45 protein-coding genes (2 of these 45 cut by a window edge) are annotated in these 57,671 nt (G+C 64.8%); 20 read left to right on the plus strand and 25 right to left on the minus strand.

All coding sequences use genetic code 11. The features are described 5' to 3' along the window. A protein-coding gene (gene aptA, locus EA795_RS00500; protein ID WP_122074965.1) for an omega-aminotransferase AptA crosses the window boundary here: on the minus strand, positions 1-380 show its beginning. Its footprint begins 937 nt before the window's first position; only the first 380 of its 1,317 coding nucleotides appear in the window; it begins with the start codon at positions 378-380; the stop codon falls past the left edge of the window. A gap of 198 nt (positions 381-578) precedes the next feature. Between aptA and EA795_RS00505 the strand changes: the two genes are divergently transcribed. Then, a complete protein-coding gene (locus EA795_RS00505) occupies positions 579-2,072 on the plus strand; it encodes an aldehyde dehydrogenase (RefSeq protein ID WP_014854575.1) in 1,494 nt (497 codons plus the stop codon). Between the two features lie 88 nt (positions 2,073-2,160). Here EA795_RS00505 and EA795_RS00510 read toward each other — a convergent pair whose 3' ends face one another. The 5 genes from EA795_RS00510 to EA795_RS00535 form a co-directional block, all read right to left on the minus strand. Further along, entirely contained in the window at positions 2,161-3,792 is a 1,632-nt protein-coding gene (locus tag EA795_RS00510; protein ID WP_122074967.1) for a diguanylate cyclase, read from the minus strand. Continuing rightward, positions 3,785-4,171, minus strand: a complete 387-nt coding sequence (locus EA795_RS00515) for a response regulator (RefSeq protein ID WP_043942685.1) — start codon at positions 4,169-4,171, stop codon at positions 3,785-3,787. Before EA795_RS00515 ends, EA795_RS00510 begins: the two co-directional genes overlap by 8 nt. Beyond that, positions 4,168-6,582, minus strand: coding sequence for an ATP-binding protein (locus tag EA795_RS00520; RefSeq protein WP_122074969.1), 2,415 nt, complete (start codon positions 6,580-6,582; stop codon positions 4,168-4,170). The genes EA795_RS00515 and EA795_RS00520 overlap by 4 nt, the downstream gene beginning before the upstream one ends. A gap of 44 nt (positions 6,583-6,626) precedes the next feature. After that, a complete protein-coding gene (locus EA795_RS00525; protein WP_014854571.1) occupies positions 6,627-7,013 on the minus strand; it encodes a response regulator in 387 nt (128 codons plus the stop codon). 391 nt (positions 7,014-7,404) lie between these two features. Then, positions 7,405-10,359 carry a PAS domain S-box protein gene (locus EA795_RS00535; RefSeq protein WP_122074973.1) on the minus strand — a complete coding sequence of 985 codons (2,955 nt, stop codon included), beginning with the start codon at positions 10,357-10,359 and terminating at the stop codon, positions 7,405-7,407. Positions 10,360-10,654: 295 nt separating this feature from the next. Here EA795_RS00535 and desA point away from each other — a divergent pair, with 295 nt between their 5' ends. Together desA and EA795_RS00545 are read left to right on the plus strand one after the other, a co-directional pair. Next, positions 10,655-11,839, plus strand: coding sequence for a delta-9 fatty acid desaturase DesA (gene desA, locus EA795_RS00540; protein WP_122074975.1), 1,185 nt, complete (start codon positions 10,655-10,657; stop codon positions 11,837-11,839). A 152-nt stretch (positions 11,840-11,991) separates the two neighbouring features. Beyond that, entirely contained in the window at positions 11,992-12,996 is a 1,005-nt protein-coding gene (locus EA795_RS00545; RefSeq protein ID WP_014854568.1) for a sensor domain-containing diguanylate cyclase, read from the plus strand. A 39-nt stretch (positions 12,997-13,035) separates the two neighbouring features. Here EA795_RS00545 and EA795_RS00550 read toward each other — a convergent pair whose 3' ends face one another. From EA795_RS00550 to EA795_RS00565, 4 genes are all read right to left on the minus strand, one after another. Beyond that, entirely contained in the window at positions 13,036-13,389 is a 354-nt protein-coding gene (locus tag EA795_RS00550; RefSeq protein ID WP_014854567.1) for a hypothetical protein, read from the minus strand. Positions 13,390-13,561: 172 nt separating this feature from the next. Further along, positions 13,562-14,659 (minus strand): agmatine deiminase, encoded by a 1,098-nt coding sequence (gene aguA, locus EA795_RS00555; RefSeq protein WP_122074977.1) that lies wholly within the window; start codon positions 14,657-14,659, stop codon positions 13,562-13,564. A 107-nt stretch (positions 14,660-14,766) separates the two neighbouring features. After that, positions 14,767-15,648: an N-carbamoylputrescine amidase gene (gene aguB, locus EA795_RS00560; RefSeq protein ID WP_058078010.1), complete on the minus strand. Its 882-nt coding sequence runs from the start codon at positions 15,646-15,648 to the stop codon at positions 14,767-14,769. Positions 15,649-15,863: 215 nt separating this feature from the next. Next, positions 15,864-17,240: a glutamine synthetase family protein gene (locus tag EA795_RS00565; RefSeq protein WP_014854564.1), complete on the minus strand. Its 1,377-nt coding sequence runs from the start codon at positions 17,238-17,240 to the stop codon at positions 15,864-15,866. 251 nt (positions 17,241-17,491) lie between these two features. On the opposite strand from EA795_RS00565, the gene EA795_RS00570 reads away from it, so the two are divergent. From EA795_RS00570 to EA795_RS00605, 8 genes are all read left to right on the plus strand, one after another. Continuing rightward, positions 17,492-18,238, plus strand: a complete 747-nt coding sequence (locus EA795_RS00570) for a gamma-glutamyl-gamma-aminobutyrate hydrolase family protein (protein ID WP_058078009.1) — start codon at positions 17,492-17,494, stop codon at positions 18,236-18,238. A 37-nt stretch (positions 18,239-18,275) separates the two neighbouring features. After that, positions 18,276-19,634, plus strand: a complete 1,359-nt coding sequence (locus EA795_RS00575) for a glutamine synthetase family protein (protein ID WP_014854562.1) — start codon at positions 18,276-18,278, stop codon at positions 19,632-19,634. 167 nt (positions 19,635-19,801) lie between these two features. After that, positions 19,802-21,157 carry an aspartate aminotransferase family protein gene (locus EA795_RS00580; protein WP_058073957.1) on the plus strand — a complete coding sequence of 452 codons (1,356 nt, stop codon included), beginning with the start codon at positions 19,802-19,804 and terminating at the stop codon, positions 21,155-21,157. Positions 21,158-21,366: 209 nt separating this feature from the next. Beyond that, entirely contained in the window at positions 21,367-22,464 is a 1,098-nt protein-coding gene (locus EA795_RS00585; protein ID WP_014854560.1) for a polyamine ABC transporter substrate-binding protein, read from the plus strand. 268 nt (positions 22,465-22,732) lie between these two features. Then, the gene (locus EA795_RS00590; RefSeq protein ID WP_122074979.1) at positions 22,733-23,818 is read left to right on the plus strand and encodes a polyamine ABC transporter substrate-binding protein; all 1,086 of its coding nucleotides are present in this window, start codon (positions 22,733-22,735) and stop codon (positions 23,816-23,818) included. A gap of 103 nt (positions 23,819-23,921) precedes the next feature. After that, complete coding sequence (locus tag EA795_RS00595; RefSeq protein ID WP_115028464.1) at positions 23,922-25,073, plus strand: ABC transporter ATP-binding protein; 1,152 nt, start codon at positions 23,922-23,924, stop codon at positions 25,071-25,073. An 11-nt stretch (positions 25,074-25,084) separates the two neighbouring features. Then, a complete protein-coding gene (locus EA795_RS00600) occupies positions 25,085-25,966 on the plus strand; it encodes an ABC transporter permease subunit (protein WP_177330752.1) in 882 nt (293 codons plus the stop codon). After that, entirely contained in the window at positions 25,963-26,862 is a 900-nt protein-coding gene (locus EA795_RS00605) for an ABC transporter permease subunit (protein ID WP_122074981.1), read from the plus strand. Before EA795_RS00600 ends, EA795_RS00605 begins: the two co-directional genes overlap by 4 nt. Before the next feature lie 107 nt (positions 26,863-26,969). Here EA795_RS00605 and EA795_RS00610 read toward each other — a convergent pair whose 3' ends face one another. The 4 genes from EA795_RS00610 to EA795_RS00625 all read right to left on the minus strand — a co-directional run bounded on the left by EA795_RS00610 (position 26,970) and on the right by EA795_RS00625 (position 30,135). Next, positions 26,970-27,395 carry a VOC family protein gene (locus EA795_RS00610; RefSeq protein ID WP_122074983.1) on the minus strand — a complete coding sequence of 142 codons (426 nt, stop codon included), beginning with the start codon at positions 27,393-27,395 and terminating at the stop codon, positions 26,970-26,972. Positions 27,396-27,623: 228 nt separating this feature from the next. Further along, a complete protein-coding gene (locus EA795_RS00615) occupies positions 27,624-28,397 on the minus strand; it encodes a MetQ/NlpA family ABC transporter substrate-binding protein (protein WP_122074985.1) in 774 nt (257 codons plus the stop codon). Between the two features lie 56 nt (positions 28,398-28,453). After that, complete coding sequence (locus EA795_RS00620) at positions 28,454-29,128, minus strand: methionine ABC transporter permease (protein WP_014854553.1); 675 nt, start codon at positions 29,126-29,128, stop codon at positions 28,454-28,456. Next, the gene (locus EA795_RS00625) at positions 29,128-30,135 is read right to left on the minus strand and encodes a methionine ABC transporter ATP-binding protein (protein ID WP_122074987.1); all 1,008 of its coding nucleotides are present in this window, start codon (positions 30,133-30,135) and stop codon (positions 29,128-29,130) included. The genes EA795_RS00620 and EA795_RS00625 overlap by 1 nt, the downstream gene beginning before the upstream one ends. Before the next feature lie 259 nt (positions 30,136-30,394). Between EA795_RS00625 and katE the strand changes: the two genes are divergently transcribed. Then, positions 30,395-32,530, plus strand: coding sequence for a catalase HPII (gene katE / locus EA795_RS00630; protein WP_122074989.1), 2,136 nt, complete (start codon positions 30,395-30,397; stop codon positions 32,528-32,530). A 113-nt stretch (positions 32,531-32,643) separates the two neighbouring features. Here the strand turns inward: katE and EA795_RS00635 are convergent, their stop codons facing one another. From EA795_RS00635 to zur, 4 genes are read right to left on the minus strand one after another with little or no spacing between them, the layout of a single operon-like run. Then, complete coding sequence (locus tag EA795_RS00635) at positions 32,644-33,141, minus strand: YgjP-like metallopeptidase domain-containing protein (RefSeq protein WP_122074991.1); 498 nt, start codon at positions 33,139-33,141, stop codon at positions 32,644-32,646. Between the two features lie 6 nt (positions 33,142-33,147). Next, the gene (gene znuB, locus EA795_RS00640) at positions 33,148-33,933 is read right to left on the minus strand and encodes a zinc ABC transporter permease subunit ZnuB (protein ID WP_014854549.1); all 786 of its coding nucleotides are present in this window, start codon (positions 33,931-33,933) and stop codon (positions 33,148-33,150) included. Continuing rightward, on the minus strand, positions 33,926-34,693 hold the full coding sequence (gene znuC / locus EA795_RS00645) for a zinc ABC transporter ATP-binding protein ZnuC (protein WP_122074993.1): 768 nt from the start codon (positions 34,691-34,693) through the stop codon (positions 33,926-33,928). The genes znuB and znuC overlap by 8 nt, the downstream gene beginning before the upstream one ends. After that, entirely contained in the window at positions 34,690-35,175 is a 486-nt protein-coding gene (gene zur, locus EA795_RS00650; protein ID WP_014854547.1) for a zinc uptake transcriptional repressor Zur, read from the minus strand. The genes znuC and zur overlap by 4 nt, the downstream gene beginning before the upstream one ends. Before the next feature lie 65 nt (positions 35,176-35,240). On the opposite strand from zur, the gene EA795_RS00655 reads away from it, so the two are divergent. From EA795_RS00655 to EA795_RS00665, 3 genes are all read left to right on the plus strand, one after another. Continuing rightward, positions 35,241-36,179, plus strand: a complete 939-nt coding sequence (locus tag EA795_RS00655) for a zinc ABC transporter substrate-binding protein (protein WP_122074996.1) — start codon at positions 35,241-35,243, stop codon at positions 36,177-36,179. A 143-nt stretch (positions 36,180-36,322) separates the two neighbouring features. After that, positions 36,323-38,473, plus strand: coding sequence for an adenosylcobalamin-dependent ribonucleoside-diphosphate reductase (locus tag EA795_RS00660; protein ID WP_122074998.1), 2,151 nt, complete (start codon positions 36,323-36,325; stop codon positions 38,471-38,473). 51 nt (positions 38,474-38,524) lie between these two features. Then, on the plus strand, positions 38,525-39,220 hold the full coding sequence (locus EA795_RS00665; RefSeq protein ID WP_014854544.1) for a TSCPD domain-containing protein: 696 nt from the start codon (positions 38,525-38,527) through the stop codon (positions 39,218-39,220). 257 nt (positions 39,221-39,477) lie between these two features. On the opposite strand, the gene EA795_RS00670 is transcribed toward EA795_RS00665, so the two are convergent. The 4 genes from EA795_RS00670 to EA795_RS00685 all read right to left on the minus strand — a co-directional run bounded on the left by EA795_RS00670 (position 39,478) and on the right by EA795_RS00685 (position 46,919). Continuing rightward, positions 39,478-39,903, minus strand: coding sequence for an OsmC family protein (locus EA795_RS00670; RefSeq protein ID WP_014854543.1), 426 nt, complete (start codon positions 39,901-39,903; stop codon positions 39,478-39,480). A gap of 40 nt (positions 39,904-39,943) precedes the next feature. Beyond that, positions 39,944-40,249 (minus strand): DUF2388 domain-containing protein, encoded by a 306-nt coding sequence (locus EA795_RS00675; protein ID WP_043942871.1) that lies wholly within the window; start codon positions 40,247-40,249, stop codon positions 39,944-39,946. Positions 40,250-40,316: 67 nt separating this feature from the next. Then, a complete protein-coding gene (locus tag EA795_RS00680; protein WP_122075000.1) occupies positions 40,317-45,017 on the minus strand; it encodes a PAS domain S-box protein in 4,701 nt (1,566 codons plus the stop codon). A 294-nt stretch (positions 45,018-45,311) separates the two neighbouring features. Continuing rightward, positions 45,312-46,919 carry a L,D-transpeptidase family protein gene (locus EA795_RS00685; protein WP_122075002.1) on the minus strand — a complete coding sequence of 536 codons (1,608 nt, stop codon included), beginning with the start codon at positions 46,917-46,919 and terminating at the stop codon, positions 45,312-45,314. 199 nt (positions 46,920-47,118) lie between these two features. Here EA795_RS00685 and EA795_RS00690 point away from each other — a divergent pair, with 199 nt between their 5' ends. After that, positions 47,119-47,829 carry a murein L,D-transpeptidase catalytic domain family protein gene (locus EA795_RS00690; protein ID WP_014854539.1) on the plus strand — a complete coding sequence of 237 codons (711 nt, stop codon included), beginning with the start codon at positions 47,119-47,121 and terminating at the stop codon, positions 47,827-47,829. A 237-nt stretch (positions 47,830-48,066) separates the two neighbouring features. Here the strand turns inward: EA795_RS00690 and tfpB are convergent, their stop codons facing one another. After that, a complete protein-coding gene (tfpB, locus tag EA795_RS00695; RefSeq protein WP_122075004.1) occupies positions 48,067-49,851 on the minus strand; it encodes a type IV pilus assembly ATPase TfpB in 1,785 nt (594 codons plus the stop codon). A 117-nt stretch (positions 49,852-49,968) separates the two neighbouring features. Then, positions 49,969-51,333, minus strand: a complete 1,365-nt coding sequence (locus EA795_RS00700) for a CYTH domain-containing protein (RefSeq protein ID WP_122075006.1) — start codon at positions 51,331-51,333, stop codon at positions 49,969-49,971. Between the two features lie 110 nt (positions 51,334-51,443). Here EA795_RS00700 and EA795_RS00705 point away from each other — a divergent pair, with 110 nt between their 5' ends. The 4 genes from EA795_RS00705 to argA all read left to right on the plus strand — a co-directional run bounded on the left by EA795_RS00705 (position 51,444) and on the right by argA (position 56,094). Next, complete coding sequence (locus EA795_RS00705) at positions 51,444-52,121, plus strand: TIGR00153 family protein (protein WP_014854536.1); 678 nt, start codon at positions 51,444-51,446, stop codon at positions 52,119-52,121. A 37-nt stretch (positions 52,122-52,158) separates the two neighbouring features. Further along, complete coding sequence (locus EA795_RS00710) at positions 52,159-53,424, plus strand: inorganic phosphate transporter (RefSeq protein ID WP_014854535.1); 1,266 nt, start codon at positions 52,159-52,161, stop codon at positions 53,422-53,424. Between the two features lie 124 nt (positions 53,425-53,548). Beyond that, the gene (gene argE, locus EA795_RS00715; protein ID WP_122075008.1) at positions 53,549-54,706 is read left to right on the plus strand and encodes an acetylornithine deacetylase; all 1,158 of its coding nucleotides are present in this window, start codon (positions 53,549-53,551) and stop codon (positions 54,704-54,706) included. A gap of 89 nt (positions 54,707-54,795) precedes the next feature. Continuing rightward, on the plus strand, positions 54,796-56,094 hold the full coding sequence (gene argA / locus EA795_RS00720) for an amino-acid N-acetyltransferase (protein WP_014854533.1): 1,299 nt from the start codon (positions 54,796-54,798) through the stop codon (positions 56,092-56,094). Between the two features lie 102 nt (positions 56,095-56,196). Here argA and gshA read toward each other — a convergent pair whose 3' ends face one another. Beyond that, positions 56,197-57,671: the 3' portion of a glutamate--cysteine ligase gene (gshA, locus tag EA795_RS00725; protein WP_122075010.1), read on the minus strand. 103 nt of this gene lie beyond the right edge of the window; 1,475 of the gene's 1,578 nt are visible here — the last part of the coding sequence; the start codon falls outside the window, past its right edge; the stop codon is at positions 56,197-56,199.

Below are 57,671 nucleotides of genomic sequence, written 5' to 3' on the forward strand. Positions count from 1 at the left end.
GCGCGCTGGTAAGCCAGGGCGACTTTCAGTGCGGTGTCGGCCGATTCGGAGCCGGAGTTGGTGAAGAACACTCGATTCAGGCCTTCCGGGCTGATCCGCGCCAAACGTTCGGCCAGCTCGAAGGGAAGCGGGTGGCCCATCTGGAAGGTGGGTGCGAAATCCATCCGGGCGATCTGCCGGCTCACCGCCTCGGTGATTTCCCGGCGGCCATGGCCGGCGTTGCAGCACCAGAGCCCGGCGGTGCCGTCGAGGACCTGGCGTCCGGCGGTGTCGGTGTAGTACATCCCCTCGGCGCCTTCCAGCAGGCGCGGGCTTGCCTTGAACTGGCGGTTGGCGGTGAAGGGCATCCAGAAATGTTCAGCGCGCGGATCGTTGGCCATGGTAGCTCCGGTCATGCAGCGTTCGAGGGCTATGCTGATGCGTACAACTGCCGTCCGCCCAGCGGAAGGCCGAGTCTATGTTTAATAAAACGCACAAAACAAGGCTGAGCGCCTGGTTTCGTAAAATATATTGATAGGCCTGGCGCCGCTGGTTTAGGGTGCCTGTCTGATCCATGGACCATTGACCGAGGAAGCACCATGACCGCCCTGACTTTCGCCGACTGGCAACAGCGCGCCCGCGACCTGCACATCGAAGGCCGGGCCTTCATCCAGGGTGAATACAGCGCATCCGCCGCCGGTGCCGACTTCGATTGCATCAGCCCGGTCGACGGCCGGGTGCTGGCCCAGGTGGCCAGCTGCGACGAGGCCGATGCCGACCGTGCGGTGCTCAGTGCGCGCATGGCCTTCGAGTCGGGCGCCTGGTCGCGGCTGGCACCGGCCAAACGCAAGGCGGTGATGATCCGTTTTGCCGATCTGCTCGAAGCCAATGCCCAGGAGCTGGCGCTGCTGGAAACACTCGACATGGGCAAGCCGATCAGCGATGCCCTGGCGGTGGATGTGCCGGGCGCTGCGCGGGCGCTGCGCTGGTCCGGTGAGGCGATCGACAAGATCTACGACGAGGTGGCCGCCACGCCTCACGATCAGCTGGGCCTGGTCACGCGCGAGCCGGTCGGCGTGGTGGCGGCCATCGTGCCGTGGAACTTCCCGCTGATGATGGCCTGCTGGAAACTCGGCCCGGCGCTGGCTACCGGTAACTCGGTGGTACTCAAGCCCTCGGAGAAGTCGCCGCTGAGCGCCATTCGCATGGCGCAGCTGGCCATCGAAGCCGGCATTCCGCCGGGCGTGCTCAACGTGTTGCCGGGCTACGGGCACACCGTGGGCAAGGCGCTGGCGCTGCACATGGATGTCGACACCCTGGTATTCACCGGCTCCACGCGGGTCGCCAAGCAGCTGATGATCTATGCCGGCGAGTCGAACATGAAGCGGGTCTGGCTGGAGGCGGGCGGCAAGAGCCCGAACATCGTTTTCGCCGATGCGCCGGATCTGAAGGCCGCGGCGGAGGCGGCCGCCAGCGCCATCGCCTTCAACCAGGGCGAAGTCTGCACCGCCGGTTCGCGGCTGCTGGTGGAAGGTTCGATCAAGGCGCGCTTCCTGCCCATGGTGGTCGAGGCGCTCAAGGGCTGGAAGCCGGGCAACCCGCTGGACCCGGCGACCAACGTCGGCGCGCTGGTCGACACCCAGCAGCTCGATACCGTGCTCGGCTACATCGAGGCGGGCCGCAACGACGGCGCCCAGGTGCTCATCGGCGGCCAGCGGACCCTGGAGGAGAGCGGCGGGTTGTATGTGGAGCCGACCATCTTCGATGGCGTGAGCAACGCGATGAAGATCGCCCAGGAGGAAATCTTCGGCCCGGTGCTGTCGGTCATCACCTTCGATACGCCGCAGGAAGCCGTCACCATCGCCAACGACACCCCCTATGGCCTGGCCGCCGCGGTCTGGACCGCCGACCTGTCCAAGGCACACCTGACGGCCAGGGCGTTGCGGGCGGGCAGCGTCTGGGTCAACCAGTACGACGGCGGCGACATGACCGCGCCTTTCGGTGGCTTCAAGCAGTCGGGCAATGGCCGCGACAAGTCGCTGCATGCCTTCGACAAGTACACGGAGCTGAAGGCGACCTGGATAAAGCTGTGAAGCAGCAGGCGGGGGTCAGCCGCTCGGTGGTGGCGCTTCCCCCTCTCCCCGACCCTCTCCCGCGAGGGGAGAGGGAGCGCCTGCCCCGTTACTGTGCTACTCGCACCTGATTACGGCCGTTGTGCTTGGCGGCGTACAGCGCCTGGTCGGCGCGCTCCAGCAGCACGCCTGGTTTGGCGTGGCCGTCGGTTTCGCTGATGCCGGCGCTGAGCGATACGTTGAAGGTGTGGACTCCGGCGCGGAAGCTGATGGCCGAGAAGCGTGAGCGGATTTCCTCGATGATGCGTCTGGCCTGTTCGGCCGAGCACTCGGGCAGCACCACGACGAATTCCTCGCCGCCGTAACGGCCGAGGCTGTCGATGCGGCGCAGGCGCTGGCGCAGCAGGTTGGCCAGCGCGCGGATCACGTTGTCGCCGGCGGCGTGGCCATAGGTGTCGTTGACCCGCTTGAAGTGGTCGAGGTCGAGCATGACCACGCTGGTGGGTTTGCCGGAGCGCGCCGCACGTTCCACTTCCAGTGCCAGCTGTTCCTTGATATCGGCGTGCTTGAGCAGCCCGGTGAGGCTGTCGCGCGACAGTGCGGTGCTCAGCGAACGTGCACGCTGGGCGTGGGAGTACACCGAAGCGATCAGGGCGTTATCGCTGATCGGCTTGGTGATGAAATCGTCGCCGGCCTTGAGCAGGGCCTCCATCTGCCGGTTGATGTCCGTTTCGGCCGAGAGGTAGATGATGGGCACCCGCAGCCACTCGTCGTTCAGGCGGATCATCTGCGCAAGTTCCGGGCCAGAGCAGTGCGGCATGTTGACGTCCAGCAGCAGGACTTCCGGATTGAAGGTGCGCATGGTTTCCAGCAGCAGGCTGGGGTCCTGCAGTGTCTGCACCAGCATCTGCGAGTTGCGCAGCACTAGGCTGTAGCGTGCCGCCAGGTCGGCATCGTCGTCGACGATCATGACGCGGAACGGCGCACCCAGATGGCGGTTGAGGCAGCGTTCCAGGCTGCTTTCCAGCTGGGTGATGTCCAGCGGACGGAGGAAGTAACCCTGGGCGCCGGCACGCACGGCCGTGAGCAGGCTGTCGAAGTCGGCTCGATCGCTGATCACCAGTAGCGGCAGGTGAGCCGGCAGGCGTTGCTGGAGTTCGCTGACCGCCGCCAGCTCCCCGCCGTGCTGCAGGCCGATGACCAGCGCGTCGGGCAGATCGTCGGCCGCCGCCGCTTCCAGTTGCGCCAGCTCGGTGAACAGCCGTACGTCATAGCCGAAGTTGCCCAGCGTCTGGCCCATGTCGTGGCCGGCTTGCGCGTCGCTTTCCAGCAGGTAGATGAGGCAGTCCGGCCGATGCTGCTGCGTCTGGGGAACTGCCGTCGCCTGCTCCGGGGATTCGGCGAGCGCATCGCTGGCGAACCGCTGCAGCGCCCGGGCGAAGCCATGCAGGGACTGGGTACCGGGCTTGGCCGCTGCCAGCCAGCGGTCGGCGTGCAGTTCCAGCGATCGGGCCTGTTCGCCGAGCCGGGCGAAACCGAAAGTGCCGGCCGAGCCGGACAGGCGATGCAGTTGCTCGTGGATGTCGAGCATCAGTTGCCGAAGCCTTTCGCGGGGGAGGGGCTCCTGCAATTCGCCAGCGGTGCGGGCGAGCTCCGGCAGTTCCTGCCGCAGGCGTTCGACGAATCGCTCGTTCAGCGCCTGAAGCTGGTTCTGCAGCTCGGCGTTGCCCGTATCACTCATGTTCGGCTTCCCATATGGCGCGCAATTGGGCGGTCAGTTGCAAAGGGTCGAAGGGCTTCTGCAGGACTTCGCGAACCCCCATCTGCTGCAGTTCGGTCAGTCGCTCACGTTCGAGATGGCCGGTCAGCAGCACCACGGGGGTTTGCTGCAGGTCGACCAGACCGGCGAGCTGGCGCAGCAATTCGATGCCGTCCATCTGCGGCAGCATCACGTCGAGCAGGATCAGGTCCGGTGCGAACGCCCGTACTTCGGCAAGTGCCGCCTGGGCCGAGGCGCAGCTGAGTACCTCGAAGCCGCCGATCCTTTCCAGCGCGATGCGGGTCACGATCTGGATCGAGGGCACGTCCTCGATGTGCAGGATGCGCTTCAACGCCCTCATTTGCGTGCTTCGCCCGTCGCATGACTCTGGTCGTGGCTGGGCAGCTCGAACCAGAAGCAGGCGCCCTGGCCGGGTCGCGAGTCGAAACCTATCCTACCGTCCATATGCTCGATCAACTCCTTGCTGATGGCCAGACCCAGGCCCGTGCCGCCCTGCTGGCGGGTATCGGACGAATCGGCCTGGGCGAATTTCTGGAAGATGCGCTTGCGAAAGCCTTCGGCGATTCCGGGCCCCTTGTCTCGGACGCTGACACGCACACGACCGTCACGGGTCGACTCGGCCCATAGCTCGATCCACTCGCCGGTCGGGGAGAACTTGGCGGCGTTGGACAGCAGATTGCTCAGCACCTGCTGCAGGCGCCGCGCATCGACCCGCACCCGCAACGGGGGGCAGTCGCTCAGGTGGATGCCGCGGCAGTAGCGCTCGGCATAGGCCTGGTTGCTGCGCAGCGCCTGCTCGAGCAGCGGCTGCAGCGGCTGCACGGCCAGTGAGAATTGCATCTTGCCGGCGTAGAGCTTGTCGATGTCCAGCAGGTCGTCGATCAGTGCGCTCAGGCGGCCGCTGTTCTGATGGGCGATGTCGAGCAGCTCCTGCAGGTGGTCCGGGACCTCGCCCATGGTGCCGCTGCAGATCAGCGCCAGCGAGGCGGTGATGGAGGTGAGCGGCGTGCGCAGCTCGTGACTGACGGTGGAAACGAACTCGCGCTGCAGTTTCTCGATGCGCTTGCGCTCGGTGATGTCGTGCATCACCACCACCGCGCCGCTCTGCTGGCCATCGGAGGCGAACAGCGGGTCCGCATTGGCCGATACATGGCGAGCGACGCCGTCGAGCAGAATGGCCATTTCGGCGTTGCGTACATGCTCGCCCCGCAGGGCGCGCAGCAGCGGCGCCTCTTCCCAGGGCAGCGGCGTGCTGCCGTCGGCCTGGTAGAGGTGGTAATGATCCGGCCAGCGCTCGGGGGGCAGCACGCAGGCATCGAGGCCGTGCCAGAGGCGCGCGGTATTGTTGAACAGCGTCAGATTGCCCTGGGCATCGCAGGCGATCACCGCTTCGGACAGCGCCTCGAGCAGGCGGCGGTTCATCTCCTGTTGCCGGTCCAGTTCCAGCTGCTCGGCCTTGCGCTCGGTGATATCGGTGACCAGGCCATGCCAGAGCACCGAGCCGTCCGGCTGGCGCAGCGGTGTGGCGCGGGCCTCGACCCAGATCAGGCCCTTGCGCGGATGGTTGATGCGATGCTCGAAATGCCAGGGCGAAAGGCTGCTGGCCGCTTCCCGGATGCTTGCCAGCAAGGAGGCGCGGTCGTCGGGGTGCACCGCGCTGTAGATCGGCCCGATGCTGGTGGCGATCTGCGCCCCGTTCAGACCATAGATGGCCTCGACGCCTTCGCTGAGATAAGGGAAGCTGCTCTGCTGGTTCGGTCGCCAGCAGAACTGGAACAGCATGCCTGGTACCTGCGCGGCGATCTGCCGGAGCTGCAGCTGCAGATTTTCCTGATGCGCCAGGTCGTAGGCACTGACGATGTAGCCGCGCAGCAGTTCCAGCTCGTCATGAATCGCCGAGATGTTCAGCAGTACCGGCACCTCGCGGCCGTTACGATGCAGCAGGCGCCATTCGCGCATCGCCCGCTGACCATCCTGCAGCGGCGCGATCAACACCTCGAAGCCGGCTTCGATCTGCTTGCCCCGCTCTTTGGAGAGAATCGCGGCGCGGCGGGCCAGTGCTTCCTGGGGGAACAGCGTGGCGGTCAGCGAATGGCCCACCAGCATCCGCTCGGTGTAGCCGAGCAGTTGCTCGGCTGCCGTGTTGAGACTGCTGATCCGGCCATCGAGGCGGGTGATCAGCACCGCGCTGGCGGCGCTGTTGAGCAGGGCCTGCTGCAGTGCGACCTGCTCGGCATAGTGGTGCGCCTGCAGGCGCTCCTCGAACAGGCGCATCACCTGGCGGCCGAGCCGCTCGAGCGTATCGCGCTGCTCGGCGCTCAGCTGTCTAGGCAGGCGGTCGATCACGCACAGGGTGCCCAGGTTGTAACCATCGGCAGAAGTCAGCGGGGTACCCGCATAGAAACGGATGTCGGGCTCGCCAGTGACCAGCGGATTGTCGGCGAAACGCGGATCGCGGGTGGCGTCGGGTACCTCGAAAACGCCTTCGCCTTCGATGGTGTGGGTGCAGAAGGAAATCTGCCGCGGTGTTTCGCTGACGTCCAGGCCGAGCCGGCTCTTGAACCACTGGCGATGCTGGTCGACCAGCGAAATCAGCGCGATGGGGGTGCCGCAGAAGCGTGCCGCCAGCTGCGTGATGTCATCGAAGGCGGCTTCGTCGGGGGTGTCGAGGATTTCGTAGCGCAACAGCGCGGCCAGGCGCGACAGCTCGCGCGGGGCGGATGGGACGGGCGTTGGCGGCGGTAACTCCATCGTCTGATCGGTCTCGCTGTGCGCGCAAAAGGTGCGGGCGGTCGTTATCGGCGATTTGCTTCCCAGATATTGCGAATCTGGCTGGCCAGACGCATCGGGTCGAATGGCTTGATGATCACCTCGCGGGCTCCCAGGCCGCGCAGCAATTCGATTTCGCCGGGCTGAACCTTGGCCGTCATGAAAGCGACCGGGATGTCCTGCAGGTCGATTCGCTCGTGCAGTTTGGCCAGGGTCTCCGGGCCGCCCATGCCGGGCATCATCACATCTAGCAGGATGAACTGCGGAACGAACTGCTCCACGGCTTCCAGCGCCTCGGCGCCGGATGAGCAGGACAGCACGTCGTAGCCGCCGATCGCCTCCAGAGCGACCTTGGCGACGGCCTGAATGGACGGATCGTCTTCGACGTGCAGAATCCGCCTGAGCTCGGCCATGCTGTGGTCTCCATCGTCAAAAAGGCGTTATCGGTGGTTGGAATCGCGGACTGGCGCACATTGGACCTCATCTAGGGTCTGTTGCCGTTTCGCCGCGAGCCGCGTTGCTGTGTCAAATACCGCCAGGCAAGGCGCGGGACGCGGGCAATGGTGCTCCCTTGCCAAGTTCCGCAACGCGGCATGGCGATATTTGACGCGCAACCCTTCGGGCCGGGCCTGTTTTTGCGCGATGCGGCGTTATTCGTCGCTCATTTGGATGACCAAATTTCTCTCCTCATGCCTTGCCTCGCGCAAAAACAGGCTCCGGCGCGGCCGCGCACGAAATGGCAACAGACCCTAGTGTGCCAGTTCGTGGTGTCGATGAGCGGAAACGGCGACGAAAAACCATCGCTCACCGAGCGTCCGCCACGGGTAGCTCGAACCAGAAGCAGCAGCCCAGGCCAGGTTCGGTGTCGAAGCCCACGCGCCCATGCATGCGTTCGATCAGCTCTTTGCTGATGGCCAGGCCCAGGCCGGTGCCGCCCTTCTGGCGCGTGTCGGAAGAGTCGGCCTGGGAAAACTTCTCGAAGATTCGCTTCCTAAAGGCCTCGGGAATGCCGGGGCCGCGATCGGTGACGCTAACGCGTACCTGCTCGCCTCGGCGTTCCGCGGCCAGCGTGACGACTTCGCCTGCCGGCGAGAATTTCGCCGCATTGGAGAGCAGGTTGGCCAGTACCTGCTGCAACCGGTTTTCGTCCACGGCCACCGACAATGCCGGGAGCGCGCCCTGTTCGAAGCGTACCCCGTACTGTTCGGCATAGCCCTGGTTGCTGCGCAGCGCGTCTTCGAGCAGTGGTGCGAGTGGTTGCGTGCGTATGTCCATGGGCATCTTGCCGGCGATCAGCTTGTCCATGTCCAGCAGGTCGTCGATCAGGCGGCCCAGGCGCAGGCTGTTCTGGTGGGCGATGGTCAGCATCTGGCGCATGTTCGCCGGTACCTCGCCGACGGCACCGCCAGTGACCAGCCCCAGCGAGCCGGCGATGGAGGTCAGCGGAGTTCGCAGTTCATGACTGACGATGGAAACGAATTCGCGTTTCATCTGTTCGGCCCGCTTGCGTTCGGTGATGTCGCGAATCAGGCCGATGAAGCGGATTTCGCCATGGTGGCTGACCTGGGAGACCCGCAGTTCGATGGTGAAGTGCTCGCCATTGCGGCGCACGGCGGTCAGCTCGCGGTTCTGCTCCAGCGCGCGCGACTCGCGCCGAACGGCATAGTCGTGCAGATAGCTGTCGTGGGCGGAGCGGTGGGGCTCGGGCATCAGTATCGACAGGTTGCGCCCGATGATCTCCTCGCTGCGGTAGCCGAAGATGTGCTCGGCGGCATGGTTGAAGGTTTCGATGATGCCGCGCTGGTCGATGATGATGATGGCGTCGATCACGTTGGCGAACAGCAGGCGCAGATAGCACTCGCGTTCATGGGCCTGCTGCTCGGCCAGCACCCGCTGGGTCACGTCCCAGATGAAGCCGTCGGTCCAGGGCTGTTGCGGGTCCGACATGCGGTGCCCCTTCTCCCGTACCCAGACGATGCTGCCGTCGGCCTTGACCAGCCGGTAGGTGCCTTCGAACAGCGCCTTTCCTTCGCGAACCCGGTGGAAGGCGGCGCGGTCCTCAGGGTGAATCAGGCTGGCGTAGGGACGCGCGCGGGTACCGGTGAAGTCGCTGGCCGGGTAGCCGGTGAGCCGCTGGATGCCGTCGCTCAGATAACTCATGCCGCGCTGGCTGTCGTTGCGGTAGCGGTAGACCACGCCGGGCAGGTTGCTGACCATGTCGCGGAAGCGGCTTTCGCTTTCCTGCAGCGCATGGGTGGCCTGCATCAGTTCGCTGACATCGGTGATGAAGCCATGCCAGAGCGTCGAGCCGTCGGCCAGGCGTTCGGCATTGGCGCGTCCTTCGACCCAGAGCAACCCCTTGTGCGGATGAATGATGCGATAGCGAATGGCGCCTTCGCCCAGGTTGTTGCTCGAGCGCTCGATGGCCGCATCGAGCCTGGGCAGGTCATCGGGATGCACCGCAGCGAAGGCGATCCCGGCGTCATCGATCAGCTGTTCGGGGCTCAGCCCGTAGAGCTGCTGTACGCCCTCGCTGACGTAGAGGAACTGGTAGCGGCCGTCGCGAAAGCGCCTGAGCTGGTAAACCATCCCCGGCAGCAGCTGGGCGATTTTCTGCGCACGTTTGAGCAGGCGCTTGCGTTGCCGGACCTGGCGCTGATGGCTGAGACGATGCTGGCGCTGGATGACGATCCGGCGATAGAGCACGATCGTCAGCGTCAGCAGCAGCGCCTCGGCGACCAGCCAGGCCAGCGCCCACTTCAGCAGCAACCGGTGCTCGGCCTGGATATGCCCTTCGAGCAGGCTGCTGATGTCGCGCCAAACCAGTGCCGCTGCCAGCGGCGCCTGCGCCGGATCCTGTTCGGCGCGAATGTCGAGTAGCGGTATCTGGTTGAGCAGAAAGGTCCGGCCGTCGGCCTCCAGCAGCCGCAGCGCCATGCCTGCCTCGATACCCGGTAGTTCGCCGCGTTCAGCCCAGTGGAGAATCTGCGGGCCGGTATGGCTGTCCAGCAGCCAGTCGCCGAGTCGTGGCAGGTGTATGCCGGTGGGGCTCTGCTTGAGCATCGTTTCGAGCCTGGCACGATTGACGATCAGCGCGAGCCCGGCGGCCAGCTGTTCGGTGAGGAGCGACAGCTTGGGCAGCATGTCGAAGCCCACCTCGAGGGCGCCGATGATCGGACTGTTCGGGTCGTCGCTGGCGCGTAGCGGTTCGATGGCGCGGTTGCCGAGCCCATGCGTCCCGACATCGAGGCCCAGACCTGGCTGGCCATGATGCAGCGTGGCGTGCAGCAGCGGACGCAGGTCCGCCACGGCATCGCCATAGGCTTCCGGATCATGCATGCGTAGCAGGGCGATACCGGCGCCGCCCCAGTAAATCTGCAACTGGCGTCCGTGCTCCCGTTGCAGCACCTCCCAGGCGGGGCTCAGCACGATCGCCAGCTGCTCGCGCACCGCACTCAGTGCACTGTCGTCCAGCGAGGCTCCCGCACGCAGCGCGCGGTCGGCCGCGCGCATCAGTTCCAGCACCCGGGCATCGGTCGCCAGGGTGCTGGCGAGCAGCTTGGCACTGCGCTCCACGCCATATTGGGCCCGTTGCACCACCTGGGCCTGCAGGCGGCCCTGGCTCTCGATCTCCTGCTGCCAGACCCGGTCTCGCGCCTGATAGTCGTTGAGCGCGAGACCGACGAACAGAAGCGTCAGCAGCAGGCTGCCAAGGACGAAGCTCCAGCGGGGCAGGCGGGCGATTGTGCGGCTGTTCATGTCGGATGAGGACACCGGGTGAAAGCGTCGAGGAGGGCATCGATCATCTGCGGCTCGATGCGCTACAGATGAAACGAATATAGTGGCCATATGATAGCGCCGTTGGGGTGGCACCGCTTCCCGGGGAGGCGCGGCAGCACGGGCGCGATTGCAGCGGAGCCGGATGAAAAATGCAGCTGCCAGGCGACGACCGGTGGTGTTATCCACCCACTGGCTCTGGCGTTGTCCCCCTCGGAGTAGATAATGCCGGGGCCGCTACCGGCGGGACGTCCTTATCACCGCGAGGCAACAGCACATGTGGTACACCGGTTTTCTCGACCTGTCGGTCTGGTCGCTGCTCGGCGTCACCCTGCTTCTGACGCACGTGACGATCATCGCCGTGACGGTCTACCTGCACCGTTACTCGGCGCACCGCGCATTGGAACTGCATCCGGCGCTCAAGCACTTCTTCCGCTTCTGGCTGTGGCTGACCACGGCGATGAACACCCGCGAGTGGACGGCCATCCATCGCAAGCACCACGCCAAGTGCGAAACCCCCGAAGATCCCCACAGCCCCGTGCACAAAGGGTTGCTGACGGTGCTGCGCAAGGGCGCCGAGCTGTACATGGCGGAAGCGAAGATCGAGGAAACGCTGCGCATCTACGGCAAGAACTGCCCGGACGACTGGATCGAGCGCAACCTCTACACGCGCTTTCCCAACGCGGGCATCGTGCTGATGCTGGCGCTCGATCTGCTGCTGTTCGGCGTCATCGGCCTGAGCGTCTGGGCCGTGCAGATGCTCTGGATTCCGCTGTGGGCCGCCGGCGTGGTCAACGGCCTGGGCCACGCGCTGGGTTATCGCAACTTCGAGTGCCGCGATGCGGCCACCAACCTGGTGCCCTGGGGCATCCTGATCGGCGGTGAGGAGTTGCACAACAATCACCACACCTATCCCAACTCGGCGAAGCTGTCGGTGAAGAAGTGGGAGTTCGACCTGGGCTGGGCCTGGATCCGGCTGTTCAGCCTGCTCGGCCTGGCCGAGGTCAAGCGCACCGCGCCCATCGCTCACCGCATCGAAGGCAAGAACCAGCTGGACATGGACAGCGCCATGGCCATCCTCAACAACCGCTTCCAGATCATGGCCCAGTACCGCCGGCTGGTGATCGCGCCGCTGGTGCGTCAGGAGCTGGCGCGTGCCGATGCCTCGGTGCGGCGCCACCTGCGTCGTGCCAAACGCCTGCTGGCGCGGGAACCCAGCCTGCTGCACGACGAGCAGCAGGCGCATATCGAGGTGGCGCTGGAGCAGAGCCAGTCGCTGCGGGTGATCTACGAGCAGCGCCTGGCCCTGCAGCAGATCTGGAGTCGCACCAGCAGCAACGGCCACGACATGCTGGTCGCCATTCACCACTGGATCAGCGAAGCGGAGGCCAGCGGTATCCAGGTGCTGCGTGAGTTCGCCGCGCAGTTGAAGACCTACTCGCTGCGCCCGGCGGTGGCGTGAAGGGCCGCGCCGACCTTTGATCGGCGCGACGGCCGGCCGGCCGGGCAACCGGAACTTTGCCCGGCCGGCACCATTCTGAACTGCATCTGAGCCACGGCGCCCGGCGGGGCTGTGGATCTGCGCCACCCTCGGCGCTTTTCTGGAATGCAGCCATGAATCTACTGAAGGACCGCAAGGACGTGAGCGACGGCCCGGCGATAGTGCCGCCGAGCGAGGCGCAGACCCTGCTGGCGCTGATGCATGCGCGCGGTGAAGTGGCGCGTCTGAGCGAGCGCGAACAATTGTTCAGTACCTTGCTGGGAAGCGTGAACGCCGTGCTCTGGGCGTTCGACTGGCAGAACCAGCAGATGATCTATGTCAGCCCCGCCTACGAGCAGATCTTCGGGCGTTCCGCCGCGCTGCTGCTCGGCGACTTCGATGAATGGCGCAACAGCGTCTACCCCGATGACCTCGAGTACGCCGAAAAGACACTGCGCGAGGTGCTCGAGAAAGGCGCCGTGGAAGGGCGCGAATACCGCATCATCCGTGGCGATGGGCAACTGCGCTGGCTCAGCGACAAGTGCTTCGTCGCGCGCCAGGGTGAAGATGGCCGAGGCCCCACCATTGTCGGCATCGCGGAAGACATCACCGAGAAGAAGCAGCTCGAGGGCGAGTTGCAGCGCCTGGCTACCACCGATGTGCTGACGCAGAGCAGCAATCGCCGGCACTTCTTCGACTGTGCCCGGCGTGAATTCGACCTGGCCCGTCAGTACGCCACGCCGCTGGCGTTCCAGCTGCTGGATATCGATGATTTCAAGCGGATCAACGATACCCATGGTCACCAGATGGGCGATCAGGTGCTGCAGCGTGTGGCTCAGTGCGGCAGCGCCGTGCTGCGGCGTGGCGATCTGTTCGGGCGGATTGGCGGCGAGGAGTTCGCCCTGCTGCTGCCCGGCTGCAAGCCCGATCTCGCCGAGCAGATCGCCGAGCGTCTGCAGCGGGAGATTCAGCGGCTGTCCTTCCGCGGCAACGACGGACGGCGCTTCGGCGTGACTATCAGCCTGGGCGTGACCTACCTGCGCGCCAGCGATGCGGACCTCAGCGCAATGTTCGCCCGTGCGGACGCGGCGATGTACACCGCCAAGCGCATGGGCAAGAACCAGATCGTGCTCGGCTGACCGCAGCCAGGCGCGCGCCGATACCTGGTGCGGTACGACCTACCTCATCGCGCTCAGGTGCTGCCTGAACTCCTCGCAACTGGCCTGGCGCTCGGCGTCGGGCATGCTCCGAAAGCGCGTGCTCAGTTCATGGGCCCCGGCGATGAACTGCTTCTCAAAGCTCACCGAATCCATGCCGGCCTGCGCCAGATGATCCTTCTGCTGTTGCTTGTGCTCGGCCAGTGCCTCGCCGGAATAGCCGCCACAGGCTTCGGCGGCGGCCTGCATGCTGCCGCCCAGGCGCGCCAGCTGGGCATTCATTTCGGTTGCGGAGGGTACCTGGGCGTGGAGGGGCAGGCTGACCAGCAGGCCGGCGACGGCGAGGGTGAGCGGTCTGGCAATGGAAAGATTCATGTCTAGCTCCTTTCTTGTTCGAGAAAGTGGATGCTGCTTGAGACCCGGTTCGCCAGGGGGGCTGTCGAGACGGGGCCTCGAATCTCACATCAATGACAGGACAAGCGTAGTCACCGGCGTTGCCGCCTGCCAGCCGGTCGTCGGCACCTGGCTGGCGAGGAGCGTCGCCGGCTCAGGGCCGGGGCTGCTGCTGGGTGATGCAGTGGATATTGCCGCCACCGAGCAGGATCTCCCGGCCAGGCACCATCACCACCTCATGCTCGGGGAACAGCCGGCGCAGGATGGTCTCGGCTTCGGCATCGAATGGATCCTCGAAGCTCGGTGCGATGATGCCGCCATTGACGATCAGGAAATTCACATAGCTGCCGGCCAGGCGGATCGATGGATCGCGCGGCTGGCTGCCCGCCAGCGGCACTACGCCGGCACACTCCTCGGTGCTGGCGTGCAACGGGCCGGGAATCGGCATGTGGTGCACGGTGAATGCCCGGCCACGCGCGTCGCGCGTTTGTTCCAGCACGCGCAGCGCCGCCTGGCAACGTTCGAAGTTCGGGTCGGCCGGATCATCCGTCCAGGCCAGCAGCACCTCGCCGGGGCGCACGAAGCAGCAGAAGTTGTCGACATGGCCGTCGGTCTCGTCGTTGTACAGCCCGTGCGGCAGCCAGATCACCTTGTCGATGGCCAGGTGCTCGGCGAGCACGTTCTCGATCTGCTCGCGCGACAGCTGCGGGTTGCGGTTGCGGTTGAGCAGGCATTCCTCGGTGGTGATCAGGGTGCCTTCGCCATCGACGTGAATCGCGCCGCCTTCGAGCACGAAGCCTTCGGTGCGATAGCGCTCGCAGCGCTCGATCTCCAGGATCTTGCACGCCACCTCGTCGTCGCGCTGCCAGTCGGCGTAGAGGCCGCCATCCAGGCCGCCCCAGGCGTTGAAGGTCCAGTCCACGCCGCGCAGACCACCCTGGCCGTCGATGACGAAGGTCGGCCCGGTGTCGCGCACCCAGGCGTCATCGGTGCTCATTTCCACCACGCGGATACGCGGGTCGTCCAGCGCCGCGCGGGCAGCGTGGTACTGCTCGGCGGTGGCGCAGACAGTGACTGGTTCGAAGCGTGCGATGGCCTTGGCCACCGCGGCGAACGCGGCCTGCGCCGGGGTGGCCTGTTGGCGCCAGTTGTCCGGGCGCTGAGGCCAGACCATCCAGGTCTGGCTGTGCGGTGCCCATTCGGCGGGCATGAAATAGCCGTCGGGGTGAGGTGTGGTGTTCAGGGTGATCATGACGATATCCGTCGGTAGGGCGGAAAACGGCCACAGGCCTTTTCCACCACTGGTTTCCGAACGGTGGAAAACGCTGTGCGGTTTTCCACCCTACGCATGGCTGTGGCTCAGGCGGATGGCTGCGAGCCGTCCAGGGTCTTGATCGGGCCGTAGAGGTTGGGCCGGCGATCGCGGAACACGCCCCAGGCACTGCGGATATGTTCCAGCTGGTCGAGATCGAATTCGTGCACCAGCACGCCTTCGCTGGTCCGATCCATTTCCTCGACCTTCTCGCCGAACTGATCGGCGATGAACGAGGAGCCGTAGAAGGTGATGTCGTAGCCGTCCTGCTCCTCGGTACCGACGCGGTTGCTGGCGATCAGCGGCATCAGGTTGGCGCCGGCGTGGCCCTGCTGGACGCGCTGCCAGTGGTCGCGCGAGGTGATGTTCGGGTCATGTGGCTCGCTGCCGATGGCGGTGGGGTAGAACAGCAGTTCGGCGCCCATCAGCGCCATGCTGCGCGCGGTCTCGGGGAACCATTGGTCCCAGCAGATCGCCACGCCGATCTTCGCGTAGCGGGTGTTCCAGACCTTGAAGCCGGTGTCGCCGGGGTTGAAATAGTACTTCTCGTGGTAGCCGGGGCCGTCCGGGATGTGGCTCTTGCGGTAGACGCCCAGCAGCGTGCCGTCGGCATCGATGATGGCGATGGAGTTGAAGCGCGCGCGCCCGGCCTGCTCGAAGAAGCTGATCGGCAGAACCACCGCCAGCTCCTTGGCGATCTTCTGGAAATGCTGGATCGCGGGGTTGTCCTCCACGCCGGTGGCCAGCTGCAGATACTCGGGGTTGGGCTTCTGGCAGAAGTAGGGCGTTTCGAACAGCTCCTGGATCAGGATCACCTGGGCGCCCTTGGCGGCCGCTTCGCGAACCAGTTTCTCGGCCTTGGCGATGTTCGCCTGGCGGTCCCAGGAGCACGCCATCTGGGTGGCGGCGACAGTAACGGTACGGGTCATGACGGCCTCGTTGAGTTGAGCTTTCAGAATGGAGTGATTCTAGGCGATCGGGTTCAAGTAAGCAGCTGGAAGCCAGAAGCCTGAGGCTGGAAGAAAAAGCAGCGATGGTCCCACGCTTGCGTGAGAGCCCAACCCCTTCTCCCCGAGGATCGAGACGTACACCGTCAGGCATGCCCACGCGGGAGCGTGGGCACGATCATCGCTTCCAGCTTCCGTCAGACCGTATGCAGGTACCAGTTGTATTCCAGGTCGGAGATCGAGTGCTCGAACTCGGCCAGTTCGCTTTCCTTGCAGGCGACGAATATGTCGATGTAATCCGGGCTGATGTAGCGGGCCATGATCTCGTTGTCGTCCAGCTCGCGCAGGGCGTCGCGCAGGTTGGTCGGCAGGCTCTGCTCGACCTGTTCGTAGGAGTTACCTTCGATCGGCGCGTCCGGTTCCACCTGGTTGGTCAGCCCGTGGTGCACGCCCGCCAGTACGCTGGCCAGCAGCAGGTAGGGGTTGGCGTCGGCACCGGCGACACGGTGTTCGATGCGCACCCCGTCCGGGCTGTCGGTGGGTACGCGTAGCGCCACGGTGCGGTTGTCCAGGCCCCAGCAGGGCGAGTTCGGCACGTAGAACTGGGCGCCGAAGCGGCGGTAGGAGTTGACGTTGGGGCAGAGGAAGGCCATCGAGGCGGCCATGGTCTGCTGAATGCCGCCGATGGCGTGGCGCAGCGTTTCGCTTTCCAGCGGGTTGTCGGTGGCGAAGATGTTGTTGCCCTGCTTGTCCAGCAGCGAGATGTGCACGTGTAGCCCATTGCCGGCCTGGCCCGGATAGGGCTTGGCCATGAAGGTGGTGTCCATCTCGTGGTCGTAGGCGATGTTCTTGATCAGGCGCTTGAGCAGCACGGCGTAGTCGCAGGCCTTGATCGGGTCGGCGACGTGGTGGAGGTTGACCTCGAACTGCGCCGGCGCGCTCTCCTTGACGATGGCGTCGGCGGGGATGCCCTGTTCCTTGGCGCCCTCGAGGATATCCTGCAGGCAGTCGACGTATTCGTCGAGGTCGTCGATCAGGTAGACCTGGGTCGAATGCGGGCGTTTGCCGGAGATCGGCGAGCGTGGCGGCTGCGGCCGGCCGTTGATGTTCTCCTGGTCGATCAGATAGAACTCCAGCTCGAAGGCGGCGCAGATGGTCAGGCCCAGCTCGTCGAAGCGGCTCACCACCTGCCGCAGCACCTCGCGCGGGTCGGCGAAGAAAGGCTCGCCGTCGCGCTCGTGCATGGTCATCAGCAGCTGTGCGGTGGGGCGCTTCTGCCAGGGCTCGTTGCTGAGGGTGTTGGGGATGGGGAAGCAGATACGATCCGAGTCGCCGATGTCCATGCCCAGCCCGGTGCTTTCCACGGTGATGCCATTGATGTCGAGGGCGAACAGCGAGGCCGGCAGGTTGATGCCCTTCTCGTACACCTTGTGCAGGCTGGCGCGCTCGATGCGCTTGCCGCGCACGACACCGTTCATGTCGGCGATCAGCAGGTCGACGTACTGGACCTCCGGGTGTTCCTTGAGAAATGCGTTCGCTTCGTTGAGCTGAACGGCACGCGGCGGCGGTTGCATGATGAAAACACCTTAATTGTTAAAAATTTCAATCATCAAAACGGCTTGCCTGGAGTCAATCGAAAAGCCTCGTGGCTGTCAATAGCGGCGCGAGGGTGCCTCATTTTGGGCTGTGGCGGGCATTTTTGGCGCACTTGACCCGCTGTGCGCCCAGCTTGAAAACAACCGTGCCCTGCCGCTCCGACAGGCTATTGTCTATAAAAATGAACAAGACTACTCTTCGGCAAGACCTAACGAGGAACGAGTATCCCATGCCTCGCATGCCCCTGATCGGCGTTTGCGCCTGCACCCGGCAGATCGGCCACCACGGCTTCCACATCGCTGGCGACAAGTACCTGCGCGCCGCGGCCATTGCCGGTGTGCCACTGGTGATACCGGCGCTGGGCGAACTGATCGACCAGCAGACCCTGCTCGACAGTCTAGACGGCCTGCTGTTCACCGGGTCGCCGTCCAACGTCGAGCCCCATCATTACCAGGGCCCGGCCAGCGAGCCCGGTACCCCTCACGACCCGTCGCGCGATCAGCTGACGCTGCCGCTGATCCGCGCCGCGGTGGATGCCGGCATTCCGGTGTTCGGCATCTGTCGCGGATTCCAGGAGATGAACGTGGCCTTCGGCGGCAGCCTGCACCAGAAGGTGCACGAAGCCGGCCCCTATCAGGACCACCGCGAGCGTCCCGATGATCCGCTGGAGGTACAGTACGGCCTGAGCCATGCGCTGCACGTGCAGCCGGGCGGGCTGCTGGCGCGCCTCGGCTTGCCGAGCGAAATCCAGGTCAACTCGGTGCACGGCCAGGGTGTCGAACGGCTGGGCCAGGGATTGCGCATCGAGGCGCTGGCGCCCGACGGGCTGATCGAGGCGTTTTCCGTCGAGGCGGCACGCAGTTTCGCCCTCGGCGTGCAATGGCACCCGGAATGGAAGGTGCACGAACATCCTGCCTACCTGGCGCTTTTCCAGGGCTTCGCCGAAGCCTGCCGGGCGCGCGCAGCACAACGCTGAACGGACCCACCGCGAAAAACCGCAATCAGAGGTCACCATGAGTAGCAAGCTCGACCAGCTCACCGGCTGGCTGAAGGAACACAAGATCACCGAAGTGGAATGCCTGATCAGCGACCTGACCGGCATCGCCCGGGGCAAGATTTCGCCGACCAGCAAGTTCCTCGGTGAGAAGGGCATGCGCCTGCCCGAAAGCGTGTTGTTGCAGACGGTCACCGGCGACTATGTCGAGGACGATATTTACTACGAGCTGCTGGACCCGGCGGACATCGACATGTTCTGCCGCCCCGACCCCGACGCGATCTTCCTTGTGCCCTGGGCCATCGAGCCGACCGCGCAGGTGATCCACGACACCTACGACAAGATGGGCAACCCCATCGAGATCTCGCCGCGCAATATCCTCAAGCGCGTGCTGAAGATGTACGCCGACCGCGGCTGGCAGCCTATTGTCGCGCCGGAGATGGAGTTCTACCTGACCCAGCGCTGCGAAGACCCCGACCTGCCGTTCCAGGCACCCATCGGTCGCTCGGGCCGCCAGGAGACGGGTCGCCAGTCGTTCTCCATCGATGCGGCCAACGAGTTCGACCCGCTGTTCGAGGACATGTACGACTGGTGCGAGGCCCAGGGCCTGGACCTGGATACCCTGATCCACGAGGAAGGCACCGCGCAGATGGAAATCAATTTCCGTCACGGCGAGGCCCTGCACCTGGCCGATCAGATCCTGGTGTTCAAGCGCACCATGCGCGAGGCGGCGCTCAAGCACAACGTGGCCGCCACCTTCATGGCCAAGCCCATGACCGGTGAGCCGGGCAGCGCCATGCACCTGCACCAGAGCGTGGTGGACATCGAGACCGGGCAGAACATCTTCTCCAATCCCGACGGTTCCATGAGCCAGCTGTTCCTCAACCACGTCGGCGGCCTGCAGAAGTACATACCCGAACTGCTGCCGATGTTCGCACCCAACGTCAACTCGTTCCGCCGTTTCCTGCCCGACACCTCGGCGCCGGTGAACGTCGAATGGGGCGAGGAGAACCGCACCGTGGGGCTGCGCGTGCCGGACTCCGACCCGCAGAACCGCCGCCTGGAAAACCGCCTGGCGGGCGCCGACGCCAACCCCTACCTGGCCATCGCCGCGAGCCTGCTGTGCGGCTACATCGGCATGGTCGAGGAACTGAACCCGAGCCCGCCGGTCAAGGGCCGGGGCTACGAACGCCGCAATCTGCGCCTGCCCCTGACCCTGGAGGCCGCGCTGGAGCGTATGGAGAACTGCCGCGAACTGCGCAAGTACCTGAGCCCGAAATTCATCACCGGCTACGTCGCGGTCAAACGCACCGAGCAGGAGAACTATCACCGGGTGATCAGCTCCTGGGAGCGGGAATTCCTGATGTTGTCGGTGTAAAGCAGTCGCAGGGTGGATGTCGCTTTTTACATCCACCGTGAATCCGTTCGGTGGAGCGCTGCTGAAAGCCACACCGCTGCAGCCCCCTCTCCCCTGGTGGGAGAGGGCTGGGGTGAGGGGGTGCTTGCCGTTGCAGGCACCATGAAACCGTTTTGTACGAGGTGACCATGAGCGATTCGCAAACCCTGCAATGGCAAGCCCTGAGCCGCAATCATCATCTGCCGCCATTCACCGACTACAAGGCGCTCAATGCCAAGGGCACGCGGGTGATCACCAAGGCTTCCGGCGTCTATTTGTGGGATAGCGAGGGCCACAAGATTCTCGATGCGATGGCCGGGCTCTGGTGCGTCAACGTCGGCTATGGACGCGAGGAGCTGGTCGAGGCCGCCACCCGGCAGATGCGGGAGCTGCCCTACTACAACCTCTTCTTCGAGACGTCCCACCCACCGGCCATCGCGCTGGCCAAGGCCATCGCCGACGTCGCGCCACCGGGCATGAATCACGTGTTCTTCACCGGCTCCGGCTCGGAAGCCAATGACACGGTATTGCGCATGGTGCGCCATTACTGGGCGACCAAGGGCATGCCTGGGAAGAAAGTGGTCATCGGCCGCTGGAACGGCTACCACGGCTCGACGGTGGCCGGCGCCAGCCTGGGCGGCATGAAAGCCATGCACGGCCAGGGCGACGGTCCGATTCCCGGCATCGAGCATATCGACCAGCCCTACTGGTTCGGCGAAGGTGGTGCGCTGGATCCGGAAGAGTTCGGCGTGCGCGTCGCGCAGCAGCTGGAGCAGAAGATTCTCGAAGTCGGCGAGGACAAGGTGGCTGCCTTCATCGCCGAGCCGATCCAGGGGGCCGGCGGCGTGATCATCCCGCCGGCCAGCTACTGGCCGAAGATCCGCGAGATCCTCGCGCGTTACGACATTCTCTTCGTCGCCGACGAAGTCATCTGTGGCTTCGGCCGCACCGGCGAATGGTTCGGCAGCGACTACTACGGCAACGCACCGGACCTGATGCCCATCGCCAAGGGCATGACCTCCGGCTACCTGCCCATGGGCGGCGTGGTGGTGCGCGATGAGGTGGTGCAGACGCTCAACGAGGGCGGCGAGTTCTACCACGGCTTCACCTATTCGGGGCACCCGGTCGCCGCGGCGGTGGCGCTGGAGAACATTCGCATCCTGCGCGAGGAGAAGATCGTCGAGCGAGTCAAAGCGAAAACGGCACCCTATTTGCAGTCTCGCTGGCAGGAGCTGGCCGAGCATCCGCTGGTGGGCGAGGCCCGCGGCGTCGGCATGCTGGGTGCGTTGGAGCTGGTGAAGAACAAGAAGACCCGCGAACGTTTTGCCGAGCCGGGGGTGGGCATGCTCTGCCGCCAGCATTGCTTCCAGAATGGCCTGGTGATGCGTGCGGTCGGCGACACCATGATCATTTCGCCGCCACTGGTGATCAACGAGGAGGAGATCGACGAACTGATCGTCAAGGCGCGTCGCTGTCTGGATGCCACGGCGGCGGATGTGAAGTAGCTCCGTTGCAGGATGCGACCTGGCCGACCGGCACCGTCTATGCTTGACGAATAGTGGCCCGAAGCCGCGTTCGGCTTATTGAAAAACCGGTCCCGATCTTGCCAGACTGCGCGCCTGAAAGACCGGGGCCTGGGCGATGCCGGAAAAGCCCCGATCTTCAGACCGGATCGCCTAGAAAAATACCGACAACGATAACAGGAGCAGCACGGATGAAACCCTTTGCCAAGACGTTACTTGCCTTGACGCTGACCGGCGCGGTCGCCGGCGCCGCGCAGGCCCAGGACCAGGTGCTGCATGTTTTCAACTGGTCCGACTATATCGCCGAAGACACTTTGGAAAACTTCACCAAGGAGACCGGCATCAAGGTCGTCTACGACGTCTTCGACAGCAACGAAGTGCTGGAAGCCAAGCTGCTCGCCGGCAGCTCGGGTTACGACGTGGTGGTCCCTTCCAACCCTTTCCTGGCCAAGCAGATCAAGGCCGGCGTCTTCCAGAAGCTGGACAGGTCCAAGCTGCCCAACTGGGGCAACCTCGACAAGGATCTGCTCAAGGCCCTGGAGCCGAGCGATCCGGGCAATCAGTATTCGGTGCCGTACATGTGGGGCACCATCGGCATCGGCTACAACCCCGAGAAGGTCAAGGCCGCGCTCGGCGATAACGCACCGGTGGATTCCTGGGACCTGGTGTTCAAGCCGGAGAACATCGAGAAGCTGAAGTCCTGTGGCGTCGCCTTCCTCGACTCGCCCACCGAAATGCTGCCGGCAGCCCTGCATTACCTGGGCTACGCATCGGACAGCGGCAAGGCCGACGAGCTGAAGAAGGCCGAGGAGCTGTTCCTGCAGATCCGTCCGCACGTGGCCTATTTCCATTCCTCCAAGTACATCTCCGATCTGGCCAACGGCAACATCTGCGTGGCGATCGGCTATTCAGGCGATATCTACCAGGCCAAGTCGCGCGCCGAGGATGCGCAGAACGGCGTCAACGTCAGCTACAACATTCCCAAGGAGGGTGCCGGCAGCTTCTTCGACATGCTGGCGATTCCGGCCGATGCCAAGAACGTCGAAAACGCTCACGCCTTCCTCAACTACCTGTTGAAGCCTGAAGTCATGGCACCGATCGTCGACTACGTGCAGTTCCCCAGCGCCAACGCGGCCGCTACCCCGCTGGTGGACGAGGCGATTCGCACCGACCCGGGCATCTATCCGAGCCAGGCCGTGCTGCAGAAGCTCTATACCTTCACCGACCTGGAGCCGAAGACCCAGCGGACCATGACGCGCAGCTGGACCAAGATCAAATCCGGTCGCTGAGTCGTTGCGTGGCGCCGGGCTGGCGGCTTCGCTGCCGGCCTGTCGAGCGCAAGAAGGTCATGCACGAAGTCGCCTTTGGCAGCTCGCCGAAGGCCGGTGCCGCGACGCCGCAGACGCGCGAGATCCGAGCGGGCTGCCACGCGTTGTGCCCATTCACTGGCAAGATTGCATCATCGATGCGTTTCGTAGTTGATTTTTCGAGGTTTTTCCAATAAACAGCCCGCCTTTCCCCGCTGGGCACGCGGCCTGTACCAAGAGGACACTATCCATGCGCTCGACACTGAAGACGCTCGTCATCGCCGCCGCGGCCAGCGGAGCCGTTTGCGCCCAGGCTGCCAACGTACATATCTACAACTGGTCGGACTACATCGGCGAGACGACATTGGAAGCGTTCGAGAAGCAGACCGGCATCAAGCCCGTCTACGACGTCTTCGATTCGAACGAGACCCTCGAGGGCAAGTTGCTGGCCGGCCGCAGCGGCTACGACGTGGTGGTGCCGTCCAACCATTTCCTCGGCAAGCAGATCCAGGCGGGGGCCTTCCAGGAGCTGGACAGGAGCAAGCTGCCGAACTGGGACAACCTCGACCCGGCACTGCTCAAGCAGTTGCAGAAGAACGATCCCGGCAACACCCACGCCGCGCCCTATCTGTGGGGCACCAATGGCATCGGCTACAACGTCGAGAGCGTCACCTCGGCGCTGGGTATCGAGAAGGTCGATTCCTGGGCGGTGATATTCGAGCCGGAGAACGCGAAGAAGCTGGCCGGTTGCGGCATCGCCTTTCTCGACTCGGCCGACGAAATGATCCCGGCGATGCTCAATTACCTGGGGCTCGATCCCAACAGCGAGAACCCGGACGACTACGCCAAGGCCGAAGCCAAGCTGCTCAAAGTGCGGCCATACGTCCGCTATTTCCATTCCTCCAAATACGTGTCCGACCTGGCCAACGGCAACATCTGTATTGCCGCGGGCTTCTCCGGCGATGTCTTCCAGGCCGCCGCGCGTGCCGACGAAGCGGGCAAGGGCATCGACATCGCCTATGCCATTCCCAAGGAAGGCGGCAACCTGTGGTTCGACATGCTGGCCATCCCGGCCGACGCTCGGAACGTCGACGAAGCCCATGCCTTCATCAACTACCTGCTCGAACCCGAGGTGATCGCTTCGGTCAGTGATTATGTCGGCTACGCAAATCCCAACCTCAAGGCGGGCGAGCTGATGGATCCGGAGGTGCGCAACGATGTTTCGGTCTACCCGCCGCAGGAGGTCCTCGATCGACTCTACGTGTCGGCCGAGCTGCCGCCCAAGGTGCTGCGCCTGAAGACGCGCAGCTGGACCAAGATCAAATCCGGCCAATAGCCTGGCGGGCGATCGCGGTGCCGGCATCTGCCGGCCCGCCATGCCCATTTCATGATCCTTCCCGGCGTTGCCCGGGCTCACTTTTTCAATCGGGAGTTCGCGCATGGCCGTAGCCTCCAGCGCCTACAAGAAGGCCCTCACCGGAGGGAGCCAGAACAAGCAGGTGCTGCTGAAGATCGACCGCGTCACGAAGAAATTCGACGAAACGGTAGCGGTCGATGATGTCTCGCTGAACATCCATCAGGGCGAAATTTTCGCCCTGCTCGGTGGCTCCGGCTCGGGCAAGTCGACGCTCTTGCGCATGCTGGCGGGTTTCGAGCGGCCGACCGAGGGGCGCATCTTCCTCGATGGCCAGGACATCACCGACCTGCCGCCCTACGAGCGGCCGATCAACATGATGTTCCAGTCCTACGCGCTGTTTCCGCACATGACGGTGGCGCAGAACATCGCTTTCGGCCTCAAGCAGGACGGCCTGCCCAAGGCCGAGATCGAGGAGCGCGTCAACGAGATGCTCGGCCTGGTGCAGATGACCCAGTACGCCAAGCGCAAGCCGCATCAACTGTCCGGCGGCCAGCGCCAGCGCGTGGCGCTGGCCCGTTCGCTGGCCAAGCGACCCAAGCTGCTGCTGCTCGACGAGCCCATGGGCGCGCTGGACAAGAAGCTGCGCTCGCGCATGCAGCTGGAGTTGGTGCAGATCATCGAGCGCGTCGGCGTGACCTGCGTGATGGTGACCCACGACCAAGAAGAGGCCATGACCATGGCCGAACGCATCGCCATCATGCACATCGGCTGGATCGCCCAGGTCGGCAGCCCGATGGACATCTACGAGACCCCGGCCAGCCGGCTGGTCTGCGAGTTCATCGGCAACGTCAACCTGTTCGACGGCGAGCTGATCGAGGATGCCGAAGACCACGCGGTGATCGCCTGTCCGCAGCTGGAGCGGCCGATCTACGTCGGCCATGGCATCAGCACCCGAGCCCAGGACAAGCGCGTGACCTTCGCCTTGCGCCCGGAAAAACTGCTGATGAGCATCGAAAAGCCGGAGCTGGAGTTGGCCGACTACAACTGGGTTCAGGGCACCGTGCACGACATCGCCTACCTGGGAGGGCATTCGGTCTACTACATCAAGCTGGAATCCGGTCTGATGCTGCAGGCCTTCGTCGCCAACGCCGAGCGCCACGTGAAATGGCCGACCTGGGAAGAGCAGGTGTACGTCCACTGGCTCAGCGACAGCGGCGTGGTGCTGCAGGCATGAGTCGGGTGCGGCTGAACACCGGGCGCCGACTGGTCATCGGCGTACCCTTTCTGTGGCTGATGCTGTTCTTCCTGCTGCCGTTCGCCATCGTGCTGAAGATCAGTTTCGCCGAGGCCGACGTGGCGATTCCGCCCTACACGGACATCTTCGCCTACGCCGACCAGCAGCTGCAGGTGCTGATCAACCTCGGCAACTACATCTTCCTCAGCGAGGACAGCCTCTACTGGGCGGCCTATGCCGGCTCGCTGAAGATTGCCTTCTTCGGCACCCTGCTGTGCCTGCTGATCGGCTACCCCATGGCCTACGCCATCGCCCGCGCGCGCAAGGACCTGCAAACCGTGTTGCTGCTGCTGATCATGATGCCGACCTGGACGGCCATCCTGATCCGCGTCTATGCCTGGATGGGCATCCTCAGCAGCAACGGCCTGCTCAACAGCCTGCTGCTGGGGATGGGCCTGATCGACACGCCGCTGAAGATCCTCAACACCGATCTGGCCGTATACATCGGCGTGGTCTATTCCTACCTGCCGTTCATGATCCTGCCGCTCTACGCTAACCTGGTGAAGCACGACCTGAGCCTGCTGGAGGCCGCGTCCGACCTGGGTGCTCGCCGCCTGACCAGCTTCTGGAAGATCACCGTGCCGCTGTCGAAGAACGGCATCATCGCCGGCTGCATGCTGGTGTTCATTCCCGTGGTGGGCGAATTCGTGATTCCCGAACTGCTCGGCGGACCCGAGACGCTGATGATAGGCAAGGTGCTCTGGCAGGAATTCTTCAACAACCGCGACTGGCCGGTGGCGGCCTCGCTGGCGGTGGTGATGCTGGCGATCCTGCTGATTCCGATAATCCTCTTCAACAGGAACCAGGCCAAGGAATTGGAGGGCAAGCTATGAAGCGCTACAGTTTCTCCAACCTGATCCTGGTGCTCGGGCTGGTATTCATCTATCTGCCGATGGTGATCCTGGTCATCTACTCGTTCAACGCTTCGCGTCTGGTGACGGTGTGGGGCGGCTGGTCGCTGAAGTGGTACATCGGCCTGCTCGACAACACCCAGCTGATGGGTGCGGTGATGCGCTCGCTGGAAATCGCCCTGTATACCGCCATCGCGGCGGTGGCGCTGGGCACCATGGCGGCCTTCGTGCTGACGCGGATTCCGGTGTTCCGCGGGCGCACGCTGTTCGGCGGGCTGGTCACGGCGCCGCTGGTCATGCCCGAGGTGATCACCGGCCTGTCGCTGCTGCTGTTGTTCGTGGCGATGGCGCAGCTGATCGGCTGGCCGGCGCAGCGCGGCATCGCCACCATCTGGATCGCCCATACCACCTTCTGCTCGTCCTACGTGGCGATCGTGGTGATGGCGCGTCTGCGCGAACTGGATCTGTCGATCGAAGAAGCGGCGATGGATCTCGGAGCGCGGCCCTGGAAGGTGTTCTTCCTGATCACCATGCCGATGATCGCGCCTTCGCTGGCGGCCGGCGGCATGCTGTCCTTCGCGTTGTCGCTGGATGATCTGGTACTGGCCAGCTTCGTCTCGGGCCCGGGTTCCACGACCCTGCCGATGGAAATCTTCTCCGCCGTGCGCCTGGGGGTGAAGCCGGAGATCAACGCCGTGGCCAGCCTGATCCTGCTGGCGGTGTCGCTGGCGACCTTCCTCGCCTGGTACGTTTCCCGCCGCGCCGAGAAGCGCCGTGTCCGCGCGATGCAGCAGGCGGTGGCCGACAGCAATGCCGCGAACTGGGGCGCCGAGAGCGACAGCCGCAAGGCCATGACTCCGCCATCGGCACATAGCTGAGGCGGCGAGGTGTGGGTTCGGCGGCCCGAGTGGCCGAACAAGTTCGGCCCGACGTCTGTAGGGCCGAACTCATTCGGCCAACCAGATGCCAATGCATGGCGTGAACCTTAGCGCGCAAACAGCTGACCGATGTCCTTGAAGGCCTTGAACTCCAGCGCGTTGCCGCAGGGGTCGTAGAGGAACATGGTGGCCTGTTCGCCGACCTCGCCCTGGAAACGGACATAGGGTTCGATGACGAAGCGCGTACCCCGCTCGCGCAGCCGGTTCGCCAGACGCTCCCAGGCCTCCCAATCGAGCACCACACCGAAGTGCGGCACGGGCACGTCATGGCCGTCCACCGCGTTGGTATGCGCCTGTTCCTGGCTCGGGGTGATGGGGTGCTCGTGAATCACCAGCTGATGACCGAAGAAATCGAAGTCGACCCAATGCTCGCTGCTGCGGCCTTCGGCGCAGCCGAACACCTCGCCGTAGAAACGCCGGGCGGCGGCCAGGTTATGGACGGGGATGGCGAGGTGGAAGGGCGATAGCGTCATGGGTGTTCTCCATCGATGGGACGTCGCTGGAGTGTAGCGGAGCCTCGCTGGAAGCGGCCTTCGTTGCGGCCTCTTCCCTCGCAGGAGCGGGCGGGGGCGCCCGGCCAGGGAGAGGGGGCATGACTCACCGAATGGCCCAACGAAAAACACCGCTTTCCCCCGTCGGCGAAAGCGGTGTCCGGAAGCTTCTGGTGGCCTGCTCGATTAGTGGCGCAGGCCATCAGCCGGTCATTCCACCGGAACGACGGCGCCCTGGTACTTCTCGTTGATGAACTGCTTCACCTCGTCGCTATGCAGGGCCTTGGCCAGCTTCTGCATGGCGTCGCTGTCCTTGTTGTCCGCGCGGGCGACCAGGATGTTGACGTAGGGCGAGTCGCTGCCTTCGATGACCAGCGCGTCCTCGGTCGGGTTGAGCTTGGCTTCCAGCGCGTAGTTGGTGTTGATCAGCGCCAGGTCGACCTGGGTCAGCACGCGCGGCAGGGTCGCGGCTTCCAGTTCGCGGATCTTGATGCGCTTGGGGTTCTCGGCGATGTCCTTGGGGGTGGCGGTGATGCCGGCGCCTTCCTTCAGGCCGATCACGCCGGCCTTGTCCAGCAGCAGCAGGGCGCGGCCGCCGTTGGTGGCGTCGTTGGGGATCACCACGGTGGCGCCGTTGGGCAGGTCGTCCAGTGACTTGTGCTGGCTGGAGTAGGCGCCGAAGGGTTCGATGTGCACGCCGGTCACGCTGACCAGCTCGGTGCCCTTGCCCTTGTTGAACTCATCGAGGTACGGCTGGTGCTGGAAGAAGTTGGCGTCCAGGCGCTTCTCGGCGACCTGGATGTTGGGCTGCACGTAATCGGTGAAGACCTTCACCTTCAGGTCGACACCCTGTTCGGCCAGTGCCGGCTTGAGGAATTCGAGGATCTCGGCGTGCGGCACCGCGGTGGCGGCGACGTTCAGTTCTTCCGCGGCCTGGGCGGACAGTGCCGCGACGGCGGCAAGGGCGGCAAACAGTTTTTTCATCGTTCAGTTCCTTCAGAGGTGAGCGGGGTGCGAAGGTTCGCTCGCCCTTGTTGTGGTTATTTGCGTGAAAAATGCGTGACCAGCTTGTCGCCGACGCTTTGCAGAATCTGCACCAGAACCAGCAGCAATACCACCGTTACGATCATCACGTCGGTTTGAAAGCGCTGGTAGCCGAAGCGGATCGCCAGGTCGCCCAGGCCGCCGGCGCCGACCACGCCGGCCATCGCCGTGTACGACACCAGGGTGATCGCGGTGACCGTGGTGGCGGCGATGATGCCCGGGCGGGCTTCGGGCAGCAATGCGCTGAAAATGATCTGCCGAGTGCTGGCGCCCATCGCCTGGGTCGCCTCGATGATGCCGCGGTCCACCTCGCGCAAGGCGGTTTCCACCAGCCGCGCGAAGAAGGGCGCGGCACCGACCACCAGCGGCGGAATCGCACCGGCGACGCCCAGCGAGGTGCCGGTCACCAGCACCGTGAAGGGAATCATCACGATCAGCAGGATGATGAACGGCAGCGAGCGCAGCACGTTGACCACGAACGACAGTGCGGCGTACAGCGGCCCGTTCTCGAACAGCTGGCGTGGCCCGGTGAGGAACAGCAGCACGCCCAGCGGCAGGCCGAGCAGCAGGGTGAACAGCAGCGAGCCGCCGAGCATCAACAGGGTATCCAGGGTCGCCAGCCAGATGTCGTACCAGTCGACGTTACTGAACAGACCTGAGAAGAAATCCATCAGCGCAGTACCTCCACATGCACCTCGGCAGCTTCGAAGCGGCTCATGGCTGCAGCCAGGTCGCCGCCGATCAGAGCCAGGGTCAGCTGTCCGTAAGGCGTGTTCTTGATGTGATCGATGCGGCCCGAAAGGATGCTGTAGTCGACCCCGGTTTCGCGTGCCACGGTGCCCAGCAGCGGCGTGTAGGTGGCTTCGCCCTGGAAGGTCAGGCGCAGGATGCGGCCCGGCACGTGGGTGAAGTCCTCACGCTGCTCGCGCTCATCCACCGCCTCGTCCTCGAGCACGAAGCGCTGGGTGGTCGGATGCTGCGGATGCAGGAAGACGTCCGTCACCGGGCCCGTTTCGACGATCTGACCGGCGTCCATCACCGCGACGCGGTCGCAGACGCGGCGGATCACATCCATCTCATGGGTGATCAGGACGATGGTCAGCTTCAGTTCACGGTTGATTTCGGCCAGCAGCTGCAGCACCTGGGCGGTGGTCTGCGGGTCCAGCGCGCTGGTGGCCTCGTCGCAGAGCAGGATGTCCGGCTCGGTGGCCAGCGCCCGGGCGATGCCGACGCGTTGCTTTTGCCCACCGGACAGTTGCGCCGGGTATTTGCGTGCGTGATCTTCCAGGCCGACGCGCCGGAGCAGGGCGGTGACACGGCGCTCGATCTCGCTTTTAGAGTAGCTGCCGGCCAGGCGCAGCGGCATGGCGACATTATCGGCGACCGTCTTGGACATCAGCAGATTGAAGTGCTGGAAGATCATCCCCACGCGCTGGCGAAAGCGCCGCAGGCCTTCGGCATCCAGCGCGGTGACATCTTCGCCGTTGACCAGGATGCGACCGCCGGAAGGTTCTTCCAGCCGGTTGATCAGGCGCAGCAGGGTGCTCTTGCCGGCGCCGGAGTGGCCGATCAGGCCGAACACCTCGCCGGCGCTGATTTCCAGCCGGGTCGGTTGCAGCGCGGCAATATCGCGACCGGCAACCCGGTAGGTTTTATGGACGTCTTGGAATTCGATCACGGGCGAACCTTGTGGCTGCGACGTAGCCAGGATTTTCGGCGAAAGGCGGGCATTCTACCCGTTTGGCGCCCAGCTCGCTCGTTTGCGCCCTGTCGATTGAGCGAATGCATGATTCTCATAGGCAAAGCAAATCGTCGCAGGCGGCAACCATGTGGGCCGCGGAAGGGTCACTAATCGGTATGCCGTGAATCGATCAGCATCAGGCCCGCTGGCGGCCTGGTCGTTCGCGGTTCAGCTCATTCGCTAACCGAGGCTCTCCATGACTGACATCAACCCTCCACGCAACGAAGTGGCCGGCACCGACACCCCCGACCGCGCCAACCGCAACGCCAAGCTCGACCAGCTGGAGAGCTTCCGCAGCGACGCCACCGATCAGGCATTGACCACCAACCAGGGCGTGAAGATCGCCGACAATCAGAACACGCTCAGGGCCGGCGACCGGGGCCCCTCGCTGCTCGAAGACTTCATCATGCGCGAGAAGATCACCCACTTCGACCACGAGCGCATCCCCGAACGTATCGTCCATGCCCGAGGCGCCGCGGCCCATGGCGTGTTTACCAGCTACGGCGACCACAGCTGGCTGACCAAGGCTTCCTTCCTCGCCGCCGAGGGCAAGGAGACGCCGGTATTCGTGCGCTTCTCCACCGTGCAGGGTTCGCGCGGTTCGGCGGATACGGTGCGTGACGTGCGCGGCTTCGCCACCAAGTTCTATACCGACGAAGGCAACTTCGACCTGGTAGGCAACAACATGCCGGTGTTCTTCATCCAGGACGCGATCAAGTTCCCCGACTTCGTCCATGCGGTCAAACCCGAGCCGCATAACGAGATTCCCCAAGCGCAGTCGGCCCACGACACCTTCTGGGATTTCGTCTCGCTGACGCCGGAGTCGGCGCACATGGTGCTCTGGACCATGTCCGACCGCGCCATTCCGCGTTCCTACCGGGCCATGGAGGGCTTCGGCGTGCACACCTTCCGCATGATCAATGCCGAGGGCAAGAGCCGCTTCGTCAAGTTTCACTGGAAGCCAGTGGCCGGGGCCTTTTCCCTGCTCTGGGACGAGACTCTCAAGCTGGCCGGCAAGGACCCGGACTTCAACCGCCGCGACATGTGGGAGTCTATCGAGAGCGGCGATCCCTTCGAGTGGGAGCTGGGGGTGCAGGTGGTGGAGGAAGAGGACGAGCACAGCTTCGACTTCGACCTGCTGGACCCGACCAAGATCATCCCCGAGGAACTGGTGCCGGTGCAGACGCTCGGCAAGATGACCTTGAACCGCAACCCGGACAACTTCTTCGCCGAGACCGAACAGGCGGCCTTCCATATCGGCCATATCGTGCCGGGCATCGACTTCACCAACGACCCCTTGCTGCAGGGCCGGCTGTTCTCCTACACCGACACCCAGCTGCTGCGCCTGGGCGGACCGAACTTCCACGAGATCCCGATCAACCGGCCGCTGTGCCCCTTCCACAACAACCAGCGCGATGCCTTCCATCGGCAGGCCATCCACAAGGGTCGCGCCAACTACGAGCCCAACTCCATCGACGGCGGCTGGCCCAAGGAGACGCCACCGGCCGCCAGCGGCGGTGGCTTCGAGAGCTATCCGGAGCGGGTCGAGGGGCACAAGATCCGCAACCGCAGCGCGTCCTTCGGCGATCATTTCTCCCAGGCCACGCTGTTCTGGAACAGCATGAGCGCGCCGGAGAAGGAGCACATCGTCGGCGCCTACACCTTCGAGCTGGGCAAGGTCGAGCGGGTGTTCATCCGTGAGAGGCAGGTCAACGAGATCCTCGCCAACATCGATCTGGAACTGGCCCGACGCGTGGCGGAAAACCTCGGCCTGCCGGCGCCGAGCGCGCCCAGCGTGGCGAAGAAGGAGCCGGCGACGCCCAACTCGCCGGCGCTGAGCCTGATGAACCATCTGCCGGGCAACATCAAGTCGCGCAAGGTGGCGATGCTGGTGGCCGATGGCGTGGACGGCGCGGCCATCGATGCCTTCAAGGCGAAACTGGCCGAGGAGGGCGCGATGATCAAGCTGATCGGCCCGACTCCGGCGCCGGTGACCACCGCCGAAGGCCAGAAGCTGGTCATCGACGGCCCCATGGATGGCCTGCCATCGATCCTCTTCGACGCCCTGTTCGTGCCTGGTGGCGCCCAGGCGGTGGCGCTGCTGGAGAAATCCGGTGATGCCCGCCATTACCTGCTGGAAGCCTACAAGCACCTCAAGCCCATCGCGGTGCTGGGCGATGCCCGACGGATGCTGGCGCCGCTCCAGTTGCAGGCCGATGCCGGCTTGCTGGAAGGCGATTCGGTGGATGCAGTGTTCGACCCCTTCGTCCAGGCGCTGGCGCAGCATCGCATCTGGGCCAGGGAGGCGGCGGCGAAGGCGGTGCCGGCGTAGGGTGGATGGCCGAAGCCATCCACGCGGTGTGATGCCTGGTCCCGCATGATGTGAGTCCAGGCGCGTCCCGCGTGGAAAATCGCTTTGCGAGTTTTCCACCCTACGAAACCGCCTCAGCGGTCAGCCATCTCCCGCCAGTGCAGGAACAGCCGCAGGTCGAACTCGATCTGCCCGTAGCCTGGCAGCATGTGCTCGCAGAGCTTGTAGAAGGCGCGGTTGTGCTCGCTCTCGCGCAGGTGCGCCAGCTCGTGGACGACGATCATTTGCAAAAACTCCGGCGCGGCCTGGCGAAACAGCGAGGCCACGCGGATCTCCTTCTTCGCCTTGAGCTTGCCGCCCTGCACCCGCGACACCGCGGTATGCAGGCCGAGGGCACGGTGGGTGAGATCCAGGCGATTGTCGTAAAGCACCTTGTCTATCGGCGGGGCGCTTTTCAGGTGGTCCTGTTTCAGTCGCTGCACGTAGCCATACAGCGCCTTGTCGCTCTGGACTTCATGCCGGCCGGGATAGCGCTGCTGCAGATAGTCGCCCAGACGCTGCTCGGCGATCAGCTGGCGAACCTGCGCCAGCAGCGGCTCGGGATAGCCGCGCAGGTACTTCAGGTCAGCCATGGCCGTTCAATTGCGCTTGCGCCAGGCGAAGCTGAGCAGAAACAGCCCGGCGGCGGAGACCACGATGGACGGCCCGGCCGGCGTGTCCTGATACCAGGACAGCGCCAGCCCTAGGCAAACCGCCAGCAGGCCCAGCAGGCTGGCGCCGCAGGCCATCTGCTCCGGCGTGCGTGCGTGGCGCTGTGCGGCGGCGGCGGGGATGATCAGCAGGGAGGTGATCAGCAGCACGCCGACGATCTTCATCGCCACCGCGATTACCACTGCGATCAGCAGCATCAGCGCCAGACGGATGGCCGCCACCGGCAGACCTTCGACTCTGGCCAGCTCCTCGTGCACGGTGATCGCCAGCAGCGGTCGCCACAGCGCGATCAGCATCAGCAGCACCAGGGCGCTGCCCCCGACGATCCAGGCCAGGTCGCTGGGGCTGATCGCCAACAGATCGCCGAACAGAAAGCCCATCAGGTCGACGCGCACCTCGTCCATGAAACTCAGCGAGACCAGCCCCAGCGACAGTGTGCTGTGAGCGAGGATCCCCAGCAGGGTGTCCGAGGCGAGAGGCTGGCGCTGCTGCAAGGTGACCAGCAGTACCGCCAGCAGCACGCAGCAGACGACGACGGCGAGGGTCAGGTTGACCTCCAGCATCAGCCCCAGCGCCACGCCGAGCAGCGCCGCATGGGACAGGGTGTCGCCGAAATAGGCCATGCGTCGCCAGACCACGAAGGAGCCGAGCGGGCCGGCCACCAGCGCCAGCGCCAGGCCGGCGAGCAGGGCGTTGAGCAGGAAATCAGCCATGTTTGCAGTTTTCGTCGTGTACGTGGGGTTTCAGTACGGCGCCATGCAGGTCGTGGGCATGGTCGTGGCGATGGTGATAGATCGCCATGCTGCGGGCATCCTGGCCGAACAGTTCGATGAATGCCGGATCGTTGCTGACCTGTTCCGGATGGCCCGAACAGCACACGTGCCGATTCAGGCAAACCACCTTGTCGGTCGCGCTCATTACCAGATGCAGGTCGTGGGACACCATCAGCACGCCGCAGCCGAAGCGGTCGCGCAGTTGGCCGATCAGGCGGTACAGCTCCGCCTGCCCGGCGATGTCCACGCCTTGCACCGGCTCGTCCAGCACCAGCAATTCGGGGCCGCGGAGCAGGGCGCGGGCGAGCAGCACCCGCTGCATCTCGCCACCGGAGATGCCTTGCAGCGGGCTGTCGATCACCTGCTCGGCGCCAACCTTGGCCAGAGCCTCGACCGCGCTGGCGCGATCGACACCTGGTACCAGGCGCAGAAAACGTAGCACCGACAGCGGCAGCGTCGAATCCACGTGCAGCTTCTGCGGCATGTAGCCGATGCGCAGTTTCGGTTTGCGCCAGACGTGGCCTCTGTCCGGCTTGAGCAGACCCAGCACGGTGCGCACCAGGGTCGTCTTGCCCGCGCCGTTGGGGCCGATGAGGGTGACGATCTCGCCGCGCCCGACCTGCAGCTCGGCGCCTTCCAGCACGGCCTGGTTGGCAAACCGCACGTGGATGTCCTGCAGGCGAACCAGTGCGTCGCTCATGCGGCCAACCGGCAGGGCGCGCAGATTCCGACCACTTCCACGGTCTGGGCTTCGGCCTGGAAGTCGACGCTGGCGGCTGCGGCGGCGATGGCATCGCTCACCGCGGCGTTTTCCAGCTCGATGGCGGTGTGGCAGCTGCGGCAGATCAGGAACTGCCCCTGGTGTGGATGTTCCGGATGGCTGCAGCCGATGAAGGCGTTGAGCGAAGCGATGCGATGGACCAGGCCGTTCTCCAGCAGGAAATCCAGCGCCCGGTACACCGTGGGCGGCGCGGCGCGGCGGCCATCCTGCTCGCTCAGCACGGCCAGGATGTCATAGGCACCCAGCGGCTTGTGGCTTTGCCAGACCAGCTCCAGCACGCGCTTGCGCAGTGCGGTGAGGCGCACGCCCTGGCGCGCGCAGAGCGTATCGGCCTCGGCCAGCGCGCTGCTGACGCAATGGTCGTGGTCGTGGGGGGTATAGGCCAGTGGAGTCTTGGACATGGACAGAGACTCGGTTGTGGAGAGACGTTATTATGTTACCTATTCTCATCCGCCGAGTGTTGCCCGTGGCCCGTCTATTTTTACTGATCCTTTCCGTCTTCTTCGTCAGCGGCGCAGCGGCTCGCGAGAAAGTCGACCTGCTGACCAGCATCAAGCCGCTCCAGCTGATCGCCGCCGCGGTGCAGGATGGCGTCGACGAACCCGCCGTGCTGTTGCCTCCTGGGGCGTCGGCGCATCACTACGCCTTGCGGCCTTCCGACGTACGGCATCTGCAGGCGGCGGATCTGTTCTACTGGATCGGCCCGGACATGGAGGTGTTCCTGAAGCCGCTGGTTGCCGGCCGCCGTGGCGCCAGTCAGCAGATCCAGGCGCTGCCGGGCCTGACCCTTCGGCACTTCGGCGAAGCGCACGCGGCGCATGATGATGACCACGACCACGACCACGACCACGACCACGGCGAGCACGATCACGCTCATCGCCCCGGCAGCCTCGACGCCCATCTATGGTTGCTGCCGGCCAATGCACTGGTCATCGCCGAGAAGATGGCCGGCGATCTGGCTGCGCTCGACCCGACCAATGCCCAGCGCTATCAGGCCAACCTTGCCGCCTTCCGGCAACGGTTGGGCGAGCTCGACCAGCGCCTGCAGGCGCGCCTGGCGCGGGTGGGTGATCAACCCTTCTTCGTTTTCCACGAGGCCTACGACTATTTCGAAGCCGCCTACGGGCTTCGTCACGCCGGCGTCTTCAGCGCGGGTGGCGAGGCCCAGCCCGGCGCCCGGCACGTCGCCCAGATGCGCCAGCGCCTGCAGCAGGCGGGGCCCAGCTGCGTGTTCTACGAACCACCGGCCCGGCCGCGCCTGGCGCAGACCCTGAGCCGCGGCTTGCCGGTGCAACTGGCCGAACTCGATGCCCTGGGCAGCGGTATCACGGCGGATGCGCGGGGTTACGAGCGCCTGCTGGAATCGCTGGGCTCCACGCTTGCCGAGTGTCTGGAAGGCCTGTAGGGCGCGCCACGAGCGGGTTCTCGCATCCGGTGCCATCGGTCGGGAATCCGCTGGGCGAACGGCAAGTTGATGAATGTCATACCCTCGCAGGACGCTCTGGCTTAAGCTTGCGCTTTTCCCATTTGCATGAGGATGCGCAGCGCATGGCGAAGACGGGCGGGCCGGTCGCGGCAGAAATCAAGAACACTTCGGGCATCGCCTTGCAGCCGGCTTCCGAAGACATCTGGGCGCAGAAGTATCGCCTGACCAGCAAGGACGGCACCCCCGTCGACGAGAGCGTCGACGCCACCTGGCAGCGGGTCGCCCGCGCCCTGGCGGACGTCGAGCCGGAAGGCAAGCGTGAGCCGTGGTACGAGCGGTTCCTCTGGGCGCTGCGCAACGGCGCCATTCCGGCCGGGCGGATCATTTCCAACGCCGGCGCGCAGGACTACAAGCCGGCCACCTCGACCATCAACTGCACCGTTTCCGGCACCATCGACGACTCGATGGACGAGATTCTCGGCAAGGTCCACGAGGCCGGGCTGACGCTCAAGGCCGGTTGCGGCATCGGCTACGAATTCAGCACCCTGCGTCCGCGTGGCTCCTTCGTCTCCGGGGCCGGCGCGCATACCAGCGGGCCGCTGTCGTTCATGGATATCTTCGACAAGATGTGCTTCACCGTCAGCTCCGCCGGCGGACGCCGCGGCGCGCAGATGGGCACCTTCGATGTCGGCCATCCGGACGTGCGCGAATTCATCCGCGCCAAGCGCGAAGACGGTCGCCTGCGCCAGTTCAACCTCAGCCTGCTGATCACCGACGAGTTCATGCAGGCGGTGGAGAACGACGCCGAATGGCCGCTGATCTTCCCGCTGCACCTCAAGGAAAAGGCCGAGCTGGACCTGGACGACCCCGAGCAGGTCGTCTGGCGCGAATGGCCCACCCACGAGGGCTATATCGTGCGCGAAGACGGCCTGGTCGCCTGCCGCGTCTACGGACGGGTGAAGGCGCGTCATTTGTGGGACATGATCATGGTCTCCACCTACGACTACGCCGAGCCGGGCTTCATCCTCATCGATCGCGTCAACCAGCTGAACAACAACTGGTGGTGCGAAGCGATCCGGGCGACCAACCCCTGCGGCGAGCAGCCATTGCCACCCTACGGCTCCTGCCTGCTGGGCTCGATCAACCTGACCTCCTTCGTCATCGACCCCTTCGGCACGGAAGCGCGTTTCGACTGGGACAAGTACCGCGAAGTGGTGCGCATCTTCACCCGCATGCTGGACAACGTGGTGGAGATCAACGGCCTGCCGCTGGAGAAGCAGCGTCACGAGATCGAGCACAAGCGTCGTCACGGCATGGGCTTCCTGGGCCTGGGCTCGACCCTGACGCTGCTCAAGATGCGTTATGGCAGCCCGGAATCCTGTGTGTTCACCGAGGAAGTGGCCCGCGAAATGGCGCTGGTCGGCTGGGAAGTGGCACTGGATCTGTCCCGCGAGAAGGGCCCGGCACCGCTGCTGGCGGAAACCTTCGAAGTCACCGCCGAGATGCTGCGCAAGCGTCCGGAAATGAAGAAGGACGGCTACAAGGTCGGCGATCAGGTGGCCGGCCGCGTGCTGCACGCCAGGTATTCGCGCTACATGCAGAAGATCGCCGAGTACGCCCCTGAGCTGATCGAGGCGCTGGCCGAGGAGGGCGCGCGCTTCACCCATCACAGCTCCATCGCGCCCACCGGCACCATCAGCCTGAGCCTGGCCAACAACGCGTCCAACGGCATCGAGCCGAGCTTCGCCCACCACTACTCGCGCAACCTGATCCGCACCGGCCGCAAGGCCAAGGAAAAGATCGAGGTGTTCAGCTACGAGTTGCTGGCCTACCGCGCGCTGATCAATGGCCAGGCCAAGCCGGGCGCCGAGGAGGCAGGGCAGAAGTTGCCCGAATACTTCATCACCGCCGACGACATCACCCCGACCCAGCACGTCGACATCCAGGCCGCCGCGCAGAAGTGGGTCGACTCCTCGATCTCCAAGACCGCCAACGTGCCCACCGACTATCCCTTCGAGGCGTTCAAGGACATCTATCGCTACGCCTGGCGCCAGGGGCTCAAGGGTTGCACCACCTTCCGCTTCAACCCGGCCGCTTTCCAGGGCGTGCTGGTCAAGGAGGCCGATCTGGAGAAGACCCTGTACCAGTTCGTTCTCGAGGACGGCAGCGTGGTCGAGCTCAAGGGTAACGAAGAGGTGGAGTACGACGGCGAGGTGAACACCGCCGCCAACCTGTTCGATGCGCTGAAAGAAGGCTACTACGGCAAGTACTGAGCACAATTTGATGCCTGGGCCGCCCATGCGGCCCGGCCGGAGAGATTCGCAATGACTGTAAAGATCAAGCAGCGCATCAAGGGTTTCAAGGTGGTCGACGAGGCCCTCGAGCGCCCCGCCGCCAGCGAGACCAGCGCGCCCGCCAAGCCCAGCGTGGTGGAGATGCATGAAAGCCTGCAGCGCCCGGAAACGCTGATCGGCATGACCTACAAGATCAAGTCGCCGCTGTTCGAGCACGCGCTCTACGTGACCGTGAACGACATCGTGCTCAACGCCGGCACGCCGCACGAGCAGCGTCGGCCGTTCGAGATCTTCATCAATTCGAAGAACATGGACCACTTCCAGTGGATCGTCGCGCTCACCCGGATCATGTCCGCGGTGTTCCGCAAGGGCGGCGACTGCACCTTCCTGGTGGAAGAGCTGAAGGCGGTGTTCGATCCGCGCGGCGGCTACCTGAAGAAGGGTGGCGTCTACATGCCTTCCATCGTCGCTGAGATCGGCGGTGTGCTGGAGCGGCACCTGATCTCCATCGGCCTGCTCGAAGGCCAGGCGCTGGACGAAACCCAGCTCAAGTACCTGGCAGAAAAACGCGCCGCCTACGAAGCCAGCCAGGGTGCCGTGGCGCTGGAGCCGGGCGATGGCTTCCCGGCCGGTGCGCAGCTGTGCAACAAGTGCAACACCCAGGCGGTGGTGCAAATGGACGGTTGCGCCACCTGTCTGAACTGCGGTTATTCGAAGTGCGGCTAGCCAGCTGAAAGGCGCTAATCGCGAGCTCGCTCGCTCCTACGGTGTGTTGCAATGTAGGAGCCAGCTTGCTGGCGAGCCGTCTGCAATGACGTCCGGGAGCGTCAGGGAATGCTCTAGCAGGCCGTTGAAAAACTACCTACGTTGCCATTGCTGCGTTAAAAACAGGCTCAAAATGCTCATTTAGAACACCTAAACTGCGCTTTTTCGCCTGTTTTTGCCTTGCACTGGCTGCCTCGCCTACATTTTTCAACGGCCTGCTAGCTGACCAGCGTCGCGGACAGGCTGATCCGGGCGTTGAGCACCTTGGAGACCGGGCAGCCTTCTTTCGCCTGGTTGGCGATCTGCTGAAATTGCGCTTCGTCGGCGCCGGGTATCCGGGCCTCCAGGGTCAGGGCGATGGCGGTGATGGCGAAGCCTTCGCCTTCCTTGTCCAGCGTCACTTCGGCCCGGGTCTCGATGCGCTCGGCGGTGAGTCCCGCCTGGCCCAGCATCAGCGATAGGGCCATGGAAAAGCACCCGGCATGGGCCGCGCCGATCAGCTCCTCCGGGTTGGTGCCGGGCGCATCCTCGAAGCGGGTGTTGAACCCGTAGGGATTGTCCTTCAGGGCGCCGCTCTGCGTGCTGATGGTGCCCTTGCCGGTTTTCAGGTCGCCTTGCCAGACGGCCGATGCTGTCTTCTTCATCGAGTCGGTTCTCCGTTGTTCGTCGGGCCGGACGGCCCCGTCAGTTCTGTTCCGCCGCCAGAATGGCGCTGGCCAGTTCCATGTCGCTGGCCTGCAGCTGCGGTTGCTGCTGGCGCAGCTGTCGCAACGTGGCTTCCAGGTGCGGGCCGCGAATCGCGCCGTCGCTGGCGACGAAGCTGCCGGCGTCTTCGCGAGCGGCCGCTACCAGCTTGTTGTCCTTGAAGGTTAGGTAGGTCGATGCGGTGGTGGCACCCGAGGAAAGGATGTCCCGTACCAGGCCATCGGCCAGGGCTGCGCCGAGCGGTATGACGCTCAGCGCGACGATTGCCAGAGTCTTCTTGATCATGTTCAGCGCCTCCATCCGGTTCTCTGTTTGAGAGTCGGCGGGCGAGCGCAGAGTTCCGGTTGGAGGATCAGCCGTCGCGCCCGATCAGCTGGCGGACCTTGGTGGCCAGTACGTCGATGTTGAAGGGCTTGGCCAGCATGTCCATGCCGGGGCCGAGGAAATCGCCGCGCACCTCGGCATTCGGCGCGTAGCCGGTAATGAACAGCACTTTCAGCTCGGGGCGGTGCTGGCGAGCGATTTCCACCAGCTGGTGGCCGTTCATGCCGGGCAACCCGAAATCGCTGACCAGCAGGTCGACGCGCTGGTCGCTGCGCAGCACCGGCAGGGCGCTGTTGGCATCCACGGCTTCGAGTACCTGGTAGCCCAGCTCCTCCAGCACTTCGAGCACCAGCATGCGCACCGCGGCCTCGTCCTCAACCACCAGTACCGTCTCGCCCTGCAGCGCGCCGGGGATGGCGCTGAAGCCGGTCTCCTCGGGTACGTCAGCGGTCGGCTGCAAGCAGTTGCGCGGCAGGAACAGGGTGATCAGGGTGCCCTGCCCGACCGTGCTGTCGATGCGCACATGGCCGCCGGTCTGTTTGACGAAGCCGTAGACCATCGACAGGCCGAGGCCGGTCCCCTGGCCGATGGGTTTGGTGGTGAAGAAGGGATCGAAGGCCTTGGTCACGACTTCCGCCGGCATGCCCGAGCCGCTGTCGGCCACGCTGAGGGTGACGTAGTCGCCGGGTGTCGGGTTGTCCGGCTGGGAGTCGCTGATTCGCACGCAACCGGTCTGGATGGTGATGCGACCGCCGCCCTCCATGGCGTCACGGGCGTTGATCACCAGGTTCAGCAGGGCGTTTTCCAGTTGATGGGCGTCGGTGTAGGCCAGCCAGGGGTCGGGCTGCAGCCGGGTGTTCAGCTGGATGTGCTCGGCCATGGTGCGCCTGAGCATGTCCTCCATGGAGATCACCAGCTGGTTGACATCCACCGGTTTGGGATCGAGCGACTGGCGCCGGGCGAAGGCCAGCAGACGATGAGTCAACGCCGCCGCGCGATTGGCCGAGGTCACCGCGGCGTCGATGTAGCGCTCCAGGTCGACGCTGCGCCCGCTGGCGAGCCGCCGCTGGATCAGGTCGAGGGCACCGAGCACACCGGTGAGCATGTTGTTGAAATCGTGGGCGAGGCCGCCGGTCAGCTGGCCGATGGCTTCCATCTTCTGCGCATGGCGCAGGGCGTCCTCGGCGCGTTCGCGTTCGCCCATCTCCAGGTGCAGGCGATGGTTGATCTCTGCCAGTTCGCGGGTTCGCTCGGCGACGCGCCTTTCAAGATTGTCGTTGAGCTCGCGCAGTGCCTCTTCGGCCGTCACCTGGGCGGTGATGTCGGTATTGGTGCCGAACCAGTGGATGACCTGGCCTAGTTCGTCGCGAATCGGCAGGGCACGGGCGAGGAACCAGCGGTACTTGCCGTCCTTGCCGCGCAAGGGGAAGGTTTCCTCCCAGATCGAACCGATCGCCACGGCGCGCTTCATCGAGGTGCTCACCCGGACGTGATGGTCGGGATGATGCACCGCACGCCAGCCCAGGGCGCGCATGGCTTCCAGCGTGGTGCCGGTGTAGTCGTACCAGCGCTTGTTGTACCAGTAGATGCGGCCTGCGGGGTCGGCCATCCAGGCGAACTGGCTCATGTTGTCGGCCAGGGTGCGGAACTGCTCCTCGCTGGCGCGCAGGGCCCGTTCCGCGCGCATGCGTTCATCGGCGGTCCAGGCCCGGTCGGCCACTTCGCGGATGAAGGAAATGTCGTCCTCGAGCCAGGCGCGCGGCTGATCCTGCAGCAGCACCAGCGCCGCGCTGAGCCGGCCCTGTTCCTGCAGCGGGACGCACACCAGGCTCTGGATGCGCCGGGCGCGCAGGCTCGCGGCCTGGGAGGCGGTGCGCACGTCGTGCAGCACGTCGTCGACCACCACCAGCTCGTCATTCTGCAGGTCGTAGAGGAAATCGCCATAATCGGCGAAGCACATGCGCTCCTGATAGACGTTGAGCGAGCCATTGCTCCAGTAACGCTCGATGGTGGCGTACTGGCCGCCCGGATCGATGCTGGCGAAGGCGGCGCGGCTGACGTTCAGCGTGGTGCCCAGGGCGCGCACCGCGGCGTTGGCGATGGTCAGGCTGTCGGGTTGCTCGCGCAACAGGTCGCTGAGCCCCATCAGTGCGGCCTGGCGTTGCTCGGCCAGGTGCCGTTCCTCGATCTGTTCTTCGAGCAGCGCGTTGATGCGCAACAGCTTCTGCGCGGCATTGCGCTCGGCGGTGATGTCCCGCGCGGTGCCCAGCAGGCGGATGTTGCCGCGAGCATCGACCAGACGCCGGCCGCGATTGGCGAACCAGCGGAACTGGTTGGTGCGGCTGTCGTAGATCCGGTATTCCAGGCTCAGCTCGCCGTCGCCCTTGCCTTCCAGTGCTTCGCTGATGGCGCCTATCAACACGCCGCGATCGTCGGCATGTACCCGCGCAAACAGGTCGGCCGCCTGGAAACCGCGCTGATCGGCTGCCAGCCCTGCCATCGCCTTGAGCTGGGTATCCCAGATCAGTTCCTGGCGGCTGACGTCGTATTCCCAGACGCCGATCGAGGCGATCTCGTTGGCCAGGCTGATTCGCTGTTCGGCGTCGAGCAGGGCCTTACGGGCGCAGGCGCGTTCATTGGCGCTGCGAATGCGCTCGACCATTTCACGAACCAGGCCGAGGTCGGTCTGACTCCAGCTGCGAGGCTGATTGCAGGCGAACAACAGGAAGGTCGGCCGGGCGGTTTCCTCGGGCAGGGGGGCGAGCAGCAGGCTCTGGCTGGCGAAGTGTTCATGCAGGGGCGAATGCTGGCCGCCGGCGAGCAGGTCGTCGAGCGGGACGATGGCGCCCTGTTCCACGTGGCGGCGTAGTGGTTGACCCAGCTCTCCCAGCGGATGACGGCCGACTCGGTCGGTGCTGCCACCGTTGTGCCATTCCTCGGCGATCAGCAGGTCGCCGTGCTCGTCGAGACAGCCATAGGCAATGCGCTCGACGCCGAACAGCCGACCGAGCCTGCCGCCGAGAATCGCGCTGAAATCGACGCGCTCGACGGCTTCCTGCAATTGGTCGCTGAGCTCCAGCAGGAACGCCTGCAGCGCCTCGCCACGTACCCGTTCGCTGATGTCGGTGAAGGTGCAGATTGCGCCTTGCAGCACGCCTTCGCGGTACAGCGGGGCCACCCGATATTCCACCGACAGGCTGCTGCCATCCTGGCGGTAGAGCAGCTCATGTTCGGCGTGGGCCGGCTCGCCGGTACGCGCGGTGTGCCGGATCGGGCAATGCTCTGGCTCGTAGGTAGTGCCATCCGGATGGCCGTGGCGGACGACTTCGCACAACTGCCGTCCCAGGACCTCGTCCTTGCTGGCGAAGCCGAGCAGCCTGACGAACGCCTGGTTGCACATGGTGATCTGGCCATCGGTGTCGATGGAGTAGAAACCCTCGCTGACCGAATCCAGCAGCAGCCGGGTGAAGGCCTCGCTCTCCAGGCGATCGCTGTCGGCCCGGCGGCGATCGTCGATGTCCTGGGCGGCGAAGATCCAGTGCAGCAGCTCGCCGTTCTCGTCGTAGACGGGAGCGCCGCGTGCCTGGAACCAGCGCAGGGCACCATCGGCATCCAGCAGGGGCAGATCGAGCGTGCCAGGGAGCTTGGAGCGCAGAATATGCCGCCACTGCTCGAGCACCTGCTCGCGCTTGTCCTCGCTGACGGCGGCGAGCCAGCCGTCACCGCGTGAATCCTCCGCCGACAGGTCGGTGAAGGTGGACCAGTAGCCGTTGCAGAAACTCAGCGCGCCGTCCGGCTCGCATTGCCAGATCACCTGCGGGCTGAGGTCGACGAGTGCGCGGTAGCGCTGTTCGGCCTTCCAGGTCGCGGCCTGCTGGAGGCGGGTGGCGGTCAGGTCGCGCAGGATCTTGACGAAGCCACGGAGGGCGCCGCGCTCGTCCTTCATCGGCATCATCACGCCGCTGGCCCAGAACTGCGTGCCGTCCTGGCGCTGGTGCCAACGCTCGTCGAGGGCCGAGCCGCGTTCCTGGGCCGTGCGCATTTCCGCTTCCAGAACGCCCTGGGCGCGGTCTTCGGGAGTGAAGATGCAGCGTGCGGCGCGACCGATGATTTCCGTCGCCTGCCAGCCGAGGATGCGCTGCGCCCCTTCGTTCCAGCTGGTGATCTCGCCTTGTGGGCTGCAGGTGAGAATGGCGTAGTCCACGGCGCTGTCGATGATCTGGCGGTTGCGCTCGTCGATGTGCCGCGTCCGGCGCAGTTCCAGCGCCGCCGTCGCCTGGCGCGCCAAGGCTTGGAGGTGCCCGAGCTGGCGCGCCGTCAGCTGGCGCGGTTGGTCGTCGAACAGGCAGAAGGTTCCCAGTGGCAAGCCTTCAGGCGTGCGCAGCACGGCGGCGGCATAAAAGCCGGACCTGCCACTGGCGGCGGCCTCCGGCTCCTGCGAGAGGTCTTCGATCACCAACGGATCGGTTTGCAGAATGGCGCGGGCGCAGAGCGAACCGTCGCGTGGCTGGCTGGTGCCACGCGGCCCGCCCGCGGCGGCCTTGCACCACAGGCGAGTATCGGCCACGAAATGGATGGCGGCGCTGGAGACGGCGCAGAGATCGACCGCCAGCTCGACCAGATCATCGAAGGATGTCTCGGCCGGGGTATCCAGAATGCAATAGCCGATCAGCGCCGCTAATCGGTCATCTTCGTCCCATGATGCGTTGGCGCTCGGTTCTGCGTTCAAGAGTTCTGCTCGGCTATCCATGGCGCCATTTGGAGTGTTGGGGCAGTCGTGCATACGGTGCTCGCCTCGAGTCGCCCGTGTGCAGCCCCATGATTCACGTCCGTCAGCCGAATGATTGTCCCGGTTATGGTTGCAAGCAAGTCAAATTAGACGAGATCGCATTCGGCGTAGCGCTGCCCGAGGATGCTGCGAATCGCGTCACGCTCGGCCGGTCGCTCGGCGTCATGCCAATGGGCTGAGCAAGAGACTTCTCGAAGGGTGACTTGGTTCCTCCGCCAGCGTTGTCGCGGGCGCTCAGGTACCCGTCCGTGCCTTGTCCAGCGCCCGGATCAATGCAGCGTCCCGCTGGTAGATATCGGGCCGGTAGAACGGCTGGCCGGATGCGTCGGCTCCGGCGGTCCAGTAGGCGAGCAGGATCGGCATCGGCTGCGACAGGCGGAACTCCACCGTCTTGCCGCTTTCCAGCAGCTGGGTCACCCGTTCGCGCTCGGCCTCGGTCAGCAACAGCTCGACCAGTTGCATCACTGATTCGACCCGCACGCAACCGGAACTGAAGGCCCGGGGCGCCCTGGCGAACAGCTGCTGGCTGGGCGTGTCGTGCAGGTAGATGGAGAAGGGGTTGGCGAAGCGAATGGCGACCCGGCCCAGTGGATTGCTCGGGCCGGCCGCCTGGCGCAGCATGATGGCACCGGGGGCCGCCCAGTTCACCGATGCGGGATCCAGCTGCTTGCCCTGCGGGTCGAGCACCTGCAACTGCTGCTGCTCGAGATAGGCGAGGTCCTGGCGGATCTTCGGCAGCTTGTCCTCGCGCATGATCGTCGGCGGTACCGTCCAGGTCGGGTTGAGCGTCAGGCGGTTGACCCTGGACTTGATCGCCGGGGTCTGCCGCGCCGCGCGACCGACCTGCGTGCGGGCTTCCCAGCGGGCTTGGTGATTCCGGAAATAGATCACCCGGCCTCCGGCGATATCCACCAGCAGCGAGTCGGCCTCGATGTCGCCGGCCAGCCAGCGGAAGCGCTCGAGGTTGGCCCTGAGCTGGTCGAGCCGGTCCGCTGGCGTGGCGTTCAGCGCGGCGAGGGTGCCGGCACCCAGAACACCATCGTCCTGCAGGGCATGCTGCGCCTGGAAGCGCTTGAGAGCTTCCACCAGCATGGGGCCGTGACGGTCGTCCGCGCCGTCGAGCGGCAACGCGGTTTCGAGATAGCCTTCGCTGGCCAGGCGCTCGCGCAACGAGGGTACGCGCGGGTCGCTCATCCCCGGGCGTAGGGTCTGGCCGGCGGGAATGTTCGGCCAGGCGGGTGCTGGCGTGTCGCGCAGGCGGACGTAGGCCTTGCGCAGGTTTCGGTACTGTTCGATCGCCGGGCGAGCCTGGTCGAATGCCTGCTCGGGGTTGGCCAGCCCCTGTTCGGCCAACTGCAGCACCCGTTGCGACGAGACGGTTTCGCTGGCCGATGAGCTGTGCCAGACCGGTTCCAGCTGTTCCTGGTGCAGGCGACCCTGGCTCAGATGCTGCAACGCCAGCACATAGGCGTGGCTGGCCAGGACGTCGCTGCACGGGCGATGCAACGGATCGGCGGTCGCCGTCTGCAACTGGCGGCCAACCTGCTGCGGCTGGTAGAGCGCAGAGTCCAGGCCGTCGTCGGTCAGCGCTTCGAGTTGAGCGACGAGGTTCTGGATCTGTGCATAGGAGGTCCAGAGCGGTTCGAAGCCATGCCGACGATAAAGCTCGGACAGGCGAACCAGCGCCGCCTGGTCGAGCGTGCGGGGCGCCGCCGGGCAGCTCTCGAGGTGTTCGAGCACGCCTCGAATGGCTTCGGGCGGGTTTTCCACCGGTTCGGCAAGGCTCGTCAGCGGTATGAACAACAAGCCGAACAACAGACGAAATGCACGTTTTTTGAACAAGGCTCCACTCCGGTTCGTCCCGATGACTGCTAGACTGCGCCGCTGATACCGGCTGCGGCTACTGGGGTAAACCAGTTTCACTCAAGCCATAAAACATGTTTCGCCAGGTGGTTGCCTGGCTTGTTCGCTACCTGCAATAGCGAGTGGTTGCCTGCGGATCCGTATTCCTGGGTCGCGGCGCCAAGGGGTTTCTCAAACAATGCGCGTGTCCATCCGACGCCTTCTGCTCGTCGCCGGCCTTCTCACGTTGCCGCATGCGGTGCTGGCAGCGAGTGCTTCCTACCAGCCACTGGTCGACGATCTGGCCAGCAAGGCGCCAAACCTCGATCGTCAGGTACTGACCCATGCCGTGGCCGCCATGCAATGTGCGGTGAACAACGGCGCCGTTGCGGCACAGCGACTGGCAGTGATCGATTTCTCCCTGCCGTCTTCAGAACGGCGACTCTGGATCTTCGACCTTCAACGCGGGCGATTGTTGCTCGAGGATTTCGTCGCCCACGGGCAGAAATCCGGTGACAACCAGGCCACACGCTTTTCCAACGTGGTGGGCAGTCACCAGTCGAGCATCGGCCTGTTTCGCACGGCCGAGAGCTACAGCGGCAAGCACGGCTACTCGCTGCGCATGGACGGGCTCGAACCCGGGGTGAACGACCGCGCCCGCGAGCGCGCGATCGTCATCCATCCGGCGGACTATGTGAATCCCGCCTGGATCGCCACCCAGGGCCGCATCGGCCGCAGCCAGGGCTGCCCGGCGGTGCGCCCGGAAGTGGCGCGCATGGTGGTCGATAGTCTCAAGGGCGGGCAGTTCATGTTCTCCTGGTATCCCGACCAGGACTGGCTGCAGTCCTCGGCCTACCTCAATTGCGAGCCTGCGCGCGTGGCGGGAATACTGGCGGCGCGGCAGGGCTGAATCGACTGCAAGCAGCGTAGGGCCGAACTTGTTCGGTTTGCTTGCGCACACCTTCGGCCGAATGAGTTCGGCCATACGGCGATGGCTCGACCGCGAACGAAGCGTCAGTCTGACGTAGGGTGGATCACGCTTCACCGATCCACCGGGTGGCGATCCACCGGGTGGCGCCCCACCGGGGCGGAGTTCTGGTGGATGTATAAAGCGACATTCACCCTACAACAGCCTCCAGCCTCCCGCTTATTTCTGCTCGCTCTGCGGCGTCACCCGCAGCACTTCCTCCAGCGTGGTCAGCCCCGCCGCGATCTTCTGCGCGCCGGACAGGCGCAGGCTGTGCGTGCCGTCCTTGAAGGCCTGGCGGCGCAGGGCGATGAGATCGGTGTCGGCGGTGATCAGTGGCTTGATGCCGTCGTTGAGCAGCATGATCTCGTAGACCCCGGCGCGCCCGCGATAACCGGTGTCGCGGCATTCGATGCAACCCACCGCCTGGTGCGCATGGGTCGGCAGCGGCGCATTCCAGGGCTTGGTCAGCGTCTGCCAGTCATCGGCATCCAGCTGCACCGGCGTCTTGCAGTGCGGGCAGAGCGTGCGCACCAGGCGCTGGGCCATGACGCCGAGCAACGTCGCCTTGAGCAAATAGTGCGGCACGCCCAGTTCCAGCAGGCGGGTGATGGCGCTGGGCGCGTCGTTGGTGTGTAGGGTGGAGAGCACCAGATGGCCGGTCAGGGCCGCCTGGATCGCCATTTCGGCGGTTTCCAGGTCGCGGATCTCGCCGACCATGATGATGTCCGGGTCCTGGCGCATCAGCGCGCGCACGCCGCTGGCGAAGCTCAGGTCGATGTTGTGCTGCACCTGCATCTGGTTGAAGGCGCCCTCGATCATCTCGATCGGGTCCTCGATAGTGCAGACGTTCACTTCCGGCGTGGCCAGTTGCTTGAGCGTGGTGTACAGCGTGGTGGTCTTGCCCGAGCCGGTCGGTCCGGTGACCAGGATGATGCCGTTGGGCTGGCGGGTCATGCTCTGCCAGCGGCGCAGGTCCTCGGCGGAAAAGCCCAGCTGGTCGAAGCCCTTGAGCAGCACTTCGGGGTCGAAGATGCGCATCACCATCTTCTCGCCGAAGGCGGTCGGCAGGGTCGAGAGGCGCAGCTCCACCTCGCCACCGTCCGGCGTCTTGGTCTTGACCCGGCCGTCCTGCGGCTTGCGTTTCTCGGCGACGTTCATCCGACCCAGGCTCTTCAACCGGCTGACCACCGCCATGGTCACCTGCGGCGGGAACTGGTAGACGTTGTGCAGCACGCCATCGATGCGAAAGCGCACCGTGCCCTGTTCGCGGCGCGGCTCGATATGGATGTCGCTGGCGCGCTGGTCGAAGGCGTACTGGAACAGCCAGTCGACGATGTTGACGATGTGCGAGTCGTTGGCGTCCGGCTCCTGGTCGCTGGCGCCGAGGTTGAGCAACTGCTCGAAGTTGCCGGTGCCGCTGACCTTCTGGTCCGTGGCGGTGGCGCCGCTGACCGACTTGGCCAGCCGGTAGAACTCCACGGTGAAGCGCTGCAGTTCCGCCGGGTTGGCCACCACGCGCTTGATCGGCCGCTTGAGCACATGGGTGAGGTTGGCTTCCCAGCTCTTGACGAAGGGCTGGGCGCTGGCGATGGTCACCGCCGAGCTGTCCACCGCGACGGCGAGGATCTTGTGGCGCTGGGCGAAGGCGTAGGACATCAGCGGGGTGATGGCCGCGACGTTGATCTTCAGCGGGTCGATGCGCAGGTAGGGCTGCCCGGCCTGATCGGCGAGCCAGAGCGAGAGGGTTTCCAGGTCCAGTTTCTTGCCGGGCCGTGCCAGGTCGTCGAGCTGCTGCGCGGCGAGGAATTCCAGCGGATGCTGCTGGCTGGCCGTCGTGCCGCGACGCAGGGTCAGGCACTGCTCGGCGGTTTCCTGCAGAAGTCGGCCCTGGGCCACCAGATCGCGCAACAGGTCGTTGAGATCGAGGAAGCGGTCGGCAACGGACGGGGCGAAGGCGGACATGAAAGCTCCTGGGAAAATCGATAAGCGCTTGAGACGGGCACTGTAGGGCCGAACTTATTCGGCTACGGATTGGTAAAGGCCGAACAATTTCGGCCCTACAATTCCAGCCTTGAAAGCTTACTTCGTCAGCATCTTCCAGGCCTTGAGCGTCCACACAATACGTGCCTGTTCGATGCGGGCATCGAGCGTTTCGTCGCTCAGTGGCTGCTGCGCCAGTTCGTAAAGCTTGGTCAGTTCGCCGTAGAGACGGTCGGTTTCGGGCACCTCCAGCGTCGTGCGGGCCAGGCGCAGCCAGACCAGCAGCCGCTCCATGCGCGGGCGTTGCTCGGCGAGGTCCTCGGGTTGCTGCTGATAGCGCAACAGCTGCAGTGCCTCGGCTTCCTCGCCTAACAGACGTGGCAGCCAGTTGCCCAGCTCGGCGGCACCTTGGCGATTGCCACGGTTGTTGCGTCCAGCGGTCCAGCCACGTTGCAGCAGCCACAGCGAGGCCTTCAGCGAGAACAGGCCCCAGCGTGGGCGATCGAGCTCGGCGGCGAATTCACCGGGCGCGCTCTGGCGGATCGCTTCGTCGTCCTGGCCGGCTTCGATGCGTGGGCGCCAGTCCTGGATCAGCGCGTCGAGCAGCTCGCGCAGTTCACGGCTGCTGGCGCGCGGTGCGGCCTGGCCGAGGCTGCCGAGCAGGGCGCGCAGGTCAACAAGTTGCTGCAGCCACTGGCCAAGCAGTTTCCAGTGGCCATTGAAGCGGTACTGCTCGGCCAGACGCTGGCTGTTGCCCAGCAGGTGCCAGGCCAGCGCGGCGAAGGCGTCGTCCAGCGCCATGCTCGCTTCGAGGGTCGGTGCCGGCAGGTTCAGCGCATAGCTGTCGGCGTCGTGCAGGCGATAACCGCGTTCGGCCTTGCTGATGTCGCAGGGCATCAGCGGCAGGTCGGCGGCCAGTTCGGCGGCCAGCTCCAGCAGCGCTTCGGGCTCGCCCTGGCGCAGTTCCAGTTCCAGCTCGCAGATTTCCTCGGCGTGCTTGCCGACCAGCACCTGGCCCAGGTCCAGCGCCGCTTCGATCACGACCCTGGCCTTGCCGCGGCCCCAGGCGATCTCGGCCTTTTCGCGAACGAAGTCGGTGGTGAAGATCGGCTTGAGGGTTTTCTTGTCCAGTTCAGCGAGTGCCGCCGGCCAGCAGTCGTCGGTGAGCTTCTTCGGGTCCAGCTTGGCCTTGTCCAGGTACCAGTCCCACTCGTTGCGCTCGGACAGGCCGGCTACGCTCTGGCCACGGCTCTTCAGCGTCTGGATGAACTGATCGCCGTCGCGGCGCAGGCGCAGCGCGACTTTCGCCTGAGCCAATTCACGCCCGGGCGTGTCGTAGTACTGATTGAACAGTTCGTGGCGCTGCCAGCCGCTCTTGTTGCGTTTCTTCAGCAACGGGTGGTCGCGCAAGGCCGCGAGGGTTTCGCGACTGGCGCGCAGTTTGATTTCGGTTTCTTTCTGCATGTTGCCGACCGGTGCCTATACCAAGTTTGTGTTACCGCTTGATGTCATACGGTAGCAGGCGTGATGGCCTGTCCGTATACTTGCCGCCTTCTGAAGCCGGGGTATTCCCTATGCCAATCAATCCATTCGTCAGCCTGTTCGGGCGCTCGCCCATCGGCCCGATGCAGCAGCACATGGCCAAGTCCCACGAATGCGCCGCCAACCTGGTGCCCCTGTTTCAGGCGATCACGGAAGAAGACTGGGAACGGGTCGAGCAGATCCAGAAAGAGATGGCTCAGCTGGAGAACGAGGCTGACAAGCTCAAGAAGAATGTTCGCCAGCACCTGCCCAAGAGTCTGTTCCTGCCGGTGCCGCGCTCTGATCTGCTGGAACTGCTGAGTGTACAGGACAAGATCGCCAACCGCGCCAAGGACATCGCCGGTCTGATGTTGGGCCGCTGCATGACCATTCCGGTGCCGCTGCAACCGAAGATGCTGGCTTTCGTTCAGCGCAGCGTCGATGCCAGCAGCCAGGCGCTCAAGGCACTCAAGGAGCTTGATTCACTGCTCGAAACCGGCTTCAGCGGGCGCGAAGCAGCACATGTCGAAAGCATGGTCGAGGAGCTCGAGGAAATCGAGCGCGAAACCGATCGCATGCAGATCACGGTTCGTCGTGAACTGTACAGGCTGGAAAAGGAATTGCCTCCGGTAGACGTCATGTTCCTCTACAAGATCATCGAATGGATCGGTGACGTGGCTGACCGCGCCGAGCGCGTCGGCAATCGTCTGGAACAATTGCTGGCGCGTTGAGCGCCAGCATCCTTTCTGGTTCAACAGGTAAATCTTTATGTCTTTTGTCTCGGAATACGGCTTCGTACTCCTGGTGCTCGCCTGCGCGTTCGGTTTTTTCATGGCCTGGGGCGTTGGCGCCAACGATGTGGCCAACGCCATGGGTACGTCGGTCGGCTCGCGTGCGCTGACCATCAAGCAAGCCATTCTGATCGCAATGGTTTTCGAGTTCTGCGGCGCTTATCTGGCGGGCGGGCAGGTCACTGAGACCATCAAGAACGGCATCGTCGATGCCGAACTGATACCGCCGGACCTCTTTATTCTCGGCATGATGTCCTCGTTGCTGGCCGCCGGCACCTGGCTGTTTATTGCCTCGATTCGCGGCTGGCCGGTTTCAACCACCCATTCCATCGTCGGCGCGGTGATCGGTTTCGCCGCCGTGGGCATTTCGGCTGATGCGGTCCACTGGGGTGCCATCGGACCCATCGTCGCCAGTTGGGTGGTAACGCCTTTCATGTCCGGTGTGATCGCCTTTGGCCTGTTCATGAGCGTGCAGGCGCTGATCATGAACACCGATAACCCGTTCAAGAACGCCAAGCGCTATGTGCCGCTGTATATGTTCCTGACCGGTTTCATGGTCGCGCTGATGACCTTCACTAAGGGTCTGAAACACGTTGGTATCGACCTGAACACCCCGCAGAGCCTGATGCTCTCGGTGGGCCTGGGCCTGCTTGTGGCGCTGCTGGGCATGGCGCTGCTGACCCGCATTCAGGTGGACGAGGAGGCCGACCGGGCGTTCCATTTCGCCAGCGTGGAAAAGGTCTTCGCCGTTCTGATGATCTTCACTGCCTGTGCCATGGCCTTCGCTCACGGTGCCAACGATGTGGCCAATGCCGTCGGGCCGCTGGCAGCGGTGGTGGGCGCGATCCAGGCCGGTGGCGACATGACCATCGGCGCCAAGTCCGCCGTGCCGGGATGGGTGCTGCTGCTGGGGGCGGTCGGCATCGTGATCGGCCTGGCTACCTACGGCTACAAGGTGATCGCCACCATCGGTCGGGAAATCACCGAGCTGACCCCCAGTCGCGGCTTCGCCGCCGAGCTGGCGACGGCCACGACAGTGGTCACAGCGTCGGCCCTGGGCCTGCCGATCTCCACCACCCATACACTGGTCGGTGCGGTACTGGGCATCGGTCTCGCTCGTGGTATCGGCGCGCTTAACCTGGGCGTGATTGGCAAGATTTTCACCTCCTGGCTGGTGACGCTGCCGGTTGGCGCTGCACTGTCGATCGTTTTCTTCCTGATCCTCCAGGCGGTCTTCACTTGATGTAGTCCGAGGTTGAAGCTAAGGCGCCCCGCCCAATGGACGGGGCGTTTTGTTTTGAGTTGGCTCCAATTGCAAGGTGTTTCGTGTTTCACTGCGGCATCGTCCGATATCACGGAGGTAGCCGGTGGCCCTTCCCCCGCTCAAGCAGCGTTTCGCCGAACTCATTGCCGCCCCTTCGGTCAGTTGCACCCAGCCGCACTGGGACCAGACCAATCGCCCAGTGATCGAGCTGCTGTCAGCTTGGCTGGGTGGCCTTGGCTTCGCCTGTGAAATTCGGGAAGTAGAGCGCGGCAAGTTCAACCTGCTGGCCAGCTACGGCAGCGGTCCTGGCGGGCTGGTGCTGGCCGGGCACAGCGACACCGTGCCCTTCGATGCGGAGTTGTGGCAGTCCGACCCGCTGCGCCTGCGCGAGGCCGACGACCGCTGGTATGGCCTCGGCAGTTGCGACATGAAGGGCTTCTTCGCGCTGATCATCGAGGCGGTGCTGCCGCTGCTCGACCAGCCGTTCAGGCAGCCGCTGCTGATCCTCGCCACCTGCGACGAGGAAAGCTCCATGTCCGGCGCCCGCGCGTTGGCCGATGCCGGTCGGCCGCTGGGGCGTGCCGCGGTGATCGGCGAGCCCACCGGGTTGCGGCCCGTGCGGCTGCACAAGGGCATCATGATGGAAGGCATCGAGATTCATGGGCAGAGCGGGCACTCCTCCAATCCGGCCTACGGCCATAGCGCGCTGGAAGCCATGCACGGCGTGATGGGCGAGCTGCTGGCGCTGCGTCAGCAATGGCAGCGCGAGTACAACAATCCGCTGTTCGACGTGCCGCAGCCGACGCTCAACCTCGGCTGCATCCATGGCGGCGACAACCCCAACCGCATTTGCGGCCAGTGCGCGCTGGAGTTCGACCTGCGGCCATTGCCGGGGATGGACCCCGAGCAGCTGCGCGCCGCCATTCGCCAGCGCCTGCAGCCGCTGGCCGAACAGCACCAGGTGACGATCGAGCTGGCGCCGCTGTTCCCCAGCGTGCCGCCCTTCGAGCAACCGGCGGGCGGCGAGCTGGTCAGGCTCGCCGAACGGCTGACCGGCCACGCCGCCGAGGCAGTGGCGTTCGCCACCGAAGCGCCTTATCTTCAGCAGCTTGGCTGCGAGACTCTGGTGCTCGGCCCCGGCGACATCGCCTGCGCCCACCAGCCGGACGAATATCTGGATCTCGACAGAATCGAACCCACCGTGAGACTGCTGCGCGCCATGATCGACCACTACTGCCTGCAGCCGGCCAGCCGAGGATAGGAGCAGTTTCGACCATCGAATCTGCTCCCGCGCCCGCATTCCCCACCCGGCTACCGGACCTCAAGCTGTCACCTGAAGGCTTCTGCAACATGCACGACTACGTCACCTGGCTTCGCGACTCCTCGCCCTACATCAACTCGCACCGTGAACGCACCTTCGTGGTCATGCTGCCGGGCGATGGGCTGGAACACCCCAATTTCGGCAACATCGTTCACGACCTGGTACTGCTGCACAGCCTCGGCGTGCGCCTGGTGCTGGTGTTCGGATCGCGCCCGCAGATCGAGGCGCGGCTGGCGGCGCGCGGCATCGAACCGCGCGTTCACCGCGGACTGCGCGTCACCGACTCCGCCGCGCTGGAGTGTGTGATCGATGCCGTCGGGCATATGCGCATCGCCCTTGAGGCGCGGTTGTCGATGGACATGGCCGCCTCGCCGATGCAGGGCGCTCGGCTGCGCGTGGCCAGCGGCAACTTCGTCACCGCGCGGCCGATCGGCGTGGTTGAGGGGGTCGATTATCAGCACACCGGCGAAGTTCGGCGGGTCGACCGCAAGGGCATCGGCCGGCTGCTGGACGAGCGCACCATCGTGCTGCTTTCACCGCTGGGTTATTCGCCCACCGGGGAAATCTTCAACCTGGCCTGCGAAGACGTAGCCACCCGCGCGGCCATCGATCTGCAGGCCGACAAGCTGGTGCTCTACGGCGCCGAACGCGGTCTGCTGGACGAAGCCGGCAATTTGGTGCGCGAACTGCGCCCGCCGCAGATTCCGGCCCATGTCGAGCGCCTGGGCAGCGATTACCAGGCCGAGCTGCTGGACGCCGCCGCTCAGGCCTGCCGTGGCGGCGTGCGGCGTAGCCACCTGGTCAGCTATGCCGACGACGGCGCGCTGCTCAACGAACTCTTCACCCGCGACGGCGGCGGCACCCTGGTGGCGCAGGAACAGTTCGAGCAATTGCGCGAGGCGACCATCGAGGACGTGGGCGGCCTGATCGATCTGATCACGCCTCTGGAGGAGCAGGGTATCCTGGTGCGCCGCTCGCGCGAGGTGCTGGAGCGCGAGGTGGAGCAGTTCAGCATCGTCGAGCGCGACGGGCTGATCATCGCCTGCGCCGCGCTCTATCCCATCCCCGATTCGGACTGGGGCGAACTGGCCTGCCTGGCGGTCAATCCCGAATATCGCCATGGCGGCCGTGGCGACGAGCTGCTCGAACGCATCGAGGCGCGCGCCCGCCAGCTGGGCCTGAAAACCCTGTTCGTGCTCACCACCCGCACCGCCCACTGGTTCCGAGAGCGCGGCTTCCAGCCCAGTGGGGTCGAGCGCCTGCCGGCGGCACGAGCGTCGCTGTACAACTTCCAGCGCCAGTCGAAGGTGTTCGAAAAGGCCTTGTAACCGCTGCTAGGCAATCGCCTGGTGTAGGGTGGATCACGCGTTATCGATCCACCAAGCGGAGTCTCGGTGGATGTAAAAAGCGACATCCACCCTACATGGCCTTTAAGCCATCAAACTCCGCTGATACTCCTCGACGAAGCTGTCGAAATCCTGCGTGTCGGCCGCTTCCATGGTGGTTTGCTGGGCCAGGGAGGCTTGGCTGGCGGTATCGAAGCAGGCTGTTTCGGCGGCCGTCAGCGGCTGTTGGCGGAAGTGCTCGGCATGCAACCGGCTCTGGCGCAGGGCGAACTGGCTGAAGCTCTCGCCGCTGCGTTTGAGCGCGTCGAGCAGCCGCGCCGAGGGGGTCAGGCTGCTGTCGGCGACCTTGGCCTGTTGCGCAGCCAGTGCCTGGGCATGCTGGTCGCCACCCTGGGCCTGGTCCAGCAGCGCCGCCACCTGGCCGATCCGTGCGAGCAGTTCCCCGGCCCAGCTCTGCAAGGCCACCGGCTCGCCGCAGCGTTGTAGCTCAAGGCCCGGCTTGCGGCCTTCGGTGACCACCTTGAGGAAGTTGGCCTGGCTGGCGCCGCACTCGCCCTGCACCAGGCAGGGGCTGTCTTCCAGCGCACAGAACAGCAGGAAGGCATCGAGGAAGCGCGATTCGTCGAGGTCGATGCCCAGCGGCAGGAAGGGGTTGATGTCCAGGCAGCGCACTTCGATGTACTGGATGCCGCGTGCACGCAGCGCCTGCAGCGGCCGCTCGCCGCTTTCGGTGACGCGCTTGGGACGGATGTTGGAGTAGTACTCGTTCTCGATCTGCAGCACGTTGGTATTGAGCTGCAGCCAGTTGCCCTCGGCGTCCTTGGTGCCCATCGCGGCATAGGCCGGATAGGGGGTCGAGACCGCCTTGTGCAGGCTGTCGGTGTAGCTGGACAGGTCGTCGTAGCAGGGCGTCAGGCCGGCCTGGGCGTTGCTCTGGTAGCCCAGGTCGCTCATGCGCAGGCTGGTGGCCCAGGGCAGGTAGAGGGTGTTTTCGTCGAGTCGTTCGAGCTGGTGCGGGCGGCCGCGCATGAAGCTGGAATCCAGCGCCGGAGAGGCGCCGAACAGGTACATCAGCAGCCAGCTATAGCGGCGGAAGTTGCGAATCAGCGCGATGTAGCGCGAGGACTGGTAGTCCTGGCGTTTGCGCTGGTCGCCCTCGTCAGCCTGCAGCAGCGACCACAGCGTCTCGGGCAGCGAGAAGTTGTAGTGGATGCCGGCGATGCACTGCATGGTCTTGCCGTAGCGCAGCGCCAGGCCCTGGCGGTAGACGTGCTTGAGCCGGCCGATGTTGGAACTGCCGTACTCGGCAATGGGAATCTGCGCCTCTTCCGGCAAATGGCCCGGCATAGAGGGGCTCCACAGCCATTCGTCGGCGAGCTTGCCGTAGGTGTAGCGGTGGATGGCGTCCAGCTCGGCCAGGGTCTGCTGCGGGTCGGTCGCGGTGCCGGTGATGAACTCCAGCAGCGCCTCGGAGTAATCGGTGGTGATCTTCGGGTGTGTCAGCGCCGAGCCCAGCGCACGAGGGTGCGGCGTCATGGCCAGTTCGCCTCGATCATCGA

Origin of the sequence: Stutzerimonas nitrititolerans, from assembly GCF_003696285.1 — a bacterium.
GTDB lineage: Bacteria > Pseudomonadota > Gammaproteobacteria > Pseudomonadales > Pseudomonadaceae > Stutzerimonas > Stutzerimonas nitrititolerans.

What these genes read in the sequence shown, in the direction of transcription:
- EA795_RS00505 (WP_014854575.1), top strand. Translation starts at nt 579, where the DNA reads ATGACCGCCCTGACTTTCGCCGACTGGCAACAGCGCGCCCGCGACCTG.
- EA795_RS00510 (WP_122074967.1), bottom strand. Translation starts at nt 3,792, where the DNA reads ATGAGTGATACGGGCAACGCCGAGCTGCAGAACCAGCTTCAGGCGCTG.
- EA795_RS00515 (WP_043942685.1), bottom strand. Translation starts at nt 4,171, where the DNA reads ATGAGGGCGTTGAAGCGCATCCTGCACATCGAGGACGTGCCCTCGATC.
- EA795_RS00520 (WP_122074969.1), bottom strand. Translation starts at nt 6,582, where the DNA reads ATGGAGTTACCGCCGCCAACGCCCGTCCCATCCGCCCCGCGCGAGCTG.
- EA795_RS00525 (WP_014854571.1), bottom strand. Translation starts at nt 7,013, where the DNA reads ATGGCCGAGCTCAGGCGGATTCTGCACGTCGAAGACGATCCGTCCATT.
- EA795_RS00535 (WP_122074973.1), bottom strand. Translation starts at nt 10,359, where the DNA reads ATGAACAGCCGCACAATCGCCCGCCTGCCCCGCTGGAGCTTCGTCCTT.
- desA (WP_122074975.1), top strand. Translation starts at nt 10,655, where the DNA reads ATGTGGTACACCGGTTTTCTCGACCTGTCGGTCTGGTCGCTGCTCGGC.
- EA795_RS00545 (WP_014854568.1), top strand. Translation starts at nt 11,992, where the DNA reads ATGAATCTACTGAAGGACCGCAAGGACGTGAGCGACGGCCCGGCGATA.
- EA795_RS00550 (WP_014854567.1), bottom strand. Translation starts at nt 13,389, where the DNA reads ATGAATCTTTCCATTGCCAGACCGCTCACCCTCGCCGTCGCCGGCCTG.
- aguA (WP_122074977.1), bottom strand. Translation starts at nt 14,659, where the DNA reads ATGATCACCCTGAACACCACACCTCACCCCGACGGCTATTTCATGCCC.
- aguB (WP_058078010.1), bottom strand. Translation starts at nt 15,648, where the DNA reads ATGACCCGTACCGTTACTGTCGCCGCCACCCAGATGGCGTGCTCCTGG.
- EA795_RS00565 (WP_014854564.1), bottom strand. Translation starts at nt 17,240, where the DNA reads ATGCAACCGCCGCCGCGTGCCGTTCAGCTCAACGAAGCGAACGCATTT.
- EA795_RS00570 (WP_058078009.1), top strand. Translation starts at nt 17,492, where the DNA reads ATGCCTCGCATGCCCCTGATCGGCGTTTGCGCCTGCACCCGGCAGATC.
- EA795_RS00575 (WP_014854562.1), top strand. Translation starts at nt 18,276, where the DNA reads ATGAGTAGCAAGCTCGACCAGCTCACCGGCTGGCTGAAGGAACACAAG.
- EA795_RS00580 (WP_058073957.1), top strand. Translation starts at nt 19,802, where the DNA reads ATGAGCGATTCGCAAACCCTGCAATGGCAAGCCCTGAGCCGCAATCAT.
- EA795_RS00585 (WP_014854560.1), top strand. Translation starts at nt 21,367, where the DNA reads ATGAAACCCTTTGCCAAGACGTTACTTGCCTTGACGCTGACCGGCGCG.
- EA795_RS00590 (WP_122074979.1), top strand. Translation starts at nt 22,733, where the DNA reads ATGCGCTCGACACTGAAGACGCTCGTCATCGCCGCCGCGGCCAGCGGA.
- EA795_RS00595 (WP_115028464.1), top strand. Translation starts at nt 23,922, where the DNA reads ATGGCCGTAGCCTCCAGCGCCTACAAGAAGGCCCTCACCGGAGGGAGC.
- EA795_RS00605 (WP_122074981.1), top strand. Translation starts at nt 25,963, where the DNA reads ATGAAGCGCTACAGTTTCTCCAACCTGATCCTGGTGCTCGGGCTGGTA.
- EA795_RS00610 (WP_122074983.1), bottom strand. Translation starts at nt 27,395, where the DNA reads ATGACGCTATCGCCCTTCCACCTCGCCATCCCCGTCCATAACCTGGCC.
- EA795_RS00615 (WP_122074985.1), bottom strand. Translation starts at nt 28,397, where the DNA reads ATGAAAAAACTGTTTGCCGCCCTTGCCGCCGTCGCGGCACTGTCCGCC.
- EA795_RS00620 (WP_014854553.1), bottom strand. Translation starts at nt 29,128, where the DNA reads ATGGATTTCTTCTCAGGTCTGTTCAGTAACGTCGACTGGTACGACATC.
- katE (WP_122074989.1), top strand. Translation starts at nt 30,395, where the DNA reads ATGACTGACATCAACCCTCCACGCAACGAAGTGGCCGGCACCGACACC.
- EA795_RS00635 (WP_122074991.1), bottom strand. Translation starts at nt 33,141, where the DNA reads ATGGCTGACCTGAAGTACCTGCGCGGCTATCCCGAGCCGCTGCTGGCG.
- znuB (WP_014854549.1), bottom strand. Translation starts at nt 33,933, where the DNA reads ATGGCTGATTTCCTGCTCAACGCCCTGCTCGCCGGCCTGGCGCTGGCG.
- znuC (WP_122074993.1), bottom strand. Translation starts at nt 34,693, where the DNA reads ATGAGCGACGCACTGGTTCGCCTGCAGGACATCCACGTGCGGTTTGCC.
- zur (WP_014854547.1), bottom strand. Translation starts at nt 35,175, where the DNA reads ATGTCCAAGACTCCACTGGCCTATACCCCCCACGACCACGACCATTGC.
- EA795_RS00660 (WP_122074998.1), top strand. Translation starts at nt 36,323, where the DNA reads ATGGCGAAGACGGGCGGGCCGGTCGCGGCAGAAATCAAGAACACTTCG.
- EA795_RS00665 (WP_014854544.1), top strand. Translation starts at nt 38,525, where the DNA reads ATGACTGTAAAGATCAAGCAGCGCATCAAGGGTTTCAAGGTGGTCGAC.
- EA795_RS00670 (WP_014854543.1), bottom strand. Translation starts at nt 39,903, where the DNA reads ATGAAGAAGACAGCATCGGCCGTCTGGCAAGGCGACCTGAAAACCGGC.
- EA795_RS00675 (WP_043942871.1), bottom strand. Translation starts at nt 40,249, where the DNA reads ATGATCAAGAAGACTCTGGCAATCGTCGCGCTGAGCGTCATACCGCTC.
- EA795_RS00690 (WP_014854539.1), top strand. Translation starts at nt 47,119, where the DNA reads ATGCGCGTGTCCATCCGACGCCTTCTGCTCGTCGCCGGCCTTCTCACG.
- tfpB (WP_122075004.1), bottom strand. Translation starts at nt 49,851, where the DNA reads ATGTCCGCCTTCGCCCCGTCCGTTGCCGACCGCTTCCTCGATCTCAAC.
- EA795_RS00700 (WP_122075006.1), bottom strand. Translation starts at nt 51,333, where the DNA reads ATGCAGAAAGAAACCGAAATCAAACTGCGCGCCAGTCGCGAAACCCTC.
- EA795_RS00705 (WP_014854536.1), top strand. Translation starts at nt 51,444, where the DNA reads ATGCCAATCAATCCATTCGTCAGCCTGTTCGGGCGCTCGCCCATCGGC.
- EA795_RS00710 (WP_014854535.1), top strand. Translation starts at nt 52,159, where the DNA reads ATGTCTTTTGTCTCGGAATACGGCTTCGTACTCCTGGTGCTCGCCTGC.
- argA (WP_014854533.1), top strand. Translation starts at nt 54,796, where the DNA reads ATGCACGACTACGTCACCTGGCTTCGCGACTCCTCGCCCTACATCAAC.